Raw genomic sequence first — 57,671 nt, forward strand, 5'->3', positions numbered from 1 at the left:
GCGCACCTGGCGTGCCAGGGATTCGGTCAGCTCACCGCCACCGCAGACGATATCGGTCAGGCTGGCGCACTGCGCGCTGCGCGCCTGCTCGACGAACTGCTGCAACAGCGCCGGCACGAACTGCACCACGCTGACCTGCCGTTCGACGATCTCCCGTGCGACATAATCCGCGTCGCGCTGGCCATCCGGTCGCGCCAGCACCAGACGCAACCCGCTGCCCAGCGGCCAGAACAGCTCCCACACCGAGGCGTCGAAACTGATCGGCGTCTTGTGCAGCAGCGCGCCGTCGGCGCGGGTCGGGCACAGCCCCGCGGCCCAGCGCACCAGGTTGACCACGCTGCGGTGCTCGACCATCACCCCCTTTGGCATGCCGGTGGAGCCAGAGGTGTAGATCACATAGGCCAGGTGCCGTGGGGTGAGCCCGGCCACCCGTGGGCAGGTGGCCGGCAAGGCTTCCCAGGTCGGCTGGTCGAGGTCGACCCGTGGCACCGCCACCTCGCCCGGTACCTCGCGGGTAGCGCTGTGGACCAGCACCGCCAATGGCGCGCTGTCTTCGAGCATATGACGGATACGCCCGGCCGGGTAACCCGGGTCGAGCGGCACGTAGGCGCCACCGGCCTTGAGGATGGCCAGCAGGCCAACCACCATCGAAACGCTGCGTTCGACGCAGATCGCCACCCGGTCGTCGGGCTTGACCCCGAGTTCGACCAAATGGTGGGCCAGGCGGTTGGCCTGCTCGTCGAGTTGCCGATAGCTCAGTCGCTCGCCATCGGCATCCACCGCGACGGCGTCGGGGCGCAGTTGCGCCTGGTGTTCGAACAGGGCGTGCAGCGGCAGGTCCAGGTCATGGTCGACCGCCGTGTCATTGCAGTCCACCAGCAGGTGATGGCGTTCCTCGACGGTCAGCACCGGCAGGTCCAGCAATGGCCGCTCGGGCTGCTGTTCGAGCGCTTCCACCACCCCTTCAAATACCTGCCGCAACTGCCCACACAAGCGCTCTGCGCCCCACTCGGCAAGGGCTTGGACCGTCAGGCGCAGGTCCTCGCCGAGGTCGTCGACGGCCAGGTTCAAGGGGTAGTTGGTGCGCTCCTCGGCCCCCACCACATCGATGCCCGGCGCCACCGCGATCACCTCGGCCGCATCGCCCGCCGCACTGTGGCGGTAGTTGAGCATGCTGTTGAACAGCGGCGTCGGCGCCACCACGCCGCTGCAGCGCTGGGCCAGGGCCAGGGGCGCCTGCTCATGGCCGAGCAACGCCGTCAGTTGTCGATGGGTGACCAGCAGCGCCTCACGCACACCCTGCCCGCGCAGGTCGACGCGCAGCGGCAAGGTATTGATGAACATCCCCAGGGCCTGTTCGCCGCCCTCGCCCGCCGCCATGCGCCCGAGCAGCACACTGCCGAACACCACCGACTCGCGTCCGGACAGCGCCCCAAGCAGGCGCGCCAGCCCCAGGTGCATGATGCTCGCCGGGCTCACGCCGAGCAGCCGTGCCTGGGCCCGCAGGCGCCGGCTGAGGCTGGAAGTCAGGGTCAGCCTGGCTTCCTCCATGGCCTGGCCGGCCACCTCCTGGATACCGAAGGCCAGGGTCGGCTCGTCGATATCGGCGAGCATGGCGCCGAAGAAGGCCTCATGGGCCTGTTCATCCTGGGCCTGCCGACTTCTGGCCAGCAGGTCGCGGAACGGCACCGGGGCCGGCAGTCGCTTGCCCTCACCCGCCAGGTAGGCCTGGATCTCGCGGCGCACGATATCCAGCCCGGTGTGATCCATGACGGTGTGATGGAACAGCAGCAAGGCCAGTACCTCGCCGTCGCGGGCCTGGGCATGCACCAGGCGCAGTAGCGGCGCCTGGCCCAGGTCCATGCGGTAGCGATGAGTGTCGAAGCGTTCTCGCAACCGGCCCAGCACATCTGCGTCGCCGTTCAGCTCGACGGCCTCGCAGACCAGCGGCGCCTTGCGCCACACCACCTGCAGCGGCTGGTCCAGGCATTCCCAGGCCAGCGCCGTGCGCAGGATGTCATGGCGCTGGATTACCCAGTCGAGCGCCTCGGCGAACGCCTGCAGGCGCTTGGGGCTGGCGAAGCGCAGTTGCGCCTGCAGCACATAGGGGTCGCCGTCGGCCGCCGTGAGGTGGTGGTAGAGCATGCCCTCCTGCAGCGGCGCCAGCGGGTAGATGTCCTGCAGGTTGGCCGCGCCGCCGGGTACCGTGGCGACAATGCGGTCGATAGCCGCCTGGTCGAGCCCGGCCAGGGGCAGCATCTCGGGCGTGATGCGCAACGCCGGGCTCAACCAGCCGTGATCCAGGCCGGCAAGCATCTGCAAGAGCGCCGGCTTGTGGGCCGCCAACGCGTCCCACAGGGCGTCATCGAGCGTGTCTTCATCGCCTTCGACGATCAGGTCGGCCTCCTCGCGCTGGAGTCGGATCGCACGGGTGGAGAGCGCTGCCATGAGTTCGCTGAAGAGCATTGGTAAGCATCCTGCTTTAGCCAGTCGGAAATGCTCGGAACGCTAATGGATCGTGGGGAGGCGGGCTGACATGGGAAGGGGGGACAATACGGCGCCCTGGATGTCCGGCCGGCGATGCGCGCCGCCAGGAGGATCAGGCGCCGGCCGAACATTGCAATTACCCCGCGCCTGCCCCAAGCTCTGCCGTACCGCCCCCACGGACCGCCCGATGCAACGACGCCACCTTCTCCTGATCGCCCTGCTGCTTGTGCTGATACTGCCCATCGCGGTCGGCTATCTGTGGCGTGACCAGCAGCCTGCGGCGCCCAGCCTGCCGGCGCACAGCTACAGCAAGGCGCTGCGCCAAGCCCATGACGGCCTGCCGGGCGCCGCCAGGGTGCTCTACCAGCAATTGCAACGCGACGACCTGCCACCGATCCGACGCGCCGCGCTGTATGCCGAACTGCCCAACTATCCGTCGCCACTAGCACTGAAGCTGGCCCAGCAGGACTTGGAACACGCCGACCCGCTGGTTCGGCGTGCCGCCATCGCCAGCATCCACCGCCTGCTGCCTGCCGCCCAGCGCAGCCTGGTGCTGGGCCCGCTCCTGGAAGATGACGAGCAAAGCGTACGCTTCGCCGCGGTCGATGCCCTGCTCGGCCTCGACCCCGACGCCATCGGTCTGTACTTCGGGCCCTTGCAGGACGCCCTGGAGCAGTACGAGCAGACCCTGGAACAACAGCCCGACGACGCCGCGGCGCAGGTTCACCTGGCCCGGCTGTACATGCACGAGCAAGCCTACGACGCCGCCACCAGGGCCCTGCAGCGCAGCCTGGCGGTGGCTCCCGAAGGCCTGGAAGCACTGGCCACCCAGGTACGCCTGCTGGAACAGCAAGGCCGTCACGACGCCTCCCGCGAAGTGCTGGCCAAGGCCCTGGCGCTGCGCCCGGACTCGGCGTTCCTGCAATATGAACTGGGGCTGTGGCTGACCCGCCACGAGCAACAGGAATACGCCCTGCTCGCCCTGGCACGCGCGGTCGAACTGGAGCCGGAAAACAGCGACTATCGCTACACCCTGGCCGTCACCCTGCACCAGCTAGAGCAGGTGGACGCCGCGCAGAAGCAGCTGGAGACCGTGCTCAGTCGCCAGCCGGCCAACCGCCGGGCTCGGGTGTTGCTGATCGAGTACTGGAAGGAAACCGGCCAATTGCAGAATGTCCAGGTCCTGCTGGCCGAGCTGGAGCGGCAGAACCCGGACGACCCGTTCCTGCAGCAAGGGCTCTGACGACAGCCTCAGGCCTGCAACATACGCTGAACCTGCGTGACCAGCGTCTGCAACGAGAACGGCTTGAACATCAACGCCGTGCCCGGTTCGTCGAGCAATGCCTGCTCGACCGGGTCGCTGGTGAAGCCGGTGATGAACAGGATCTTCTGCTCCGGCTTGATCATGCGCAGTGCCTTGGCCACCTGGCGCCCACTGAAGCCTCCTGGCAAACCGATATCGGTGATCACCAGGTCGAACGGAGCGCCCCGCCTGAACTCGGCCAGCGCGCCATTGGCATCGGCCACGTCGCACACCTCGAAGCCGCACTCAACCAAGGCCTCCTTCATCAGGCCACGCAGGTTGAGTTCGTCATCGACCAACAGCAACCGCATGCCCTGTGCCTGATACGGCCCTGCGTCCAAGGGGGCGGTTTCAGGTTCCAGTCCCGAATGGCGAGGAAACATCAGCACCACTCGAGTCCCCTCTTCCAAGGTCGATTCGATCCACACCTGCCCCCCCGACTGGTGTACGAACCCGTGCACCATGGGCAACCCAAGACCGGCTCCCTGTCCCAGTGCCTTGGTGGTGAAGAACGGCTCGAAGGCTCTGGCCACATCATTGCGCGACATGCCGTGGCCATCGTCCTCGATCTGCAACATGACGTAGTCACCTGCCGGCAAGCTGGCCGACTCCCCGCTATTCAACGCCAACCGCTCGTTGGAGGTCCTGATCGTCACGGTACCCTTGCCCAGGCAGGCATCGCGAGCATTGCTGCACAGGTGCAGGAGGGCGTTGCGTAACTGATCAGGATCGACCTGCAACAACCAGGGCGCGACGTCCAACTGCCAATCCAGGTGCATCTTGGCGCCGAGGGTCTGACGCAACATCGGTTCCGCCTCCTGCAGCAGGCGGTTGATGTTCAGGGGATTGGGCGACAACGGCTGGCTGCGGGCAAAGGCCAGCAGGTTCTGGGTCAGGCCGATGGCGCGCTGGGCACATTCCCGAGCCAATTGCACGTACTCCTCGACACGCTCCATCCGCCCCTGTGCCAGTCGCCGTTCGAGCAGCTCCAGGCTGCTACCGACACCGGACAGCACGTTGTTCATTTCGTGCGCCAGTCCACCCGCCACCTTTACCACGCTTTCCATGCGCTGGCCGTCGCGCACCGCGGCATCGGCCAGCCGCTGGACCGCATGGCGGTCGTCGGTGATGTCTCGCCCCACCAGCGCAGGCAGCGCTTCATTGGCGACACCCGTCCAGCGGAACCAACAATAATGGCCTTCGGTGTGGCGAAGCCGTGCGTCGAACGGCGTCATGCCCTGCCCCTGCAAAAGTGCCGTCAACGCCAGTTGCGCTTCGGTACGATCGGCGGGGTGAAACAGTTCGGGCAGCGGCAGGTTCACGTGCGATGCTTCACACCAGCCCAGCAGGTGCTGCCAAGCCGGATTGGCCGAGCGCACGCGCAGGTCGGCGTCGAGCATCAGCATCACATCGGGTGACAGCTGCCAGATATGTTCAGGATCGCTCAGGTACTGATCCAGGCGCGCCTCGAAGGAAAGGGCCAGTTCGCGCCATTCACGACCGGTCTCCACACTGGCGGTGGTTTCGATCAGGGCGTGAAGGAAACCGGCGACCTCGCCCTGGTCGTCACGGATCGGCGAATAACAGCCCGTCACCCAGGCCGTCACCATGAGGCCTGCTCGATGGACCGGCAGTGGCGCATCCTCGATCAGGCTGCCCTGCCCCTCGAGCACCTTGAACACTGCCGCGCCCATGTCCTGCCAGTTATGCGCCCAGAGCGCGTCGAAGGCGCAACCCTGGTGGCCAGTGCTACCGCCCAGCAGGGTCTGGTAGGGCTCATTGTGTATGACCGTCAGGGCCGGCCCCCAGACCAGCGCACAGGGAAACGGCGACATCAGCACCATATCGACGGCAACGCGCAGGGCCGGCGGCCAGGATGTCAGCGCTCCCAGCGGTGTCGAGCTCCAATCGAAGCTGCCAACGACATCACCCATCGAAGCCAGAGCTCGCGTCGGTGGTGCCAGGTGAATGATCTGGACATCCCCACCGGCGACATGTGGGTCAGCGGCCAATATCTTCGTCCCACAGTTCGGGATTTGCCTCGATGAACCGGCGCATCAACCCCTTGCAGGCCTCATCGTCGTGGACCTCCAGGCGCACGCCCCGGCTGCCGAGCAACTGCTCCTCACCCATGAACGTAGTGTTCTCACCGATGACCACATGCTTGATGCCATACAGCAGGATAGCGCCGCTGCACATGGCGCAAGGCGACAAGGTGGTGTACAGCGTAGACTCCTGGTAGACCCGGGCCGGCTGCCTGCCGGCATTTTCCAGGGCGTCCATCTCGCCATGCAGGATGGCGCTGCCATTCTGCACACGGCGATTGTGTCCGCGGCCAATGATCCTGCCGTCGTGCACCAGCACCGAGCCGATCGGGATGCCACCCTCCTCGAACCCCTTTCGGGCCTCTTCGATGGCAGCCTGCAGGAAAGCGGAAGTGTCCTGTTCCATGGTTTTTCCCCGGTAATACGTCGGCTTTGCTGGAGACTAGCACAACGCCAACCACCGTGGCGCATTGCGTGGCGAGGGCTATGCTGATAGGGCTTTCGATCTTGCTGGCCAACCGTTTTCCCATGGATTCGACGGGCATGCGCACATGAACAAGAAGCTCCTGGTCGTGCTGACCAATACTGCCAAGTACCCCTCCATCCCGCGCGCCACCGGGCTGTGGCTGGGCGAGGCCGTGCACTTCGTCGACAAGGTGCAGCAGGCGGGCTTTGTCGTCGACTACGTCAGCCCGGCGGGCGGCTACGTGCCCATCGACCCGCACAGCCTGCGCATGGCGCCGGAGCTGGACTGGCAGTGGTACGACGACAAGACTTTCATGAACCGTTTGGGCGTCACACTGAGCCCCGGCCAGGTGAAAGCCGAACAGTACAGCGCGATTTACTACACCGGTGGGCACGGCGTGATGTGGGACTTCCCCGACAACCAGCCGCTGCAAGAACTCGCACGGCGCATCCATGAGCGCGGCGGTGCGGTCGCTGCGGTCTGCCATGGCGTGGTCGGTCTGCTCAATATCAAGCTCAGCGACAACAGTCTGCTGCTCAAAGGGCGCAGGGTGACCGGTTTCTCCAACACCGAGGAGAAACTGGCGGAACTGGACGAGGTGGTGCCGTTCCTGACCGAAAACGAGCTGGGCGCCCGTGGCGGTGAGTACAGCAAGGCGGACGATCCCTGGGCCCCCTTCGTGGTGGAGGATGGCAGCCTGATCACCGGGCAGAATCCTGCATCCACCGCCGACGTGGCCGAGGCGCTCATTCGCTACTTGCGCAACCGCTAGCCGCCACAAAAGCATCGCGGGGGATGCCCGCTCCCACGCCATGACGGTGTGGGAGCGGGCATCCCCCGCGGCGGGTCTTGCAGCCGAAGCGCGTTAATCGACGCTCAGCACGCCGCGACGCACCTGGTCACGCTCGATCGACTCGAACAACGCCTTGAAGTTGCCCTCACCGAAGCCGTCGTCACCCTTGCGCTGGATGAACTCGAAGAACACCGGTCCCAGCAGGGTTTCCGAGAAGATCTGCAGCAGCAGACGCTTGTCGCCTGGCTCGGAGGCGCCATCGAGCAGGATGCCGCGGGCCTGCAACTGGTCGACCGGCTCGCCGTGCCCTGGCAGACGCTCCTCGAGCATCTCGTAGTAGGTCTGCGGCGGTGGGGTCATGAAGCGCATGCCCAGGCCCTTGAGCGCATCCCAGGTCTTGAGCAGGTCGTCGGTGAGGAAAGCCACGTGCTGGATGCCTTCGCCGTTGAACTGCATCAGGAACTCTTCGATCTGACCTGCGCCCTTGGACGACTCTTCGTTGAGCGGAATGCGGATCATGCCGTCCGGCGCGGTCATCGCCTTGGAGGTCAGGCCGGTGTACTCACCCTTGATGTCGAAGTAGCGGATCTCGCGGAAGTTGAACAGCTTTTCATAGAAGTTGGCCCAGTAGGCCATGCGCCCGCGATAGACGTTGTGGGTCAGGTGGTCGATGATCTTCAGGCCCGCGCCGACCGGGTTGCGGTCCACGCCTTCGATGAACTTGAAGTCGATGTCGTAGATCGAGCTGCCTTCCTCGTAGCGGTCGATCAGGTACAGCGGCGCGCCACCGATCCCCTTGATCGCCGGCAGACGCAGTTCCATTGGGCCGGTTTCGATTTCCACCGGCTGGGCGCCCAGCTCCAGGGCACGGGCGTAGGCTTCATGGGCGTTACGCACGCGGAAGGCCATGCCGCATACCGATGGGCCATGCTCGGCGGCGAAATACGAGGCGATGCTCTTGGGCTCGTTGTTCAGGATCAGGTTGATGCCGCCCTGACGATACAGGTGCACATCCTTGGAGCGGTGGCTGGCCACCTTGGTGAAACCGAGAATCTGGAAAACCGGCTCCAGCACGCCGGGGGTCGGCGAAGCGAGCTCGATGAATTCGAAGCCTTCCAGGCCCATCGGGTTGTCGAAGATATCTGCCATGTGGGTGTCCTCATCTATAAGCGAAAAACGGTTGATTACAGGCTTTGGATGTGGAAATGGCGTGGTGGTGAGCAAGGGATCCCGCGCACGCTGCGGGCCAGGAAGTCACCAATGATCAGCTTGAACCCATGGTATGTCATATGGACCCATTCTCGGCGGGCTTGATTCCCCGGGAGGCGGAGAACCTTATTGTTGTATTCGTAAATCGATTCTACAGGGCGTAAATTTGTTTGTCGCGCTTTAGTTCGCGGATTGTTCCGACAAACGGCTATTCTCAACAGCATCTTGTCGCCTCGCAGAAGGTTCACCCGCACATGCCCCTGACCGCCAAACGCCCCGCCCGCTGGAGCTGGCGCGCCCTGCTGCCCTGGGGCATCGGCGTGCTGCCGCTGCTGTGCGGGCTGGTGGTGATGCGCTGGCAGACGGAACAGGAACTGCAAGCCAGCAGCCTGGCCACGGCCCGCGAAGTGGGCATCCATGTCGAGGAGATCCTCGACAGCCTGTCCACCGCCGCCCATGAGCTTCTGCCCAAGGCGGGCCTGCCCTGTGACCAGGTGCAACTGGCACTGCGCATCGAGGTGACGCGCAACGCCTTCGTGCGTTCGACCAACCTGTTCGATCATGATCGGCTGTACTGCACCTCGCTGTACGGCGACTTCGACGAGCCGGTGAATGCCAAGGACTATACCAATGGCCAGCTATGGCTGATGAACGGCAACTCGGTCACCCCGGGACATGCCCTGCTGGTCTATCGGATCAGCCAGGAAGGCCGTGGCGACCGGGGCGCGATCACCACGGTGGATGGCCGCCATCTGCTCACCGCGCTCCACCTGATCGGCGCCGACAACCTGGTGAAGGTGCATGTCGGCAATCACTGGATGGGCAGCGATGGCCAGGTTCATGACGGCAAGCCACCGCGCGCTGCCTCCGCCGCCACGCAGTATGCGTCCACCCGTTATCCGTTCGATGTGCACGCCGGCTACGAAGAAGGCAAGCAGGCCGCGTTGATGCGCTCGCGCTACCCCGCCCTGCTGAGCCTGTTGCTGGTGCTGGGCGTGGCCGCCGGAGCGGCCTGCCGCTGGCAGATCCGCCGCGCCAGCTCATCCCGTGGCGAGTTGGACCGTGCCCTGGACGCCGACGAGTTCGTGCCGTATTTCCAGCCGGTGGTGCGCAAGGGTGACTACCGCTGGGCCGGTGTAGAGGTACTGATGCGCTGGCAGCACCCCCGTGAAGGACTGGTGCGGCCGGACCTGTTCATTCCCTACGCTGAGCATAGCGGCCAGATCGTCGCCATGACCCGCTCTTTGATGCTGCACACGGCCCAGGCCCTGGCCCCGCATGCGGCCCTGCTTGAGGATGGATTTCACATTGGCATCAATATTACCGCCGACCATTGTCGCGACCTGGGCCTGCTCGACGACTGCCAGACTTTCCTCCAGCACTTCCCCCCCGGGCGCGTAGTGCTGACTCTGGAGTTGACCGAACGCAAGCTGATCGAGCCGACCCCAGTGACCCTGGAACTGTTCGAGCGGCTGCACGCCATGGGGGTGATGATCGCCCTGGACGACTTCGGCACAGGCCAGTCCAGCCTCAACTACCTGCGCCAGTTCCAGGTCGACTACCTGAAGATCGACCAGAGCTTCGTCGCCATGATCGGCGGCGACGCCCTGTCCCAGCACATCCTCGACACCATCATCGAGCTCTCGGCCAAGCTGGGCCTGGGGATCGTCGCCGAAGGCGTGGAGACCGAGGTGCAGCGCGACTACCTGGCACGCCACGGGGTGGATTTCCAGCAGGGCTACCTGTTCGCCCGACCGATGCCCGCCGGCGAACTGCTGCTGGCCCTGGCCGCCCGGCCGGGCAGCCCGCAGTTGCCGCCGGGCAACGCCCCTGAGATCATGCGCGGCTGATCCACCCGCTCACTTCCCGTTTTCCGAGGCATTCGTGTCAAAAGGCATTCTTTCGTCGGTCATGGCGTCCTGTCTGTTCGCCGTGATGTACTTCTATACCTCCTTCCTCAAGCCCCTGGACGGCGAGGAGATCTTTGGCTGGCGGACCCTCCTGACCCTGCCCTGCCTGACGCTGTTCATGCTGGTCTCGAAGGACTGGAATCGGGTCGGTGAGTTGCTCGGTCGGGTGCGGCGCACACCGCTGCTGCTGCTCGGCATGGTCGGCACCTCGTGGCTGATGGGCGTGCAATTGTGGCTGTTCCTCTGGGCGCCCCTGCACGGGCGCAGCCTGGAAGTGTCGATGGGGTATTTCCTGCTGCCGCTGGCCATGGTGCTGACCGGACGGCTGGTGTATGGCGAACGCCTGTCGCGCCTGCAGAAGGTCGCGGTGGGCTTTGCCACGCTGGGGGTTGGCCACGAGCTCTACCAGCACGGCAGCTTCGCCTGGGAAACCCTGCTGGTGATGATCGGCTACCCGATCTACTTCGTCCTCAGACGGCGCTGCCGCACCGACCACCTGGGCGGGCTGTGGTGCGACATGTGCCTGCTGCTGCCCTGGGCCCTGTACTTCGTGATCCAGGGCCCGCTGTCGGCGGCGGACCTGGCCGAGCACCCGGGCCTGTACGGGCTTATCCCGCTGCTCGGGGCGATCAGCGCCTGCGCCCTGATCGCCTACGTGCTGGCCAGCCGCCTGTTGCCGTTCAGCCTGTTCGGCCTGCTCAGCTACGTCGAGCCGGTGCTGCTGGTGGGCGTGGCCCTGCTGCTGGGCGAGACCATCGGCCCCGACCAGTGGCTGACCTACCTGCCGATCTGGGCCGCCGTGCTGGTGCTGGTGCTCGAAGGCATCAAGCACCTGCTGCGTCAGCGTCGGCGTTCGGTGTAAGACGTACCTGGCGCACCCGACGCTCCTCCACCGCCACCACGGTCATGGTCCAGCCGTTCCAGGCCAGCTGATCGCCCACCACCGGCAGGCGGTCCAGCAGGCTCATCACCAGGCCCGCCAGGTTCTGGTAGTCCTCGGTGGCGCGGGCGGCGAAGCCGGTGCGCGCCTGAACCTGGGCCAGGTTAAGAGCGCCACTGACCACGAAGCCGCCTGCCTCCTCCACCACGCCTGGCCCTTCAACTTCGCTCGCATCCGGCAGTTCACCGGCAATCGACTCGAGGATGTCGGTCATGGTCAGCACCCCGGTGAAGTCACCGAATTCGTTGACCACGAAGGCGATGTGGGTGGACTGGGCGCGCATCTGCTCCAGGGCGTTGAGAATGCTGAAGCTCTCCAGCAGGTTCAACGGTGCCCGCGCCAGGTGCTCCAGCACCGGCTGGTTGCCGGCCAGCAGTTCCTTGAGCAGCTCCTTCTTGTGCACGTAGCCCAGCGGTTCCTCGATGCGCCCGTCGCGAATCAGCGGCAGGCGCGAGTAGGACGAGTTGACCAGCATCTGGGTGATCGCCTCGGCCGGCTGCGACAGGTCGATGGCATCGACCTTGGCCCGCACCGTCATCACCGTGCGGATCGGCCGCTCGGCCAGGTTGAGCACACCGCTGATCATCACCCGCTCACGGCGATCGAACACCACCTGCTCGTCGCCACCGGCCACCAGGTCGGCGATCTCCTCGCCCACCTCGTCGGCTTCTACCCGGCGTCCGCCCATCAGGCGCAGCACCGCGTGGGCCGTGCGCTCACGCAATGGCCGGTGCTGATGCAGGCTGCGCTTGCGGCGAGCACGGGCCAGCTGGTTGAACAGCTCGATCAGCAGCGAGAAGCCGATGGCCGCGTACAGGTAGCCTTTCGGGATATGGAAGCCCAGGCCCTCGGCAGTCAGGCTGAAGCCGATCATCATCAGGAAGCCCAGGCACAGCATGATCACTGTCGGGTGTTCGTTGACGAAGCGGGTCAGCGGCTTGCTGGCGACGATCATGATACCGATGGAGAAGATCACCGCGATCATCATCACCGACAACTGCTCGACCATGCCCACGGCGGTGATCACCGCGTCCAGCGAGAACACCGCGTCGAGCACCACGATCTGCGCGACGATCGGCCAGAACGCCGCGTGACGGGTAACGCCGCCGCTCTGGGCGACATGGCCCTCCAGACGCTCGTGCAGCTCCATGGTGGCCTTGAACAACAGGAACACACCACCGAACAGCATGATCAGGTCACGGCCGGAGAAGGTCTTGCCGAACACGTCGATCAGCGGCGCGGTGAGGGTCACCATCCACGAGATGCTGGCCAACAGGCCCAGGCGCATGATCAGCGCCAACGACAGGCCGATCACCCGGGCGCGATCGCGCTGATGGGGTGGCAGTTTGTCGGCGAGGATGGCGATGAACACCAGGTTGTCGATACCCAGCACCAGTTCGAGGACGATAAGCGTCAACAGGCCCAGCCAGGCCGTGGGGTCGGCTAGCCATTCCATTAGTGGGTACTCACGAGGGCGGCGTCACAAGGACGGGGGAAGGAAGGCCGGGATGGCCAGGGACTGGGGGGCTCCGCGAAGGTGCTCATATAGACCTTGATAGAAAATAGGGAAGTCGATCCTACAATCGAAGCAGATTTCTCTGATAGCGCAAAACTATTACAAAAGCTGTAACGGTGTGGCGGGGCATTTTTGTTCAATACACCCGTCACAGGCTCGGCCAGAATGGCCACACCTTCCCCGTTCAAGGAAACCTTCAATGAGCCTGACCTTGTCCATGGCGGCCTTCGCCCTGGCCGCCTCCATCTCCCCCGGCCCGGTCAATATCGTCGCCCTCGGCAGTGGCGCGCGCCACGGCCTGCGGGCCAGCATCGGGCATGTGGCCGGCGCCACACTGGGTTTCTGCCTGCTGCTGGTGCTGGTGGGGCTGGGCGTGCATGAGCTGTTGCTGCGCTGGCCGTTGCTGGGGCGGCTGCTGCACTGGGGTGGCGTACTGTTTCTGCTGTACATGGCCTGGAAACTGGCCAGCGACGATGGTGCACTGGGCACCGCCGATACCCGGCAGGCGCCCAGCGCCTGGCACGGCGCGGCCATGCAGTGGCTGAGCCCCAAGGCCTGGCTGGCGGCAGTCGCCGGTATCGGCGCCTATACCGGCGGCGAGCAGCAGTTGCTGTGGCTGTTCACCTGGATCTACGGGCCGATCTGCTTCGCCTCGGTGGCCTGCTGGGCCTGGGCCGGCAGCATGATCCGCCAGTATCTGGGCGAGCCGTGGCGGATGCGCCTGCTCAATCGGGTACTGGCGGGGTTGCTGGTGGCGAGTGCGTTGTACCTGATGGTGTGATCCTGGCTTTCAGCCATTGCGATAGTGCCCCGGCGTGGTCGCCAGGTGACGCTTGAAGGCCCGCTGCAGGTGCGCCTGGTCGGCGAACCCCGCCTCCAGCGCCACCTCGGCGATCGGCCTGCCCGCCCGCAGTAACGTCCGGGCATGCTGCACCCGCTGGTCGAGCAGGTAGCCATGGGGCGTCAGGCCGAAGCGCTTGCCGAACGCGCGGATCAAATAGGCCCGCGACAGCCCCGCCGCGGCGCAGATGTCTTCCACTGTCAGCGGGTCGAGGCGATGGGCACGGATGAACGCGGCGGCCAGCTCAAGGCGTGGATGGCCTGCGGGCTGGCCGCCCGCGTCGGCCTCCAGCAGCTGCGGCAAGCCCTTGAAGAACGCCTCCAGCTGCGCCTCCCGGCGCTCGTTGCCGGGCTCGAACAGCCCGGCGAACAGCGCCAGCAACTGCCCATACAGCGCCGCCGATGTGCTCAAGGTCGCCGAGGGCAGCGCAAAACCTCGCGCCAACAGCCAGGGCATGTCGACGAACAGCATCAGGTACGACCAGGGTTCGCCCTGGACCGGGTTGCAGGTGTGCACCACCCCTGGGTTCATCAGCACCGTGGTCCCCGCCGCCACCTCGTGTCGGGCGTTGCCGGTCAGGTAGGTGCTGCGCCCGCCGGTGATCACGCCGATGGAGAAACTTTCGTGGGAATGGGCGGCGTAGCACACCTGGCGGCCGTCCCCCACGCGTCGGGCCTCTAGGAAGGGCAGTGCCGGATCACGCCAGAACCGCGAGACCTCGATCATCGCCCCGCCCTCACCCCTCGCCGCCCTGCACCACGACCAGCAACTGCGCCTGGTGCTCGCCGACCGAGCGCAGGCGGTGCGGGGTCTGGGCATTGAAATGCAGGGCGTCGCCCGCCTGCAGCAGCACCCGCTCGCTCATGAAGTCCACCTCCACCTGCCCCTCGTGGACGAACAAAAACTCCTCGCCTTCGTGTTCCTTGAAGGTCGGGTCGCTGAACGCGGTCGGCGGCTGGATCAGGAACGGCAGCAGGCTGCGCTGGCCGACCTGCGAAGTCAGCACCGCATACCCCGGCCCCTCGCCGCCACCCACCAGCGCCTGGCGTTCGTCGCGGCGTACCAGGCTGTAGCGCGCCTGGCCGTCGTGCTCGCCGTCGAACAGCTCCTCGACATTGACGTTCAACGCCCGCGCCAGCTTCAGCGCGGCGGCGATCGACGGCGTGTTGAGGCCGCGCTCGACCTTGGACAGGTAGCTCTTGGTCATGCCGGACTTGTCGGCCAGCTGCTCAAGGGTAATGCCCAGTTTCTTTCTCAGCAGTTTCAGTCGGATAGACATGTGACGCGGGTTTCCCGAACAAACGCACTTGCTTATGACACTTTGTGTCATATAGGATTATTTGTGTCATCTGATGGCTCACCCCCTCACCGTCCAAAGCTCGGGGGCGAGCCAGCCCTGACATCCGTCATCACGCCACAGAGGAAAGCTCCCCATGGCCAACACCCTTACCCTCAGCAAAGACCAGCTGGTGCAAAAGGCACTGACACAGATGCAAGGCTCGCTTGCCGATAATACGTGGACTGTGCGCGAAAAGCTGGCCCTGACCTGCCGAATTCTCTTCGACAACGGCCACGACTCGGGCCTGGCCGGGCAGATCAGCGCCCGTGGCCCGCAACCGGGTACCTTCTACACCCAGCAACTGGGCCTGGGCTTCGACGAAATCACCGCCACCAACCTGCTGCTGGTCAACGAAGACCTCGAAGTGCTCGAAGGCCAGGGCATGCCCAACCCGGCCAACCGCTTCCACAGCTGGGTGTACCGCGCCCGCCCCGACGTCAACTGCATCATCCACACCCACCCGACCCATGTCGCCGCGCTGTCGATGCTCGAAGTGCCACTGCAGGTCTCGCACATGGACCTGTGCCCGCTGTACGAGGACTGCGCGTTTCTCGAAGCCTGGCCGGGCGTGCCGGTGGGCAACGAGGAAGGCGAGATCATCAGCGCCGCCCTGGGCGACAAGCGCGCCATCCTGCTCTCGCACCATGGCCAGCTGTCCACCGGTACCAGTATCGAGCAGGCCTGCGTCTACGCCCAGCTGATCGAGCGCGCCGCGCGCCTGCAGCTGCTGGCGATGGCCGCCGGCACCATCAAGCCGATCACCCCGGAGCTTGGCCGCGACGCCCATGACTGGATCGACCGGCCCAAGCGCCACGGCGCCGCCTTCAACTATTACGCCCGGCAGGCTCTGCGCAGCCACGCCGATTGCCTGAACTGATCCCTCTACGCCTTGCTTGCGGAGCCTTGCACAATGACCAATCAATTCCACGGCATCATCGGCTACACCATCACCCCGTTCAGCGCCGACGGCGAACAGCTCGACCTGCCCGCGCTGGGCCAGTCCATCGACCGCCTGATCGCAGGCGGTTCCCACGCCATCGCCCCGTTGGGCAGCACCGGCGAAGGCGCCTACCTGAGCGACAGCGAATGGCAGCAGGTTGCCCAGTACAGCCTGGAGCGCATCGCCAAGCGCGTGCCGAGCATCGTCAGCGTCTCCGACCTGACCACCGCCGGCGCCGTGCGCCGCGCCCGCTTCGCCCAGCAGCACGGCGCCGACGCGGTGATGGTGCTGCCGGCGGCCTACTGGAAGCTCAGCGAAGCCGAGATCGTCCAGCACTACCGCACCATTGGCGCGGCCATCGACATCCCGATCATGCTCTACAACAACCCCGCCACCAGCGGTACCGACATGCCGGTGGAGCTGATCCTGCGTATCGTGCGCGAGGTGGACAACGTGACCATGGTCAAGGAGAGCACCGGCGACATCCAGCGCATGCACAAGCTGCAGTTGCTCGGTGAAGGCCAGGTACCGTTCTACAACGGCTGCAACCCGCTGGCGCTGGAGGCTTTCGTGGCCGGTGCCACAGGCTGGTGCACGGCGGCGGCCAATCTGATTCCCGAGCTGAACCTGCGGCTGTACCAGGCGGTGCAAGCCGGTGAGCTGGAGCAGGCCAAGGCGCTGTTCTACCGCCAGTTGCCGTTGCTCGACTTCATTCTCAAGGGCGGCTTGCCGGCGACCATCAAGGCGGGCCTGGAGATGACCGGGCTACCGGTAGGCGAGCCACGGCGGCCGGTGTTCGGGCTGGATGCCCAGGGCCGCGACCAGCTCAAGGCGCTACTCGACGCCTTGCGTCAGGGCTGATGTAACCAACGCACCTGTGGGAGTTCGCTTCCACAGGTCATTGCACACACTTGAGCAGCCAACCCCAAACCCGGAGAATGCCCCCAACCCAAACGACCAGAAGCCATGGAAAAGGACCTTTCCAGTGAACCAGAAACAACGCGACGCCCTCAGCAAGTTCCTCAGCTACGTGCTGCGCCACGCCCCCGAATCCATCGAGCTGTCCCTCGACCGCGACGGCTGGGCCGATGTTGACGCGCTGATCCACGGCGCCGGCCGGCAAGGTCATGCCTTCGACCTGCACGCCTTGCGTGAAGTGGTCGAGACCAATGACAAGCGCCGTTTCACCCTCTCCGACGATGGCCGTCGCATCCGCGCCGCCCAGGGCCATAGCAGCGCCCAGGTGGAAGTGCGCCACGTCGCCAAGGCGCCACCCGCCCTGCTCTATCACGGCACCGCCAGTCGCTTCCTGGCCTCTATCGAGGCCCAGGGCCTGATCCCGGGCAGCCGCCACCATGTACACCTCAGCGAGGATTCGCAGACTGCGCTGGCGGTGGGCAAGCGCTATGGTCAGCCGGTGCTGCTCACGGTCGATACCCAGGCCATGTGCGCAGCGGGAGCAGTGTTCTATCAAGCGGATAACGGTGTCTGGCTGGTAGACCAGGTGCCGCCGGTTTATCTGTCATGCCAGGCAGAAGAATAAGCCTGCAGGAACGGCCTTGTGCCGCCCGATCAGTTTAAAGCGGGCCAAGCATGTCGTTGGTAAAGTACCGCGTATCCTTATCAAGCGCAGGCTCCATCCCGCCATAAAATACAGGTATCGAAAAACGACCTGCCAAGCCCGACGCATATGTATGCAGCGCCTGCATGATATCGTGCAGGTCGTCAGCAGGCGTGCTGTTGAAGGAGAGTTCAATATCGAGGCGATCTTCCCACTTGATGACGCGTAGCAGCACCAACGGCAGGCTCACCTTATTGGATACATTGAACTCCCAGAGGCGCAGGCTCAAACATACCGACTCACTACTAACTCGCAATCGCTGCGTCAATGTCTCCAGGCTCGCCCCACGTTGAACCTCGGAGTCTCCCGACAGCGAAAGATCAGAAAGCGTCTGCGCCGTAGCCACGATCACCTTGAGAGCGGCCTGCAACGCCGCGTCCGGTACGCTTTCCAGCATGACTTCGTACATGACAGTCCCTTTTTAAGCCTATGAAGAACATTAGCAAACAATGTACTTTTCAAGAGACTCGAAAGCGCGCCGAATGCAATGATCCACCTGTTTCGCACTCAGGTAATAATCGGAATCGTCGCGCAATAAATCCTCATTCTCTGTAAAAGCGTCAAGATTGCCGAACAATTCGTCCAGCACAAGATAAACATCCTCGGGCAACACTCGCGACTCATTTTTGAACTGACAAAAAAACATCTCAACAAATTTGTTCAAGGTATATTTACCACATAAATAGCTTTCAATTAGAGCAACATAAGACAGCACCACCTCACTCATAATTACTCCCTTTGCCAAGGTCCTCAAGTGCATTTTGAGCTGGCCTGGGCTAAGCTCCCTAGATTAAATATCACCAGGCAAACACTTGCCCTGCAATCAATTCATTCTTCATCCCAAAAAACTCCCGGCGTTACATAAGCGCCATCCTTTAGGACCTCACACCAACCAAAATACCGATGAAACATTTTCAGGTCGACTATCAGATAACGATCCCCCTCAAGCGGCGCCAGACTGACTTCTGAGAATGCATAGTGAGAGCACTCTCCACCTGTCCCTGGGATAACCCGTTGTTCAAGTGCCGCCCTGTCCCACTCCATTACCGTTCCGCTGACGACGGGCAAAGGGTCGAAAAACTCGATCACAAAGGTCTCCGAAACTTTACAAAGGCAGGGGAGATATCGTAGCTCCAGCAGTCTTTTACTTATAAGGTCCTGCTCAAAACGAATCGTCAAAATCATGTTTTCAATGCACTCCATTGCACAGCAATTTCGCCAGAAAAATTCTTCTCATACACTTTCACTGGGGTGAAATTTTGAACGCCATTCGAATTACGTACGGCTACAAGGCAACTCGTATGGGACATGGAAAACCCTCAGGACTGACCGCAAAGAAAAGCATGTCTGATGTTGTTCAGCCACTCCGCAAGGCTGACACCTTCGGAGCTCGGAGCGTAAAAACACCCAATTTTCCACGTTACAAGGTGTTCGAGATCATCCATGGAAAGCTTGGAAGCCAAGAGAGCCTCTATCTCCTGTGCTCCTGCTAACAGAGTGGCTTGCGGCTCATGCTTCAGCATGTCGGCTAAAGCTTCACTGCTGTCAGTGTACTCTTCCGGCCAATCTTGATGAAGATAGCAACCGAGTAGTTGAGTGAGTGCGGGAAATTCCATAACATTTACCTCCTCGGGATTTCTGTGCTCCATATGGGGACCCCGAAAATGGACATTTTTATTTTCGACGCACTAATTAAATATCATCTTGGCATACGGCAGCAAAAATCAGAGCAGGACAAGTAAACCTGCCCCTACTGAAACAAGATATTTGCCGCCCATCTGCGTCTCTCTCATCAACCAAACCCTAACCAGAACTAACTAAACCCTAACTAGGACAAATTCCAAAAACACCCCGCGACCGGCCATGCTTCCAATAACTTCCCGACTCACTTCCACCGACTTCGCAGCGAAATCCACTTCATTCAATGATGCGAAAAAGTCAATAATAAAATCCATACATGGAACTCTCTTACCCCCCTTGATTTCAAACCCTTCCATGCCAAGAACTGCAATAGCATTACTTTTGCAGTAGTCAACCAATTTAATTCCATCGCCGACATCAAACAAAGGGGTGCCATTCCATATCAGTGTAGGTGTAATAGGCAAACTTTCAACAAACACTTCTGCAATCAGCCCCATGGCGCAACCCACTCAGGATCGTTTTTATTAGAGACCTGGACGATCGCCCCCGTGCGATCATTCCTCACTACATACGAGAAGGGGACATACTTATTTTTCACACTCTAATTTCGACTTACCCCGCTTCCAGCGCTAAACGTCCTCACTGACATCTTAAGCACCAAGCTTGATCGCCGTCTTGGCCATGCAAGGGCAGAAACTAGAGTAGAAAAATAAATCTGTCCCCTTTTCTCGGTCCCTTTTCTCGATCGAAGAACACAAACGGTGCTTACTTATCTGAATTCAGCTTTAGGCGCAAGAGCCAACCTCACTCAAAAAGCCTCTTGCCAACAGTCGATCAGATTCATTTTTTGCGGCCTTACCCAGAACAGGAGTCAGATAGTAGAGCAGCAACTCCCTGTCAGAAGTGCTAGCTGGAAGATTCTCCCTGACGCACTCAATAAAAGTCTTTACAGACATAAACGAGGAAAACACCTCGTACCCCCTCGCACTGGAAAACGGTATCTTCTTAAAATAGTAACCAGCCAAACGCCTTTGATCGGATCGCTTCCAGGATCGATGAGGAATCAGCAACAGCGCCTCACCATAGTCCTTGGATTCTAACGGATAGGCCCCCATTAGCCATTCAGCAGCCTGCTCTGAGCTCAGTGCTGCAAGGTGTTGACACAGCTGCTTTTGCTGTTCATTCATAATGCCACCTACCTTGGCTTAAACAAATCCTGCGGCAAACCCGAGTTCCCACTCATCGTAGCAGGAGGCTGATAATGGCCAGAATTGTTAGTCCAGTGGGTTATTGTCCCCCGAACTGGCCCGTCATTATTACCAAAGCGTATAGAACCTGCATACTTTACCTCTCCTCCGCCACTCAAACCAAGATGGGTTGAGAAGTCCTGATTCACATTTGGCCTGGTAACCCGGACGCTTCCATCTGGCATAGTCACAAAATCGTATGCACCTGATGGTGTTAACCGTTTTCCGCTTTCAGTCTGCAGCCAGTAACGACCAGACTCATCTTGTACAAGTGTCCTTACCGGTCGCTGTGCGATAGCAACATCCTTGGGGCGCAGGTTAACCAGTGTACCTCGCTCAGTAAGATTCGGAACGGCTCCAGCTCCTGCGCTAGCTTCAATCCGCTTCTCAGCGTCAACCAAACCTGCAAGATTTCCTCCTGCCTTCGGCTTCAAACCACCTGCAGTTTCAAGGTACAGCTTGCCATCAGCAGCCAGGACCTCGACATTGCCTGTCTTGGTGTTGATGACGCGCCGATATCCTTCTGGTAATCCCGCTGTATGAGCAAAGCCCGCACCTGCTGACGCCCCCTCACGATAGCCTGTCGGCAAAGCAGCTGTCCCGGTTGCAGGCTTTATCTCACCCCCTCCGACACGACCCGCCTTGGTTTGAACCATCCGCTCGATCGCCGCCTGAACCCTCGGCGAATCCAGCCCCCCCCCCCGAAACACCTGGCGGGCGCAGTCCATTGATACGCTGCCCGATAGGCAACATGACAATCATGTTGAGCATCGGCGCCCATTGCCCAGAGACATCCGCCAGCTTTTCGAGGCTCAGTACCGCACGCTCGGTCAACAGCTCCTTGAACTCAGTGCAGGTCGGCGTCAGGCAGTTGAGTTTTTCCAGGTCCGCCAAGCCAGAGGCGATCTGCCCCATCAGGTCCCGGGCACGAACCACGCCTCCGGTTTCCTTGGCCCACTCGAAGTTTTCCTCGCTCTTGAGCTTGTGTTCGTTGGCGACCCACAGCTTTCTCTGGCATCCCTCGTCAAGGCCGCAGATGTTCATGTCGTCCACAAAGTCCGGCATGTCGTTGTGGCTAAGGTTGTTGTACTGCGTGGCATTGCCCGCCACCCAGCTGCCGGCCTGAAGACTGCCGGCATTGCCGCCATCAACCGCTGCCGCCGCTACCACCCCCAGCAACTGCGAAGACATCAACATCAAGTGGTCACGTTGCTGCGGGTTGATCGCCGTCGCCATGCGCCGCAACTGATTGGCAAACGCTTCGTTCACCCCAGCCGCCATGGCCCCGACGGCAAAGTCGCTGCCCGACGCTTCGGCGATGAAGCCGCCGACCAGCGCATGCAGTGCGATCTTTTCCGGGCTGCCGGTCTTGAGGTTGAGGTTGCCAACCTGATCGAAGGACACCGCCGCCAGGGAGTTGTAGATCGTCGACTGGAGAATGCCTGCGAGAGTTACATCACGTCCGAAGGCCTTGGCGATCACGGCGGCCGAAGTGTTGTTGATCAGTTGCTGGCCGGCGAAATGGCCAATGGCCTCCATCGAACCAAGGTCGACGACCGTCTTCCCATTGACCTGCTTGGTCATGGTCATGTCGCCAAGGTAATGCTCGGCAACGCCCGCCGTGATCGTGGCGATCGCGGCGTTGGTCAGGCCCTCCTTGCTGACGATAGCCTTGAGGCCCGCACCGAGGTCGCCCTTGTTGTTGATGGTGGCGACCGCGCCAGTGGTGGCCAGGCTGGCAGCACCGGCCAGCTGCATGCCGGACAGGCCGGCGCCCGCCGGGCCCAGCATCACGGTCATGAGGATGGCGATCACCATCTGCGCTGCTGGACCAAGCCCGGAGTTGTTGTACTTGAAGCTGGTGTGTACCTCCTGTACCTGACGCCAGTCGACGCCGCCTTGCGCTTCCAGATCCTTGAGCCAGGCAAGCTTCGGATCTGCCTTGACCATTGCATCAATGGATTCGCGCACCGTCTGCTGATTGACCTGGCGGACATCCGCACGGATGTTGCCTACGGCGTTGATCACCACGTCCCCCGTGGCTGCCAGCTCACTCTGACGCAAGGTTTCGTCAGTACGCCCTTTGCCCTTCATGCTGAACCAGCCAGCGTTGGACTTGCTCTTCTCGTGGCTCTCCTGATGCAGGTCCTTGACCCCTTCGAAGGTGATGTCACCCCCGCTGTCCAGGGTCAGATCGTCGCCGCTGGTAAGCTTGGTCACCTGGTAACGCTGGTCGCCGCCACTCTCCAGGGTGAGGTCGCCGCCGGTGCTGATCTCACTGCCGACGTGACGAGCAACATCTCATCAAACATCTCATCAGACATACCCCTCATTGACCTGACACTCTTCCAATTCCAGAAAATCGGAAGAACTTTACTATCCAGGCGATCACACCCCTCAAGAAAAATACTAGCCAAATCATATTTATCCAAGCTTGGATTTTCCTCTAGCACCCTGTTTAGCACAAAGCTTGGCAGCACCCCATCAAGAATTTTCGACAATAAATCGTTATTTCCAGAAAGCGGCATGAATCGCCCCAGCCACTGTTTCAACATTTAAAACCACAGAACTACCCCAGTTATCTTTTTGCACCGACTAAGAATTAGCACCTCAAAACACTTCATGCCTAAGCAGCTTAAACCCCGCCTGCCTCATGATTCTCTCCAAAGCAAATGAGCGATCCGTAGCATTTATATAAAGCAGGACCGTATAATCCGGATAATTTTCCTCTACCGCATCACCATCAAAAGGATCAATATTCAGCTTTAGAACAAAATTCTCTGCATCACCCCCACCCAACATATAATAAACACCCCCTGATAAGAGCTATCTCTTTCCTCTAAAGCTTCCCCCAAGGTTCGTTCTACATTAACTTTTGCCGAGAGAAGACCTAGGTCTTTCGCACCATATAGATCATACGCAACAGTCATTTTGGCAAGCTCACACTCGGCGCACGACTCAAGGCCGCTGCCGCAGAGTCATAAATCATGAAATTAACTTCACGCCCAGCCTGGGCGCTAAGCTTACTCGACAAATCCTTTAGACCAATGAAAAAGTGGGCAGATCTATTTTTCACACTCTAAATTTCGACTTGCCCCGCTTCCAGCGCTAGACGTCCTCACTAATATCTTCAGCATCAAGCTTCGTCGCCTTCTTGGCCATGCAAAGGCAGAAATTAGAGTAGAAAAAATAAATCTGTCCCCTTTTTTCGTGTCCCCTTTTTTCGTCCCCTTTTCTCACTTTTCTGCTCCATCGAACCCACGGCCCGCCATGGCCATCAGGTGCCTTACCTTGGGCACCCACGAACCTGCGGGGGAGTCGCCATACACATCGGTATTGGTGGTTACACGTACCGACGCCATGTCGGCAGGCAGAGTCGGTTCAAGACAGGGGACAGAATCGAAGCCGGAGCAGCCAGCGATTAAGCAGGCCAACAAAAACAGAATGCCGCGTATCATGGGAAATCCTTTGCACCCTACTTAAAAATTACACCTTAAACCCTGCGCTCAGACTATGGATATATGCCAGCCCGCTCAATCTCGCAAAACAAAAAAACCATACCCTCCCGTATACTGCATGCATCCTTTCTTATTACAACACCCTTGGTCGTCGACACATTTAAAACAAAAGTATAAATATTACCCCCTCGCTCACCGCCCACCTTAAATATAAAGAACCCTTTATTCTTCACTGCCACCCGTTCAAGAACCTGAACAAAACCCTCAAGCTCGACACAACTCATATTTGGCAAGCCGAAACGAGCCGCATACCTGTCAGAAAGGAGATCGGAAGACATAAACCCAGCACCTCAATGACTTTGAAATATATTAAATACTCGCAAAATCTGCCATCGCAACCTTGCCTACAACACTCGACCTAAAAAGCGGACAGCATAATACCCCATGCTTAAATTTCAACGCGTGTCGCGTCCAGCGTTCGACGTCCTCGCCAAAGCCTTAAGCACAAGACGTCGCCTTGACCATACACCTGCTGAAGGAGGATCAACTATCAGGAATCTCTATGTGAAATTCATTAGCATGAACCTCCAAAGACATCCATCCAGGTCCAGGCAAAGCGACAATCACCCCCTCAAGAAGGTACTCACCCATCGGTTTATCGGCCATGGCCTTGCATCTAAATTCTTGCACAAACTCATTGCCAGTAGATGTTTTTTTATCTAAAGCATACTCATACACTACTTGCCTCGAAAAACTAACACCCGAAAACACGAACCAGCATCCTCCCACGTACTCATGCATCGCATATGAGCTTTCACTTTTACTTTTATACTTGAGCCACTCCCCATCCTTCGCACGAGCACTCAGCAACTCCCCTTCGAGTTCCCATTCAATGTACTCAACATCTCTAACGGGGTCATATATATAGTGGACTGGGAAAACATGCTCAACCTTAGAGCAATCGTCACCTCCGCACTCAACGACCTTGGCACCTAATGCATCCTTTATCAGCTTTGACTTTTTAAGAACCAGTCCTTTCTCGACAAAAATTCGAACTTCCCCTCCATTGACCACGCATTCTCCATACGTGCAATCAAATGTAACCAGAGAATTGAATTCAACTGAAATTATCATTTTATTTTCTCTAAAACGATGGTTTTCATGCTATCTAGATTTGTAATGACACTGCCATCTGTTCGCAAGAATGTTTGCCCTGCAAACCGAGCATCTAGAGCACCCTCTTGGACGACTCGCAATCCTAAAGACTGAAGATCAGCCACACTGGGCAGCTTTCCATAGGGGTTAGCAGCGTTTGAATTTATAAAAATTCTGCCACCCGGCTGAACTACCCTCGTCGCCTCAGGCAAATAATCCATCATAGAGAAGGTACCGCCTTCACTTTTCGGTATGAATGGATTGCTGGCGACAATTTCGCCAACTGAGTTGTCTTTGAGAGGTAAATTTCTTGCATCGGCACGCACACCGGACTGAATACCAGCGCTTATATCCATATTAATTGCTCCTGGCGTTTGAGCATTCTTCCCTCCAAACAATTCAATCGTGGGCTTCGTTACCCCACCTGCTTCTTTTGCACCGCTCGCGCCAAACCAGGATTTTATAGACTCGACAAACCCTCTACCACTCCGCGCCAACCCACGCACAAGCCCTGCACCCGAAAGCACCAGGCCAGCCAGCTCAGCCTTCTCGAGCGTATCCAGCCGCTCAGCTTCCGATGCCGTTGGCGTGAACAACGAATCCTTGTCCGGGAACCTTTCTATGAAGGTATCGACCAATTCCACGGCCAGTGGGTTGAGCTTATCCACCCCCTTGCCGTGTTGTGCCATCGATTCGAGGGCATCCACAAGCTCCTGCTGACTCACCTTGCCGCTACCCTCAGGGCAAGCGGTAGGCACCTGAGCGCATGCGTTCAGGATGCCCTTGGCATAGGCCTCGCCATTCTTGCGATGCAAGTCATGGTTGTACTGGGTGGCCGACTGCGCGATCTGCACGCCTTTGTCCAGCTCGCCGTTCACCGCCGCCGCCGCCACCAGGCCGGTCAGTTGCGACAACATCAAATGCAAGGGTTCATTGCCCTGCGCAGCCGACGACAGCGCATTGACCATCGCCTCGTTGAGCCCCGCGGCGGCCGCGCCGGTCTTGAAGTCGCCGCCAGTGGCTTCGGCAATCAGACCGCCCACGATGGCGTGGGAGATGACCTTCGGCAAACTACCGCTCTCGAAGCTGAGCGTCTGGTCGCCCACCCACTTGAAGCCCGTGGCCATGGCCACCGTGCTGGCTTCGCCGGCAAGTGAAGCGAGCAGGTTGTCCTTGAGGCTGCCGCCATTGATGGCCGTGGAAATGCTGCTACTGATTACCGCCCGGCCACCGGCGCGGAGCGCGACATCGGATGCATTGCTCCACGTCAGGACATTGTCGGTTGTGGAAGTCGCTGGCAGCGCCTTGCCACCCTCGATGCTGACAGCACCTTTGTTGGCTGCATCACTGGCCTTGAACCAGTTTTGATCGGCGTACTGCAATGCCCCTGCGACCGCCATGGCCGTCGCCGCGCTCTTCAGGCTCTCCTTGCTCAAGGTTTCCTTGAGCGCCGCGCCCAGATCACCTTTGTTGTTGATGGTGCTGACCGCGCCGGTCGTGGCCAGGCTGGTGGCTCCTGCCAGGGGGGCGCCCGTCAGACCGAATCCGACCGGCCCCATGACCGCAGCCATCAGGATCGCAATTGCCAATTGCGCCGCTGGACCCAATCCGGAGTTGGCGTACTTGAAGCTGGTGTGCACCTCCTGGACCTGACGCCAGTCGACGCCGCCTTGCGCTTCCAGGTCCTTTAGCCAGGCCAGCTTGGGATCGGCCTTGACCATTGCATCGATGGACTCGTGCACCGTCTGTTGATTGACCTGGCGAACATCGGCGCGGATATTGCCCACGGCCTTGATCATCACATCGCCTGTGGCCACCAGTTCGCTCTGACGCAAGGTTTCGTCGGTACGTCCCTTGCCCTTCATGCTGAACCAGCCCGCGTCGGACTTGCTCTTCTCGTGGCTCTCCTGATGCAGGTCCTTGACCCCCTCGAAGGTTATGTCACCCCCGCTGTCCAGGGTCAGGTCATCGCCGCTGGTGAGTTTGGCCACCTGGTAACGCTGGTCGCCGCCACTCTCCAGGGTGAGGTCGCCGCCGGTGCTGATCTCACTGCCGACGTGACGCACGTCGGTGACTTCGTCGCGGCGGGTCTTCTTCTTGCCCCAGCTGCCCTTGCTCTTCTTGTCGTACAGCGAGTAGTCGCTGTCGGTCTCGGCCAGCAGTTCCAACTGGTCGCCGGCATAGAGGTAGGCCTCGTCGCCGGCGCTGACGCGACTGGAAATCAGCTTGAGGTCCTCGCCGGCGCTCAGCGATATGTCGCCAGCGGCGGTGACGCGGGTGCCGACCTGGCGGACGTGGTCCTCCTGGCGGGTGACTTTCTTGGTCTTGGCGTAGAAGTGCTCCTCGTTGGCCGCCGAGGACAGGGTCATGTCGTTGACGGCGCTGATGGCGATGTTGCGCTTGGCATCAAGCTCGCTGCCGGTCGCGGCGAAGTCATGGCCGGCCTTCATGCCGATATCGCGCCCGGCGCTGATCTGCGAGCCGAACTGCTGGACCGAACTGCTGCGGTTGTTATGGCCGTTCTGGTAGTTGTAGGTCTGCTCGGCCGAGCCGATCAGCAGGTCGCGACCGGTGCGCACATCCATGTCTCGGCCAGCCTGAAGCATCCCGCCCACGTTCAGGAAATCGCGGCCGATGCCCAGGGTCAGGTCATTGCCGGCCTCGATTCGCGCAGCGTTGTCGAGACGCCCTTCGGTAACGAACATGCCGCCCAGCATGGTCTGGGTGCGCTCGTTGATCAGGTCGCCCAGCAACGTGTTGAGGGTGACGTCACGCCCGCTGATGATGCCGCCGGCACCATTGAACAGGTTATTGCCTGCGAGCAGGTCGACCCGCCCACCGGCCTGGATCAGTCCGGCGTTGACCAAATCCTTACCTGCGCTGGCCGACAGGTTGTTGCTGGCGCGCAGGGTACCGCTGTTCCTCAGGCTTTCGCCGGCAACCAGGTTGATGTCCTTGCCTTCGATCAGCGCCCCGGTCGGGGCCAGGCGGTCATTGGCGTGGGCCAGGTAGAGCACCGGCACCAGCACCTGCTCGCCGTTCACTTCATGCTTTTCGAGCCAGACGATGTCCTTGGTGAGCGCCGCCACCTGGGCGGAGGTCAGGGTGACGCCCAGCGACAGGCCTAGTTGGTCGCGGCTGGCCACGGCGTTGTCCATCAGGTGGCGATACAGTGCCTCGTCGGAGGTCTGGCCATCGATGAAGCGCTTGCCGGTGCGAGCGGTCACTGCCTGCTGGATCAGTTGCTGCTCGAAGTAACCGTCGCCCAGGCGTTTCCAGCTCTGGTCCGGGTCGTAGCCGAGATTGCCGAGCAGGTAGTCCGAACTCATGAACTGCTTGAGATCGGTGAGCACCGGATCGGTCTCGACCAGGTACTTGTGCGGCTGTGGCGCGCGGCTGTTGCTCGGCAAGCCCTGAACCCTTGCGATGGTCTGCGGGCTGACCGCCGTGGCGGCGCTGGATACCGCCTGCGCCGCGGCAATACGCACATCCTGCGGCGCCGGCGCGGTACCGGGTTGTAGGATCGCAGTGGTGGTGTTGCGTTCGAGCGGAACAGCGCCATTGCCACCGTCGGGGCGGGTGAGCTCCACCGCGGCCAGGCCGGGGCCGCTGACCTGGGTCTGCTCCAATGGGGTGCCGGCGCCGACCCGGGTGCGGCTCGGCAGGTTGTCCGGGTCCTGGGCCTGGCCCACCGCCGCGACACTGGCCACATCGGCACGGGTGTCCAGGCCGAGGCCCTGGCGCTGGTTGGCCGTGAGCTGGCGCTCGGTGCCCTGGATGGTGGTGATCGCGGCGATGTCCACCGTGCGCCCCTGGACCACCGGCAACGGTTGCTGGCGCTGGGCCAGATCGACGCTGGCGCCGCCGAGGGTCCAGCCGCTCGGTGCTGGCGCTGCGGTGCTGGCAGCGGCCTGACTGGCGACCTCGGCGCTCAGGCGGAACAGGCCAGTGCCACCGGTGGGCAGGGTAAAGCCAGGCAGGGTCAGCGGGTTGACCTGGCGCTGGGCAAGATCAGGCGGCAACTGCGCGTTGATCTTGAACACATTACTTCTGACCTGGCTGTCGGCCTGAGTGCTGGCGGCATTCAGCGCCTGACCGCTGTGGGTGGTGCTGCCACGGGTCACGCCATTGCCTAGGTTACGGCTGGCATTGATGTTCACCGCGCCACCGGCCTGGACCACCGCGTTGGACCCCGCTCCCGTGTTGGTGCGGGTTTCGCGGTCGTCGACCTTGGTATAGCCAAGGAATATTGCTGGAACGGCGACCCCGGAGTTGGGGCGATAGTAAGGATTGGCCTTGCCAGTGTCCTGGCGGTACATCGGCACCGGCGTCGTGTAACTGCCGCTGTCGTTGTCGTACCACTCCTCCTGATACATGAACTCCGTCTTGGAGTTGTATTTGGCGTACTCGGCTATTGCGCCGCCTGGCTTGACCAGGCTGTCCCAGACCCAGCTGCGCTCGCTGTCGTTAGGGTTGCGGAACTGGCGGGTGCGCACCACGGTTTCGTTGGACGCGCCCTCGTTGTTGAAGTCACCGGTAGCGATGTCGATAGAGCCACCGGCACTGATCGCGCTGTGGGTGTTCTCGAACGTGCCCGACTGCGCCTTGAACGTGGTGCCGGCGTTGATCGATGCCGCGGCTACATCGGAGTGGAAGGTACGCTGGATCTCTTCGGTGAGGTAGTAGTAGAAGTCGTAATGGCGGCCCTTGCAGTTCAGGCACTGGTAGCTGATGGTGCCGGAAACCAACGTCTCAGGGGCCGAGAACGAGTCGCGGCGGTTCTTGATGGTATCGGCATACAGCGCCATCGCCCCGGCGCTCTGCAAGGTAGCGGAGACGTTATCGACTAGGCTCGCCCGCCCCTGCGCTGCATTGGCCGCCACCATCAGCCCGCCGAGGCTGTACACGGTGGCGAAGCGGTTGGTGAAGCTGTTGGTCAGCAGGCGCATGTCGCCGCCGCTGGAAATCAGGCTCTGGCCACCGGCCACGCCCTCGTTGCGCAGCACCTGGCTGACCAGGTCGAGCTTGCCAGCGCTGCCCACGGTGCCGCTGTTGCCGAAACTGCCGACATTCAGGGTCAGGTCACGACCCGAGGTGATCCGCCCCTGGTTGATGAAGGCGCCGCCACTGCTGACCTGTACATCGCCGGCACCGGCAATGCGCCCACCGCCCAGCACCTGCACGCCGGCGGCGCTGAGGCCGAGGTTGCCCAGGCTGGTGGCCTGCCCGCTGCCGGCGTACTGGCCGCTCAGGGCCAGGTCGAGCGTGCCGTTACTGGCGATCAGACCACTGTTGGTCCAGTTGCCGCCGCGGCCCACCAGGCTGGTGCTGGCCAGCAGCTGGCCGCTGCCGGTCAGGTTCAGCTCCCCCACGTTGACGGTCAGGCGCGCGGCCTGCACCGCACTGCTGTTGGTCCAGCTGGCGGCGTTCAGGGTCAGGCCGCCCAGGGTGACGATGTCGCCGCCAGCATTGCCCAGGTTGGCCATGCCGATCTGCAGCTCCCCTGCCCCGCCATGCAACAGGCGGCCGTCGCCATTGAGGAAGCTGGCGGCCTGCAGGGTGAAGTCCTGGCTGGCGACTTCCAGCACACCATTGCGGTTGTCCAGCACGCCAGCCAGTTGCAGCGTGGTACTGCCGGCACTGCCCAGGCTGCGCAACTGGCCACCCTGGTTGTTCAGGCTGGCGACGCTCAGGCCGATGCGGGTATCGCTCTCGACGATGCCGCCGACGTTGTCGAAGGCACCACGCAGGGTGAAGTCCAGCGCCTGGCCGGCCAGTTGACCACCGGCGCCGTTGTCCAGGTCGGCGGCGTCGATGTTGACCTGGCCCAGGGCGTACAGGCCGCCACCGCGGTTGTTCAGGTTGCCGGTATGGATTTGCAGCGTGCCGGCTTGCGCGGCCAGGCGGCCACCGCTGTTGTCCAGGCCGCCCAGGGCAATCAGCTTGAGCTGATGCGCCTGCAGCGTGCCGCCCAGGCCGTTGCGCAGCAGCCCACCGACCTGGGCATCGAGCAGCCCCTGCAGGCTGGCGATGATGCCGCCACGGTTGTCGACGCTGGCCGCCTTGAGCAGCAGGTTGTCGTCCTGGGCGATCAGCTTGCCGCCCTGGTTGTCGACAGCGCCGCTGGTGAGGTCGATAGCGCCCTTGGCCTGCACGATACCGGCCTGGTTGCTCAGGCTGTTGGTTTTCAGGGTGATGGTGCCGGCCTGGCTGTAGAGCAGGCCGTCGCGGTCGTTGTGCAGTGCGCCAGCGAGGTTCAGGCCCAGCGCCTGATTGGCGGCCAGGGTGCCGTTGTCCCTGTTGTCGAGGCTGGCGCCGTTGAGGTCGAGGTAGGTCCGGCTGATCAGGCGCCCGCCCTGGTTGGCGATCGCCGCACTGCCGCGTAGCTGCAAGCCGGTGCTGGCCAGCAGGGTACCCTGGGCATTGTCGAGCTGGCTGGCGAGGTCGAGGGTCAGCGTGTTAAGGCCGATCAGGGTGCCGCCACGGTTGCTAAGCGTCGTGGCCTGCAGGCTGAACGCGCCGCCTGCGTCCACGCGTCCGCCCTGGCTGTTGTCCAGGCTGCCGCCGCGCAGGTCGAGCTGCTGGGCGCCGGTGCTGGCCAGGTAACCGCCACGGTTGTCCAGGCTCGTGGCCTTGATGCGCAGCTGGCCCAGACTGACCAGGGCGCCAGCGTCACGGTTGTCGAGGGCGCCGGCCAGGGTGATGTCCAGGTCGCCGTCGCGGCTGGACAGGGTGCCGTTGTTGCGGTTGTCCAGGCTCGCGGCATTGACGGTCAGGCCCTGCCAGCCGGAGATCAGGCCGCCCTGGTTGATCAAGGAGGTGGCGCCCAGGGTCAACTGCTGGCTGCTGATCAGCCGGCCATTGCTGTTGTCCAGCGTGCGCGCGGCGAGGCTGAAGCCCAGCGGGCTGGAGATCTCGCCCTGGCGGTTGTCCAGGTCGCGCAGGTTGCTCAGGGTCAGTTGGCCCTTGGTGTGGATCAGGCCAGCGCGGTTGTCCACGTCGCCGCCGGCGATGCCCAGCAGCAGCGCCAGGCTGCGCTCGCCGAGCAGGCGACCGCCCTGTTGGCTCAGGCTATCCGCGCTCACCTGCGCGGCGCCTTTGGCGGAGATTTCACCGCCGGCGTTGCGCAAGGCGGTCGCGCCCAGGGTCAGGCTGTCGAGGCTGTTGATCAGCCCGTTGCCGCCATTGTCCAGCGTCCCGGCGCTGGTCAGCTCCAGGTGCGTGGTGGCGAGCAACTTGCCGCCCTGGTTGTCCAGGCCGTTGCTGGTGACGTTCAACTGCCGGCTGGCGCTGATCTGCCCGCCCTCGCGGTTGATCAGCTGACCGTCGATATCCAGGGTCAGGTCACCACGGCTGCTCACTGCCCCGCCGCTGTTGTCCAGGCGCTGTGCCTGGACCGACAGGCTGGCGGCGGCGATCTGGCCCTTGAGGCTGGTCAGGGCGCGTTCGACCACCAGGGTCAGCCCCTGCTGGCCGAGCAGCTTGCCGTTGCTGTTGTCCAGGGTCGTGGCGGCCAGGTCGAAGGCCTTGGCGCTGGAGATCTCGCCGCCACGGTTGTCGACCTCGGCAAGGCGTTTGAGCAGCAATTGGCCGGGGGTATTGATCAGGCCACCCTGGTTGTCGAGCTGGCCGTGGTTCAGGTCCAGCTCCACACCCGCGTCGGAGTACAGGGTGCCGCCGTGCTGGCGCAGGCCGCTGACGTTGGCGACCAGCGCCTGCCGGGCGGTGATGCGTCCGCCACTATTGTCCAGCAGACCAGTGTCGATTCGCAGCAGGCCGGCACTGGTCAGGCGCGCGCCGGCCTTGTTGTCGAGGCTGTCACTGGTGATGCGCAGGTCGCCCTTGGCACTGACCAGGCCCGCCTGGCCGTTGTCCAGATGCGTGCCGCTCAAGGTGATCTTGCCATCGCCCAGCAGCTTGCCGCCCAGGTTGCTCAGCGCGCCCTGGCTGGACACAACGAGATCGCCGGCGCTGGACACTTCGCCACCGGCATTGCTGATGCTGTCAGCCGCCAGCGACAGCTCGCCCTCGCTGGCAATCGTGCCCTTGTCGTTGTTCAGCGCGGCGCTCAGTTGCGCATCGATACCTTTCTCGGCGCGCATCTCGCCTTGGGCGTTGTCCAGGCGCACCCGACGCAGGGCGAGCCGGTCTTCGCTGGCAATCAGACCAAGGCGGTTGAGCAGCGTCTGGTGCTCGACCGTCAGTGCCCCCTTGGCCTTGACAAGGCCGCCGTCGCCGTTGTCCAGGGTCAGGCCTGCAAGATGAACGACGCGCTGGCCAGAGATTTCGCCATTGCGGTTGTCCAGGTTGGCGGCCTTGACGTCGAGCAGGCCGGTGGCCGCCAGCAGGCCCTTGCCACGGTTGTCGACTTTATCGGCGGTCAGGTCCAGCACGCCGCCGGCCTCGACGGTGCCGGCCTGGTTGTCCAGCTCACCCAGCTGCGCGCGCAGGTCGGTCCTGGCCGACAGCCTGCCCTTGCCGTTGAGCACGTTGGCCGCCTCGAGCAGCAAGCGGGCCTCGGCCGAGACAATGCCCGCCTGGTTGTCGAGGCGGCTCTGCACTTTCAGGTCGATATCGCTCAGGCTGTTGAGCGTGCCCTCGGCATTGTTCAGGGCATTGGCGCGCACCAGCAGGTGGCGGGCGCTGATCATTCCGGCGACGTTATCCAGCTGCCTGGCGATGCGCAGGGTCAGGCCCTGGCTGCCAAGCAGCTTGCCGGCGCCGCCGTTGTCGAGGCTGTCGGCAACCAGTTCGTAGCCCTGGTTGCTGTTGATCTGGCCGCCACGGTTGATGACTTCGCCGAGGTTGCGCAGCAGCAACTGGCCTGGGCCACGGATCAGGCCATTGCTGTTGTCCAGCCGGCCATGGTTGAGGTCGAGGCTGAGATCCTTGAGGCTGAACAGTTCGCCGCCCTGTTGGTCGAGGCGGGAAACGCTGGCCAGCACCTGACGCCCGGCGATGCTGCCGGCAACCTGGTTGCCCACCGTGGTCGCGCCAAGGTCCAGGCGCTGGCCGCTGCTGAGCAGGCCACCCTGGCCGTTCTCCAGGGCGCCGGTGCGCACCGTGCTGTTGCCTTCGGCGGTGATACGGCCCTTGTTGCGGTTGTCCAGGCTCGCGGCGCTCAGTTGCAGGTGGCCGTCGGTTTCCAGAGTACCGCCCTGATTGTCCAGCGCCGTGGCGCTGGCGATGCGCAGATCGCCCTTGCTGGTGACCTTGCCAGCCTGGTTGAGCAGCGTGACGCCTTCGAAAGTCAGGCTACCACTGCTGTCGATCAGGCCTTTGTTGTTGTCGATCACGGCATCGCGCAGCGGCTGGCCACGGTCCTCCAGGACCACCAGCAGCGAGCGCCCGGCACCCAGGCTGCCGCCCTGGTTGTCCAGGCGCGCGCCACGCAGCTCGACGTCGCGGCCCGACACCAGGCCCTTGTTCTGGTTGACCAAGCGCGCCACGGTCAGGGCCAGGCGGTTGTCGGCGATCAGCCGGCCACCTTCGCTGTTGTCCAGTTGCTCGGCCTGCACCAGCACCTGCGCCTGGCTGGCCACCCGGCCGCCTTTGTTATCGATGTCGCCCACCTGCAGGTCGACACCGGCATTGCCAACCACCACGCCTCCGACGCGGTTGTCGAGGGCGGTACCGCGCAGCGTCAGGCTGCCTTCGGCGACCAGTTCGCCGCCCTGCTGGCGCAGCGTGCCGACGCGTGCGTCGAGGTTCGCGCGGCTGGCGATACGCCCCTTGCCGTTGTCCACCTCGTCGGCCTCCAGGTCCAGCGCCGCAGTGGCGCTGAGCAGGCCCTCGCGATTGTCCAGCCGTGGGCCTTTGAAGGCCAGTACGCCATGGCTGCGCAGCACGCCCTTGCGGTTGTCCAACGCATCGACGAACAGTTGCAACTGGCGGTCGGCGTGCACTACGCCGTTGTGGTTGTCGGTGCTGGCGCTACGCAGGGTGAGCAGATCCTTGCCAGCTATCAGCCCGTCTCGGTTGTCCAGGCGGCCAAGTACCAGTTCCATCAGCCCCAGGGCGCGAACTTCACCGCCTTGGTTGTCGAACAGGCCGCCGACATGCGCCTGAATCCTGCCGTCGCTGGCCAGGTTGCCGCCAACGCGGTTGTCCAGGCTGGTAGCGCCGACCTGCAGGTCCTTCTGCGACAGCAGAGTACCGTTGCGGTTGTCCAGCGCCCCTTGCACGGTGAGCAGGGCCGCCTGGTCGCCAATGATGCCGCCGTCGCGGTTGTCCAGACTGGCCGCTTCGATACGGGTGACCGCGCCGCTGGACAGTTCGCCACCGAGGTTGGCCAGCGCGCCGCTCACTTTTATGCTCAAGCCTTGCTCGCCACTAACCGTCGCGTCCTGGTTATCCAGGCTGGCCGCACTGACGTCGACCCGACGACCGCTGACCAGGCCATTGACGTTGCGCAGCACCTCGGCGACCCGCACCACCAGTGCCTGGTCGCTGCGCACGCTGCCATCGCCGTTGTCCAGGCCCGTCGCCACCAGTTCGAAGGCCTGGCTGCTGATGATTTCGCCACCCCGGTTGTCAACACTGCCCAGACGCTTGAGCAACAACTGGCCGGCGCTGCGGATCAGCCCGCCTTGGCTGTCCAGGTGGCCACCGGCAAGGTCGAGGGTCAGGTCGCTGTCGCTGGTCAGCTTGCCGCCGCCCTGCTGGTCGAGACGCCCGACCTCGACCACTGCGGCAGCGTGGGCGCCGATACGACCACGCTCGCTGTTATCCAACTCGCCGGCCTTGAGGGTCAGCGTGCCACCACTGGTCACGACGCCCGTCTGGCGGTTGACCAGGGTGTCGGCCGTCAGGCGCACCGGGCCCTTGCCGGTGAGCAGGCCCTTGTCGCTGTTGTCCAGGCGCTGGCCGCTGAAAGTGACGGCCTGGCCGCCGTTGACCACGCCGGCACGGTTGTCCAGCTGACGGGCTTGCAGGGCGATATCGCCCTGGGCGGCCAGACGGCCGAGGCGGTTGTCCAGGTCGCCGCCGAGTGTCAGCACCAGGCCCTCCCGGGCCTCGATGACGCCGGCGTGGTTACCCAAGCTCGCCGCCTGGAAATCGAGTACCTGCCCAGAGATGCGCCCCTTGGCGTTGTCCAGCGCCTGGGCGATGCGCAGGGTCAGCGACTGCTGCGAGAGCAGCTTGCCGCCCTGGTTGTCGAGTGCCTCGGCGGTGACCGTATAGGCCTGGCCGCTGGATACCTCGCCGGCGCGGTTGTCGACCCTGGCCAGCTGCTGCAACAACAGCCGGCCCGGCGCATTGATCAGGCCGCCCTGGTTGTCGAGCAGGCCGTGGTTCAGGTCAAGGAGCAGGTCCGCGCCGCTGAACAGCTGGCCGCCGTTGGCCTGGCGCAGGCCTTTGATACGGGCAACCAGCGACTGGCCGGCGTGGATGCGCCCGGCGTCGGTGTTGTCCACCTGGCCGGCGTTCAACTCGAGCCCCTGTGCCGCGTATATCTGCCCGCCGGCGTTGACCAGACCCGCGGTGCCGACCTTTGCCTGGCCCTGGCTGCTGATCTGGCCTTGGTCGTTGGCCAGCGAACCGCTGTCCAGTTGCAACTGCTCGGCGGCCACCACGGTACCACTGCGGTTGTCCATGGCCCCTACGCTGGCAACCGTCAGCTGGCGGTCACCCTGCAGGCGCCCGGCACGGTTGTCGACGCTGCCCGCGCTCAACGTCAGGTCGGCGGCGCTGATCTCGCCACGCTGGTTGTCCAGCGCGCCGTCCAGGCGCAGCCGGGACGCCTCGCGCGCCTTCAGCTTGCCGTCGGCATTGAGCTGACTGCCCGCCTGCAGGTCCAGGCCCTGGGCCGAGACCAGCCCACGGGTGTTGTCCAGCAGTTGCGCGACCCACAAGGTCAGCGCCTGCTCGGAAAGCAGCTTGCCGTCCTGGTTGTCCAGGCTGTCGGCAGCCAAGCTGAAGCCAAGCTGGCTGGAGATCTCTCCGCGGCGGTTGCCAACCGTGGCCACGTTGCGCAGCAGCAAGGCGCCCGGACTCTGCAGCGTGCCGCCCTCGTTGTTCCAGTGGCCACGGGAAAGATCCAGGGTCAGGCCCTGGGCGGCACTGATGCGCCCCTGGCGATTGTCCAGCCCGGTGCTGGTCAGCAGCAGGCTGCCGTTGCCGGCGATCTGCCCTTCGAGGTTGACCAGGTGGCCGGCCTGCAGCACGAAAGCCTGCTCGGCCAGCAACCGGCCACGGCTGTTGTCCAGCTGGCCGGCGACCGTCATTTGCAGACCGCCACGCGCCTGCACGGTGCCGTCCTGGCTGAGCAGGGTCGCGGCGCTCACGGTCAGCTGGTGGCCGGCGATCAGGCCGGCGGTATTGGCCAGTTGCCCGGCAATCTGCACCCGCAGATCGTTGCCGCCGAGCAGCTTGCCGGCGCTGTTGTCCAGTTGACGCGCCACCAACGCATAGGCCTGGCCGGCGGAGATCTCGCCGCTGCGGTTGTCGACGGTCCCCAGGCGTTGCAGGGTCAGTTGGCCCGGGGTGGTGAGCAGGCCGCCCTCGCTGTTGTCCAGGTGGCCGTCGGCCATGTCCAGGGTCAGCGCCTTGGCGCCGTGCAACTGGCCCCCGCCGCGCTGGTCGAACTGGCCGAGGCGCGCCGTGGCCTGACCATCGCTGGCGATGCGCCCGGCATTGCGGTTGTCGACGCTGGCGGCCTGCAGTTGCAGGTCCTGCCCGGCAGCCAGGGCGCCGGCGCGGTTGTCCAGGCGCCCGGCGACGGTGATGTCCAGCGCCTGCCCGGCGCTCAGCCGGCCGCCTTGGTTGTCCAGCTGGTTGGCGCTCAGCGTGTTGCGCTGCCGCGCCGACAGCTCGCCGCCGCGATTGTCCAGGGTCTGCGCGGTGACGCGCTGGGCCTGGCCGGCGCTGATCAGGCCGTTCTGGTTGCCCAGGGTCTGTGTCGCCTGCACGGTCTGGTCGCGCCCCGCCAGCACCCTGCCCTGGGCGCTGTTGTTCAGGGCGGCGCTGGTGATCCGGCTGTCCTGCCCGGCACTGAGGGTACCGCTGCGGTTAACCAGCTGCCCTTGTACCGCGAGGTCCAGGTCGCGGCTGGCGACGATACTCTTGCCGCTGTTGAGCAACTGCCCACTGGCGATGCTCACGTCACCCTGGGCGTTGCGGCTGCCATCGGCATTCACGCCGGCCTCGATCACGCCCTGGTTGGCCAGTGTGCCTGTGGCCTGGACGCTGATTCGGTTGCCGGCAGTGATCGCCTGGCGAGAGGTCAGGTCGGCACTGCTGCGCACCTCGACCTGGCTGGCGCCATGCACCGGCCCTTGCAGGTCGACGCCGGCGGCCTGCAGCTTGACTGCACCGCTGGCGCTGGCCTGGGCCAGGCTCAGCTGGCCGTTGGCGTCCAGGCGGATATCGCCGCCACTGGCCGCCACGTCCCCGGCCAGGCGCACACCGACGCCCGCCTCGGTACCTACCAGGCGAATGGCGCCGGCGTACATGCCACCCAGGGCGCTGGAGTCGATGGCCAGGGCCGGCGCATCGGCCGCGTTGCCTGCACGCGGTGCCGCGGCCAGGGTCTGGGCGTCGACGTCGTTGCGCCCGGTGATGACGTTCAGTTCACGGGCGCGCAACTGCGCGTTCAGGCGTGCCGAGCGGGTAATGATGTCGAAGCGTTCGACGTTGTCGGCATTCAACCCCGCCCCTTCCAGGGCCACGCTGCCGCCATCGACTTGGTAGCCGCTGACCGCGCCACGGCCATCGAGCACCGGCTTGCCGGTGCTCAGGGTCACCTGGGGCGTGTTGATGAAGCCGCAGCCATCGCAGGTGATACCGTGAGGGTTGGCGACGATGACCTTGGCCGCATGCCCGGCCACTTCGGTATAGCCGCGCAGCTGGCTGGCGTTGGCGCCGTTGACCTCGTTGAGGATGACATTGGCCGCCGCCCCCTGCAGGTTCGGGTTGCCAAGGATGATCCCGCCCAACTGGGTAGCCTGGGTACGATCGGTGGCATTGTTGAGGATCAACCCCTGCTGGCCGACGTTGTAGTCGCTGAACTGGTTGTGCGACAGCCCGCTGCCGTTGGGCGCGGCAATGTTGACGATCGGCACGCCGTTGCCCGCCTGGCCGAGGCTGGTGCCCGGCCCGCTGACCACCACGCCTTCTGCGGCCTGCGCCCACAGCGGCTGCCAGAACATGGCGTTGGCCAGCAGGAAGGCCAGGCCACGCTTGGGCAACCCGCAGAAATGCTCACGGGGCTGAATTTCGGCCGAGCGTTGGCGGGCCAGGAAGGCAAACAGGCGGACGTCCATGTCAGGTCTCGTGAATCAGGCGGTCAAATGAAGAAGTCCAGGCGGAAATACACCGGGCGTTCCTTTTCGGTCAGCACGTCGGGGCGTTCCAGGCTGTGGGCGAAGGTCACGCTGGCGGCCATGTGCTGGCCGCGGGCGAACAGCTCCAGCGAATGGCTGCTGGCACGGCCGTGGTACTCGCCGTTGTAGCGATCGTTGCGGATTACCCCGAGGTCGTAGCCCAGGCCCAGGCCGTACTCGGCCACCAGCGGTTGCAGCAGCGGCCAGTTCACCGGGCGGGTCCAGCGCAGGTCGTTGCGCCAGTAGCCGCCGCTGTCGCCGGACAGCGACTGGTCCTTCAGGCCGCGCACCGACGACAGCCCGCCAAGGCTGATGCGCTGCGGGCTGAACAATACGTCTTCGCTGCGCTGGCCGGTGGCCAGGCTGGTGAAGCTCAGGCGCTCGCCGAACAGGTTGAAGCCTTGTACATAGCTGAGCGTGGCGCTGTACTTGCGGTAGCGCGCCACCGGCTGGCCCCGGCGTGGATGGCCATTGTCCTGGGCATCGAAGGCGCCGGTGCCTTCCTGGGTGCCCAGGTCTAGGTTGACGAAAGCATTGCCCAGGCGCCGGCCATGGTTGACGCCGAACTGCGCCTCGCTCAGGCGGTTGCTGCTGCCGGCCAGGCGGCTGTCCTCGATGTAGTTGTTGGTGCGCAGGTGGGCCATGCCGGCATTGAGCGAAGTCTTGCTGGTGGCATCGCGGTGTACCACGCGCTCGGCGCGCAACTGGTGGTTCTGGCTGTCGCCGGTCTGCTTGAAGGCAAAGCCGTTGGCCTGGGCCAGGGAGCGGTATTCGCTCTCGCTGTAGCTGTAGGTGAAGTTCCACCAGCCCCACGGCAGGTTGTAGAACAGCACGCCGTTCTTCGAGCCCTGGGTGTGGTCGCTGACCACGTCGTGGCCACCGCGCAGCATCAGCTGGTCGGCCAGGCCCAGCGGGCTGTCCCATTCCAGGCCGAGGTTGAGCATCTGCTCGCCGGTGCTGCGCTGGCCTTCGTTGTTGCGCGACAGCGAAGCACGCCAGGGTTTCTGTTGGGTATTGCGCACCAGCACTTCGCTGCCGCCGACGGCCTTGCCCGGGGTCAGCTCCATCTGCGCCTTGTTCGACGGCAGACGGTTGAGCTGGTCGACCATCTGCTCGATCTCGCGCAGGTTCAGGCGCTGGTCGAGACTGCCGGGAAAGGCCATGGCCAGTTCGCGGTCGCTCAAGCCGCTGCTCGGGTCCGGGCGCAGCCCTTCCAGGCGCCCTTCCACCACCAGCACCTGCAGGTGGCCCGAGGACAGGTCCTGCTGCGGCAGGTAGGCGCGGCTGGTGACCAGGCCGCGGCCCAGGTAATGGTCGGTGATGGCCTTGAGCAGGGCATTGAGCTGAGTGACGCCCAGGCACTGGTCGATGAAGGGCTTGAGCAGGCGATCGCGGTCGGCGGCGGACAGGCTGTCGGCGCCCTTGAGCTCGATGGTGTGAATGGTGAAGCAGCGGCTGTCGGCCGCCGGTTGCGACTCACCGGGTTCGGCGGCCTTGCCGGGCAGGTTGCGCAGTTCTTCGAGACGGCGCTGCTGCTCTTCGAGCAGGCGGTCCTGGCGGTCGCGGATCAGGTCCTGGTCGCCGGGTGAAACGGCCCAGGCCGCAGGGCAGCACAGCAGGCTGACAAGCGCACAGAGGGCCGTTTTGCGCCCTGAAACTAGACGTCCCGCCATGACCAATCCCTGGTGAACAGTGCAAAGTGGCGGGCATACTATTTTGCCATCATATTGGCATCAATTTGCCATCATCCGGTTTTTTGTAACACCGCTCTCCGTGTTGAGTGAAACCATTGAGATAGAGCTGTTGCGCTACAGAGAAAAATTTTTGCCCTGTCGCCGTGAACGATGTGGAGCGGCCGTGCAGCTCCACGACTTGGGCCTTACGGCATCACCGGCGGCACATACTGCAAGGTCGTGCCCAGCGCCCACAGCAACACCAGCACCAGCGGCACATGCACCAGCAACTGTACGAACGAGAAGCCGATCAGGTCGCGCGCCTTGAGCCCCAGCACCCCCAGCAGCGGCAGCATGTAGAACGGGTTGATCAGGTTCGGCAGCGCCTCGGCGGCGTTGTAGATCTGCACCGCCCAGCCCAGGTGGTATTGCAGGTCGTTGGCCACCAGCATCACGTACGGCGCCTCGATGATCCACTTGCCGCCGCCGGAGGGGATGAAGAAGCCGAGCACCGCCGAGTACACGCCCATCAGCAGCGCATAGGTGTCATGGGTGGCGATCTGGGTGAAGAACACCGAGATATGGTGCGCCAGGGTCTGGGCGTCCGCGCCCTTGACCTGGGTGAGGATGGCGGCGATCGAGCCATACAGTGGGAACTGGATCAGCACCCCGGTGGTGGTCGGCACGGCACGCGTCACTGCGTCGAGGAAGCTGCGCGGACGCCAGTGCAGCAAGGCACCGAGCATGATGAACAGCAGGTTGTAGGTGTTCAGCCCGGAGATCGCGGTGATCGCCGGCTTGGTGGCGAACTCCTGGTACAGCCAGCCGGCGGCCAGGGCCACCAACAGCAGGATCAGGATCGGGCTGTACTCCAGCCATTCACCCGGGCGCGTGCGCTGGGGCGAAGGCGGTGCGCTGAAGCTCGGGTCGACGCCGCAGTCCTGCGCGCTGCGGGCGCTGTTCGGCCCCGGGGCGGTGGCATAGGCCACGACCAGCGAGACGACCACCAGCGCGGCAAGCATCACCCCGGACTGCCAGAGGAAGATGGTCTCGGTGAACGGGATCACCCCGGTGATCGACAGGATCGATGGCGGCAGGCTGGCCGGGTTGGCCTGCAGCTGCGCGGCCGACGACGACAGGCCCAGCGCCCACACCGCGCCCAGGCCCAGGTAGGCGGCGGCACCGGCGGCGCGGTAGTCCATCTTCAGGTCGCTGCGGCGGGCCAGGGCGCGCACCAACAGGCCGCCGAACACCAGCGACAGACCCCAGTTGAGCAAGGACGCGAGCATCGAGATCAGTGCCACCCAGCACACCGCCGAGCGGCCGTTCTTCGGCAGGCGCGCCAGGCGGTCGATCAGCCGGGCGGCCGGCGGCGAGCTGGCCACCACATAGCCGCCGATGACCACGAAGGCCATCTGCATGGTGAACGGAATCAGGCTCCAGAAGCCGTCACCAAAGGCCTTGGCGGTGTCGGTGGGCTTGCCGCCCATGGCCAGGGCGCCGAGGGACACCAGCATCACCGCCAGGGCGGCGAACACCCAGGAGTCGGGGAACCAGCGTTCGGCCCAGTTGGAGCAGCGCAGGGCAAAGCGGGCGGAGCGGCTGTCTTGGATATCAGCGGCCACGATGTTTTCCTTTTTCTGATTTTTATAGGAATGAAACGGCGTCGCCCCATCGTGGGGCAAGCCTGCTCCCACGAGGGATACGTGGTCCTTCGTGGGAGCGGGCTTGCCCCGCGATGGGGCGCTTGCAACGGTGCTGCTTAGAAGGTCATCTCCTTCACATCATCCGCCACGATCAGCTTGCCGGCGGTCTTCTCGATGATTTCCTCGACGCTCACGCCCGGGGCGGTCTCGCGCAGGATGAAGGCGCCGTTTTCGATCTCAAGGTAGGCCAGGTCGGTCAGCACCTTGCGGATGCAGCCGGCGCCGGTCAGCGGCAGGCTGCACTTGGGCAGCAGCTTGGACTCACCGTCCTTGGAGGCGTGGGTCATGGTGACGATGATGTTGTCGGCACCGGCCACCAGGTCCATGGCGCCGCCCATGCCCTTGACCAGCTTGCCGGGGATCATCCACGAGGCGATGTTGCCTTCCACGTCCACCTCGAAGGCGCCAAGCACGGTGAGGTCGACATGGCCGCCACGGATCATGGCGAAGGATTGCGCCGAATCGAAGATCGACGCGCCACGGCGGGCGGTGACGGTCTGCTTGCCGGCGTTGATCATGTCGGCGTCGATCGTGGCTTCGGTGGGGAACTCGCCCATGCCCAGCAGGCCGTTCTCCGACTGCAGCATCACTTCCATGCCCTCGGGCACGTAGTTGGCCACCAGGGTGGGGATGCCGATGCCGAGGTTGACGTAGTAGCCGTCCTTCAGTTCACGGGCGACGCGTTGCGCCATTTGTTCGCGGGTCAATGCCATGGTCAGGATCTCTTTGTTGTTCTTGAGGGCGGCGCTCAGGCCTTGACGGTGCGCTTTTCGATGCGCTTCTCGAAGGTGCCGACGATGACCCGGTCGACATAGATGCCCGGGGTGTGGATCTCGCTGGGCAGCAGCACGCCGGGCTCGACGATCTCTTCGACCTCGACCACGGTGATCTTGCCGGCAGTGGCGGCCAGCGGGTTGAAGTTCTGCGCGGTGTTGCGGTACACCACGTTGCCGTAGTGGTCGGCCTTCCAGCCTTTGACAATGGCGAAGTCGCCGGTGATGGATTCTTCGAGGATGTATTTGCGGCCGTTGAACTCGCGTACTTCCTTGCCTTCGGCAACCGGGGTGCCGTAACCGGTGGCGGTGAAGAAGGCCGGGATGCCGGCGCCGCCGGCACGCATCTTCTCGGCCAGGGTGCCTTGCGGGGTGAGTTCCACTTCCAGTTCGCCGCTGAGCAGCTGGCGTTCGAACTCGGCGTTCTCGCCGACGTAGGAGGCGATCATCTTGCGGATCTGCCGGTCCTCGAGCAGCACGCCCAGGCCGAAGCCGTCGACGCCGCAGTTGTTGGACACCACGGTCAGGCCCTTGACGCCGCGGCGCTTGATCTCGGCGATGAGGTTCTCGGGGATGCCGCACAGGCCAAAGCCGCCGGCCAGCACGGTCATGCCGTCGGTCAGGCCCGCCAGGGCCTCTTCATAAGTTGCTACACGCTTGTCCAGTCCGGCCATGCTCAGTCGCCTTTTGTAGTTGTTGGAACCGTACGGTCATCTTCACTGTAGTCGACTGATTTGTTAATTTTGTTTTCGTCATCGATTGATAATTTTTACAAAACAAAAGGCCACTCCTCATGAACGTCAAGCAGCTGCGCGCCTTCGTCACCGTGGCCAAGTACCAGAGCTTCGCCCAGGCCGGCGAGCATCTGCACGTCTCGCAACCGGCCCTGAGCCTGACCATCAAGGCCTTGGAGGACAACCTTGGCGGCGCCCTGCTCACCCGCACCACCCGCAGCGTCAGCCTGACTCCCGAGGGCGAGGTGCTGCTGCCCCTGGCCCGGCGCCTGCTGGCCGACTGGGACGACACCGAGGAGATGCTGCGCCAGCGCTTCACCCTGCAGCTGGGGCGGGTCTCGGTGGCGGCCATGCCGGCCTTCGCCGGCAACCTGCTGCCGCAATCGCTGAAGGTGTTCCGCCAGCGCTACCCCAAGGTCAACGTCACCGTGCACGACGTGATCAACGAGCAGGTGCTGGAACTGGTACGCCACCGTCGCGTCGAACTGGGCATCGGCTTCGAGCCTGAAAGCAGCGAGGCGCTGCGCTTTCACCCGCTGTACATGGACCGCTTCGTCGCCGTGGTACCGGCCGACTCGCCCCTTGCCCACCAGCATCAGGTGCGTTGGCAGGAGCTGCTGGCCGAGGATTTCATCGCCCTGCAACGGCCTTCGGCGGTGCGCCTGCTGCTTGAGCAGCACCTGGCCGCCAACCATGGCAAGCTGGCAGTGGCCTTCGAAAGCCACCAACTGTCGACCATCGGTCGCATGGTCGCCAGCGGCCTGGGTGTCAGCGCGGTGCCGGCGCTGTGCATCGGGCAGATGCAGGAGCTCGGCGCCCGTTGCGTGCCGTTGGTCGAACCGACCGTGGAGCGGCGCATCGGCGTGATCGCCCTGGGCGATCACAAGCTGTCCAAGGCCGCCGAGGCGCTGCTCGATGTGCTGCTGACCCATACCCATCCACAGGAGGTGACATGCGTTACGTGAATCTGGCGGGCTCCCGCGTTCCGGCCATCGGCCAGGGTACCTGGTACATGGGCGAAGACCCGGGCCGCAGGGCCGCCGAGGTGGCGGCGCTGCAGCAGGGTATCGAGCTGGGCCTGGGCCTGATCGACACTGCGGAAATGTACGCCGAGGGTGGCGCCGAGCAGGTGGTCGGCCAGGCCATCGCCGGGCGTCGCGACCAGGTGTTCCTGGTCAGCAAGGTCTACCCGCACAATGCCAGCCGACGCGCTGTACCGGCCGCCTGCGAGCGCAGCCTCCGGCGCCTGGGCACCGACTGCATCGACCTGTACCTTCTGCACTGGCGCGGCCAGTATCCGCTGGAGGAGACCGTCGAAGCGTTCGAGCGCCTGGTCGAGCAAGGCAAGATCCGTCGCTGGGGCGTGTCCAACTTCGACCTCGACGACCTGCGCGAGCTCGACAACCCCGCCTGTGCCACCAACCAGGTGCTGTACAACCCGGCCGAGCGCGGCATCGAGTTCGACCTGCTGCCGTGGAGCCGCCAGCAGGGCTTGCCGACCATGGCCTACTGCCCGCTGGCCCAGGCCGGGCGCCTGCTGCGCCACCCGGTGGTGACGCAGGTCGCTGAGCGCCACGGTGCTACGCCGGCCCAGGTGAGCCTGGCCTGGGTGACGCGGGGTGAAGGGGTAATCGCGATTCCCAAGGCGGTCAATCCGGAGCATGTGCGCCTGAACGCGGCGGCGGCCGACCTGGTGCTTGCCGAAGAAGACCTGCAAGACATCGAGCAGGCATTCCCCGCTCCGACACGCAAGCAGCGCCTGGCGATGGTCTGAGTTGCCTGCACGAGGGGCCGCACCGCGGCCCTATCGCCGGCAAGCCGGCTCCCACACCGGCCGTGCCACCTTCAAGCCAAGCGCCAATGACTAGTGGAAGTCCCGGCTGCGCACATCCAGCCCCTGCAACAGGAGGCTGATGTCCTCGAGGCGCCGGGCGATCAGGTGCCGTACCCCGCTCTCCTGCTCCAGCCGCCCGCTCACCTTGAGCAACTTCGAACCCACCAGTGCCCGCCGCTGGCGCTCGGCCAGGTCGCGCCAGACCACCACATTGACCATCCCGTGCTCATCCTCGAGGGTGACGAAGGTCACACCGCTGGCGGTCTGCGGGCGCTGGCGCCCGACCACGATGCCGGCCACGGCGACAGTGTCGCCATGCTCGACCCCCGCCAGCTCCGTCGAGCTGCGACAGCCCAGTGCCCGCAAGCGTGAGCGCAGCAGGGTCAAAGGATGCGGCCCGAGGGTGGTGCCCAGGGTGGCGTAGTCGGCGGCCAGGTCCTCGGCGACACTCGGCACCGGCAACGCCACCGCCTGCTCGTACACCGGCTCGAGCCCGGCGAACAACGGCAACTGCGATTGCACCGCCGCCACCTGCCAACGTGCCTGGTGACGGTCACCGACCAGCCCGCGCAACGCCCCGGCATCCGCAAGGCGCGCACGGGCACGAGCATCGAGCCCGGCGCGCAGGCACAGGTCCTCGACGTCGCGCCACGGGCGCTGTGCCCGCGCCTGTGCCAGGCGACAGGCATCGTCTTCACCAAAGCCACGGATCTGGCGCAACCCCAGGCGGATGGCCAACGCCCCCTCGCCCACGGCCTCCAGGGTGCAGTCCCAGTCGCTGTGGAACACATCCACCGGGCGCACCTCGATCCCTTGGCGGCGGGCCTCCTGCAACAACTGGTCGGGACTGTAGAAGCCCATCGGCCAGCTGTTGACCAGTGCGCAGGTGAAGATCGCCGGCTCATGGCACTTGAGCCAACTGCTGGCATAGCACAGCAGGGCGAAACTGGCGGCGTGGGACTCGGGGAAACCGTAGCTGCCAAAGCCCTTGATCTGCTCGAAGATGCGCTCGGCAAAGGCCAGTTCGTAGCCATTGCGCAGCATGCCCGCGATCAGCCGCTCGCGGTGCGGCTCCAGCCCGCCATGGCGCTTCCAGGCGGCCATGCTGCGGCGCAACTGGTCGGCCTCGCCCGGGCTGTAGTCGGCGGCGACCATGGCCAGCTCCATCACCTGCTCCTGGAACAACGGCACCCCCAGGGTGCGCTCGAAGACGGCCTGGAGTTTTTCCGATGGATAGGTGACCGGCTCCTGCTTGAGCCGGCGCCGCAGGTACGGGTGGACCATGTCGCCCTGGATCGGCCCGGGACGGACGATGGCCACCTCGATCACCAGGTCGTAGAACTTCACCGGCTTGAGCCGGGGCAGCATGGCCATTTGTGCCCGCGACTCGATCTGGAACACACCCATGGTCTCGGCGCGGCCGATCATGGCGTAGGTGGCCGGGTCCTCCTTGGGCAGGGTCGCCAGCGTGTACTCGCGTCCCCGGTGCCGGGTGATCAGGTCGAAGCAGCGGCGCAGCGCGCTGAGCATGCCCAGCGCCAGCACATCGACCTTGAGCAGGCCGACCATGTCCAGGTCATCCTTGTCCCACTGGATCACCGTGCGCTCGGCCATTGCCGCGTTCTCCACCGGCACCAACCGGTCCAGCGGCTGCTCGGAGATGACGAAGCCACCGGGATGCTGCGACAGGTGCCGGGGAAAGCCGATCAGTTCCCCCGCCAGCACCAGGATGCGCCGCAGCGAGGGACTGTGCGCATCAAAGCCGGCCTCGGCCAGGCGCCCGGCATCGGGAATGCGATCGCTCCAGCGTCCGCAGCACTTGGCCAGGGCATCCACCTGGTCAGCTGGCAGGCCAAGCACCCGGGCCACATCGCGCACCGCGCCGGCGGCATGGTAGCTGCTGACCACCGCAGTGAGTGCCGCCCGGTGTCGGCCGTAACGGCGGAACACGTACTGGATCACCTCTTCGCGGCGATCATGCTCGAAGTCCACGTCGATGTCCGGCGGCTCGTTGCGCTCGCGGGAGAGGAAGCGCTCGAACAAAAGGCGGTGCTCCATGGGGTCGAGCTCGGTGATGCCGAGCACGAAACACACCACCGAGTTGGCCGCCGAACCGCGCCCCTGGCAAAGGATACGCTGGCGGCGGGCGAAGGCGACGATGTCGTGGACAGTCAGGAAGTAACTCTCGTAGCCCAGCTCCTCGATCAATGCCAGCTCCCGTTCCAGCACCGTGCGCACCTTGTCGCTCGGGCCCTGGGGCCAGCGTTCGGGCAGGCCGCGCCGGCACAGTTCGCGCAACCAGCTGGCCGGGGTCTGCCCTGCGGGCACCAGTTCCCGTGGGTACTGGTAGTTCAGCTGGGACAGGTCGAAGGTGCAGCGCCCGGCAATCCGCAGGGTCGGCGCGAGCAGATCGTCCGGGTACAGTTCGCGCAACTGGTCGAGCGAGCGCAGGTGACGCTCGCCGTTGGCGAACAGGAAACGCCCCGCCTCGGCGACCGCGCACTGTTCGCGGATGGCGGTCATGCAGTCCTGCAGCGCCCGCCGCCCGCGCACATGCATGTGCACATCGCCGCAGGCCACCAGCGGGATCTCCAGCCGAGTCCCAAGCGCGCGCAACTGTGCCAGACGCCGGGTGTCGTCGGCCCCGCGATGCAGGTGCACCGCCAGCCACAGGCGCTCGCCGAACAGCGGCCGCAACCAGCCCGCGTCGCCGTCGTCGGGCTCGGCCACCCACAGCGCCAGCAAGCCCTGGTGATGGGCCTCGAGGTCCTCGACGAGCAACTGGTAGCTGCCCTTCTCCGAGCGCCGCCGGGCGCGAGTGATCAGCGCGCAGAGATTCTGGTAACCGGCAAGGTCCTCCACCAGCAGCACCAGCTTCGGCCCCTGGTGCACCCGCACCTCGCTGCCGACGATCAGCTTCAACTGATGCTGCTTCGCCGCCTGCCAGGCCCGGACAATCCCCGCCAGCGTGCATTCGTCGGTGATCGCCAGGGCCTGGTAGCCCTGCTCGCGGGCGCGGCGAAACAGTTCGTCGGCACTGGAAGCACCACGCTGGAAACTGAAGTTCGACAAGCAGTGCAGCTCCGCATACGCCGGACCGTTCATGCGAACCAGCCCTGCAACCACAGTGGCCCCGGGGCCGCCAGGTCGCGGAAGGCCCAGCCGCACAGGCCATCGCGGGTCTCGATGCGGTAGTAGTCGCGGCGCACGTCGCCACCGTCCCACCAACCGGACTCGATGCGTTCGGCGGCCCCCAGCAGTTGCAGGCCGGCCTCGCTCAAGAGCTGGGGCGTGGGCAGCAGCCAACCGGGACGACGACCAGGGGCCATCACCCGTTGGCCTTGGGCGCCCTGCTCCACGCCTTGCCAGGCGCGCTCGGGGCGATGGTCGGCTTCGGCGCGCAGCCCCCTGACCGCCTCGTCACCGAGCCGCGCCCGCAGCCGTTCACGCAACTGCTCCCAGGGCTGGACCTGCTGCGCGCGCGGGTCGAACAGCGCCTGGCGTTGAGGCACGAAGGGCGGCAGGTCGGCGGCCAGCAGGCGCAGGTTGCGCACCGGCGCCGGGATACGCAGCGGCTCCAGGCGGCCACGGGCCAGCTCGAACAGCAGCGAAGCGTCGCGCTCGGCGGCCAGCAGGCCGACCTTGAGCACGGTGTCCGCGCCTTCGGCGTGCTCCAGGTGCAGCTCGAAACGCTGCACGCCGCAGTCGCGCCCGGCGAGGAAGGCCGCCAGGTCACTGATGAGGCGACGCAAGGGGAACAGCAGCGCCTGATGCGACTCGACATCGAAGTTCAGCTCCAGCCGCGCCTCGAAACGATCGGGCGGCTGGTAGAAGTCCAGCCCCAGGTTGCGCAGGCCGAGCAACTGGTCCAGGTGCAGTTGCACCTGGGCGCTGAAGCGCCTGGCCAAGGCATCGCGCGGCAGCGCCAGCACCTGTCCGAGCCGCCACAGCCCCATACCGGCGAAGGCCTCGGCTGCCTCGGCCGGCAGGCCGACACGGTTGACGGGCATCTCCAGCAAGGCAGCGCGGGTCGCCTGCGGGCAGGTCAGCACCAGGCCGTCATGGCCGTTGGCGAGCATCCTCGCCGCCACCGGGTTGCTGGCCACGACAATGCGCTGGCGCAGCCCCAGCGCCGCCAGTTCCTGGCGCAAGCGCGCCTCGAACAGCGGCCAGGGGCCGAACAACTGCAGGCTCGAGCCCACCTCCAGCAGCAACGCACGGGGATAGTGAAGACTGACTTGGGCGCTGAAACGGTAGGCCCAGGCCGCCAGCAACTGCTGCAACTGCTCGATACGCGCCGGCTCGACCTCGACGCAGGTGAAACCGTCGGCCAGGGCGCGGGCGGCGGTCAGCGTCTGCCCTGCGCGCAGCCCCAGCTCACTGGCCGCCGGGTTGACCGCCCGCAGCACACGGCGCTGGGGCGGACCGCCCAGCAGCACCAGCGGCGCCTCGGGGTCGTCGCGTTCGCGCAGGACGGTGTCCAGCGCCAGCTGTGGCAACAGGATGCAGGCCCAGAGCATGGCGCATTACTCCCGCCCGGGGCAGGCGATGGGCGTGACCGGCGCCAGGCCGCCCCGGCACTTGAGCACGCGCCACTGCGCCGGACGCAGGTCGAGGGCAATGCGCAGGGCGGCGGGCGAAGGGTTCAGCGCGGCCTGGTGCGGGCGACAGGCGAACGCCAGCGCATCGCCGGTCTCCGCAGCCACCTGCAGGCGCCGCAGGGCACGGTCGTCGGCACGCTCTGGCCAGCACAGCACCGCGGCGCAACTGCCCGAGCGCAGGCACTGCTCGGCAGCCCACAAGGCATCGATCGCCTCGGCGTCGACCTGCACCAGCCAGCGCAGGTCCACCCCGGCGGCCTTCCAGGCCGGCGCATAGGGGATGAACGGCGGCGCCACCAGCACCACCCGCAGCCCCTCGCCCGTCAGCCGGGCGAGCGTCGGCCAGAGCAGTTGCAGTTCGCCGCAACCGGGGCTGGCCAGCAGCAGTTCGCTCAGCGCCGCCGCCGGCCAGCCGCCTTCCGGCAGACGCTGGTCGAGGCCGGCATGCCCGGTGGGCTGCAGGCCCTGCGGACGTGCCTGGGCCTGCCGCCCGCGCCATACCTGGCGCTGGTCGAGCAAACGGTCGAGGTCGACCACGGCGCCCATCAATCACGCCTCAGCAGGCCGCAGAACACGCCTTCGATGAAGAAATCGCGCCCGGGGCTCACGTCGATGGGGGCATAGGCCGGGTTGCGCGGCAGCAGGCGATAGCCATCACGGGTGCGCTGCAGGCGCTTGATGGTGACTTCGCCGTCGAGCCGGGCGACCACGATCTGCCCGTCACGGGCCTCGCCCTGCTGGCGAATGCCGACCAGGTCGCCGTCGAAGATGCCGTCGTCGACCATCGAGTCGCCGCGCACCTTGAGCAGGTAGTCGGGGGTGCGCCGGAACAGGCTGGGGTCGAGCAGCAGTTGCTCGTGGATGTCGAGGTCGGGGCCGATCGGCGCACCGGCGGCGACCTGGCCAAGCACCGGCACCTCTAGGATCTCGGGTCGGCGCAGGGGCTCGGCCAGGCGGATGCCACGCGCCTGGTTGGGCGTGACGTCGATGAACCCGGCCTGGCTCAGGGCGGTGATGTGCTTGCGCGCCACGCTGCGCGAGGCGAAACCGAAGCGCTCGGCGATATCGGCCAGCGACGGTGGCTGGCCTTGATCGGTGATGCGCTCGCGGATGAACGCGAGGATGGCGCGGCGTTTGGGGGATAAAGTGTCCATGGAGCACATTTGTACTCTTTTTTCATGACACTGAACAGCTCCCTTCGTCGCCGGCCCTCAGTGATGAGAACTGAAAAGGCCTAAAACACCCAAATCGACCCTACCTCACATTCCCTGAACTGTATAAAGTAAGCTAGCAGCACCATCGCCTTTCCAGCGTTTCAGCAGCCCCCCTAGAATCGCTGCTACCTCATCCTTCGTGGCATCAGGGCCCGGGGCCTTGTCCTTTAAGTCTGAAGGCCAAGCACCGCTGTCGACCAGAGACGCAACCCAGCCACGCAACACTTCCTCATCGGTTCCTTTGAGAACGACGTTCTCGAAACCTTTCTCAGGCGCTTGATAGGGGTAGTCGACCGACGCCCTAATAGCTTCCAGTTGCTCGGGTGCCTGCTCGTCGAAAACGGCATAGACCTTCTTCCCGAGCCTGCGGTAGCAGGCACCCATCGGAGCGATCAGCGAGTCAGTCGTCGCATCGATGATTGGATACCCAACGCCCCAAGCGGCATGAAAACTCCGGCTCCTGCTGATGAAGCAGTCGCGCTACGGCGGGCCAAGCGTCATATCCCGTCCGGCCTTCGGCAATCAGCACCCGCCGTGCCAGAAGGGCCTCACACGCACGCAGCCGCATGTTGCGAGGTAAACAGCGCCTGGGCTGACTTGCTGCGCACACCGTTGATGATGCGTTTTGAATATGCGACGGGATTGACGTGCGTCAACATGTCGCACCATGTGCGCCCTCGATTTTAAATAACATTCGATATTCAAAAACAAAATCGTGAGAGCATAGCCATGAAAAGCGTATTGATATTCTCCTTCTGCCTGTCGCTGGCCCCCCTAGCCCACGCAACGCAGGCCCCGGAAAGCGTGTTTAATCGCAGCTGTCAGATGTGCCATAACGGCCAGCTGCCCATGGCGCCTAGGAAAGGCGACACCGAAGCCTGGAAGCCACGGCTTGCCCAGGGCCAGGAAGTGCTGGTCAAGCACGTCACCGAGGGCTTCAACGCCATGCCGCCACGGGGCTTGTGCATGGACTGCACGGCGCAGGACTACGCAGCGGTGATCGACTGGATGTCCAAGCCTTGAGCTGATTCCTGACGTGAAACGCACATTTACATAACTTATGTTGTTTTATATTGAACTGGTTGCTAGCCTCCCGGATACCGATAAAAAAACGTTCCGGGAGAACGCTCATGCAGGACTCGATAGCCAGGGCTTTTCATGACGATGGCGCCGTGTTGGTCAAAGGGCTGCTGAACAAAGAGCAGCTGGCGCGCTGTCGCGCGGCTTATGAATGGGCCGTTGAACACCACGGCCCACATGCCACCCGAATGTTCGCGGGCACAACGCAGCAGTCTCATGTGGACAATGCCAATCCTCTGGCCAAGCAACGGCTCGAGGCGCTCGTCGCGTCCCTGCCCCTGGGTAATCTCTTCGCTCACATCTGGGGCTCCAGAAACGTCTGGTACTTCGCCGAGGAGGTTTTTCTCAAAGCCGGTGGCCAAGGCTCACGCACGCTCTGGCACCAGGACACTTCTTATTTGCCGTGGGCAGGCGAACATTGGGGCAATGCCTGGATCAGCTTCGAGTCCGTCCCGCAGCGCAATGCACTGGAAATTGTCCGCGGCTCGCATCGTGGGCCGCGCTACGACGGCACCACGTTCGCCGACCCCGAGGATCCGACCCAACCACTGCATGACAACGGCGCCTTGCCCCGCCTCCCGGATATCGAGGCCGAGCGCAAGCGTGATCCAAGCGCATACGACATCCTGTCCTGGGCCACCGAACCGGGTGACGTGGTGCTGCTGCACCCTGCCTCGCTGCACGGAGGCGCCCCGGTCGACCCTGACTTCCCCAGCCGCCACACCTTTGTATTCCGCTTCTTTGGTGACGACGCCACCTTCAGGCCATTACCCAAGAACAGCAAAGCCAGATATCCGCAGCAAGGCGTACTGTTCACCGAGGAGCTTACCCACCTCTCGCCAGGCGCGCCCTTCCGCCACCCCACCTTCCGCCAAGTTGTCTGAGGAGGTACACCATGACCATCAAACCGTTGAAGCGTCAGTCCATCAACCCGCCACCTACCCAAACACTCTACGATCAGTTCCACTTCTCTCAGGCCACCCGTGTGGGCGACCTCATCTGGGTGTCGGGGCAGGTCGGTATAGATAGCGACATGAAACCTGGCGAAGATGTGGTAGCGCAGACCCACCTGGCATTCCAGTCGCTGGCCAAGGTTCTGCACGCTGCCGGCGCGAGCCTGGCGGATGTGGTCGAGCTGACGACTTTCCACACCCAGCTACGGGCCGACATGCCGGTGTTCGCCAGCATCAAGGATGAGTACTTCCCTGCGCGCTACCCCTCCTGGACGGCAGTCGGCGTTACAGAGCTGGCTTTGCCTGAATTGGTCGTGGAGATCCGCGCCGTGGCAGTCGCCGGGTGCGCCGGCACCTGACCCGCCAACGCCGATTTTTTTATGGTCTGGCGCCCCTTCCTGGTCTGCAGGCGGGTGTAATCCGCGCTCGATTTATCTATGCTGGCTTCAACATGCAAGCCAGCCACCTGATCCAGATACGTTTTCGACCTGAACTCTTGAGAACCCATGCCTGATTCCAAAGCCCCTGCCAACACCACCCCCTCCTCGGCCAGTGACAACGCCCCCCGCACGGCGGCGCGCCGAGGTCGGCCGGTGGGTGATCGAGACGCCAAACGTGCAGAACTACTGGAGGCGGCCATTGCCGTTATCGCGCGGGATGGGTACATGGGGGCGTCAATGCGCAATGTCGCAAAGCACGCGGGCTGCACCACTGGCGCGGTCACCTATTACTTTGCCAACAAGGAAGAGATGATCACCGAGGTCGCCCAGAACCTGTTCGACCAGGTCGATGCGCTACTGGCATCGAATCAACTGGACATGAACATCCCGTCGTTGCTCCGCCAATGGATGGAATGGGTCAATGTCGGCGAGTCGACGCTCTGGCTTTCCTGGCTGCAGTTGCTGACCCACGCCAGGCATGAACCGGCGTTCGCCAATGTCATCAAGCAACGGTATGCCAAGTTCCGCCAGGTGTTCACCGGCGTGATCGAGGCAGAGCAGCGTCAGGGCAAGATCCGCGACGATATACCTGCCGATGTGCTGGCGGAGCAGATCAGCACGATCTGTGATGGGTGGATGATGATGATGCCGATCGAGCCAGAGCGCTTTAGCGCCGAGCGAGGAAACGCCTTGCTCGAGGGCCTCATCACGCTGATAGCGCCGCCTGCGATGGCCAGCCGCCCCCGTAAAACCAGGTAATCCAACCTGACAGGCCAGACAAGCAATCGTCTGGCCCTGATGCACCTGGCACAGCCAATGTAGCCGGGCTCTCCCCCCAATGCAGTCTTGTTCAAGCTCAATGCTTTGCTGGCTGTACCCAAGCTGTCTTTCCCATCGCCTCTTTCTCGGGCCTCCTTGGCTTTCGCAGGCGGCTTGCGAATATCCATGGCCACGCCACCGTGAAGCCCTGCCCCCCTCCAAACGCTCGATGGCAGCGAGTTGCTCGATTTGCATGCATTTAGCGATGACGAGCGGCCATCGCCCCTTTGCATGGCGACCACGGTACGCTATTTTACATAACTACGGTTATTTAAATAAAACAATAGCGTGCCGAGGCAAAGATGAACCCAGACGACAAAACCTCATCGTCGTCATGCCGCCGGCGCCTGCTTTTGCAGGCGCTCGCAGGTGTGGCATTGGCAAGTGGAACGGGGCTGGCAGGTCGAGCGATGGCCTTGACTGTGGAAGCCCACCCACAGGATGTATTCGACGTGGTGATCATCGGTGCCGGGCTTGCCGGCCTTACGGCAGCCAGGGACCTGGATCGTGCTGGTTGCGCGTCCTTTGCCGTGCTGGAAGCGCGGGACCGAGTAGGCGGACGCACCTACAACCATCAACTCGGCAACGGCATTATCTGCGAAGCCGGCGGGCAATGGGTCGGCCCTGGGCAGACGGCCATTTTCGATCTGGCACGCGAACTGGAGGTCGAAACCTTCCCGAGCTACTACGAAGGCCGCAATGTCTACCTGGCAGGCGATGCGCGGTACGAAGAAGACCTCGGCGCAGCACCTGGCAACCCCATCACAGAAAAGCTCAACCAATTGTCGCGGCGGGTGCCGAGCAAAGAGCCCTGGACCGCGCCGGACGCGGCCGAAATCGACAAGCTGTCGGTCGCCCAGTGGCTGACTGCCCAAGGCCTCGATAACGCGAGCCGGTTCAGCTTCGACACCTCCATAGGCCTGACCACTGGTACGCCGCCTGCCAGCCTGGCCCTGCTGCATTACCTCTCGCTGATCAACTCCGCCGACTGCAGCATGGAAAAACTCGAAGGTTTCAAGGGCGGTGCCCAGGAAACCCGATTCGTCGGGGGCTCCCAGGTGTTGAGCACGCACATGGCGCAAGCGTTGGGCGAACGGCTGAAATTGTCCTGCCCGGTACGCAAGCTCGCCAGTTGGGACAAGGACATTGTCGAGATACACACTGACCGGGGTCTGCTTCGCGCACGCCAGGTCATCGTTGCGCTGCATCCCGCGCTCTGCAACCAGATCACATTCGATCCCCCTCTGCCCGAGGGGCGCGCACAATTGCAGCGGCTGTGGCCGACCCATGCACCGATGCGCAAGACGGTGCATGTCTACGATCGGCCATTCTGGCGAGACAAAGGGCTCAATGGGCAGATCAGCCAGGCCGATGGCCCCTTGATCTTTTCGTGCGACAACTCACCGCCCGATGGCAGCATCGGCGTCCTTTCAGCGTTCGTGCGCAGCGCCCAGCTTAGCCATGACGCCGAGCGGGCCAACCGAACACTCGCCGGGATCTTTGCCCAGGCATTGGGTGATGAAGCGTTGCAGGTCAGGCAATTCCACGATCACGACTGGGCGAAGGTCGACCCTTGGACCTTGACCTGCGTCGGCGCCATCCCTCCTGGTTTTCTCACCCGCTGGGGGCGTTACCTGAAACCTGCTGTCGGCCGGCTGATCTGGTCGGGCACCGAAACGGCGGATATCTGGGCCAGTGGCATGGATGGCGCGGTCCGCTCCGGCCACCGCGCCGCCCTGGAGGCGCTGCAGGCGCTCGTATCCAATGGGAGGAACGCATGATGAGACGAGCTATGCTGATCGGTATTGCGCTGGGCGTGGCGGGGCTTCTGGTGGCAGGGGCCACCGTGGGGCCGCAGCTATTGGCGGGCTATCGGTTCATGAACGCGTTGGAAAGCCACTACGCCCGCTACGACGCCGATGTTGGCGCCTGGCCCCAGCCGCAGGATACCTGCTCCAGCTGCCATGGCGTTTCTGGACAATCACAAAACCAGCAGTACCCAGCCCTCGCGGGGCAGCAGGCCAGCTACCTCCAGGCTCAGCTTCAGGCATTTGCCTCGGGCAAACGGCACAGTGCGCAAATGGAGCCGCTGGCAGCGTCATTGAGTGAGGCCCAGATACATTCACTGGCACAGTATTTTGCCAGGCAGACACCTCACAGCAGCGACCGTCCAACACCGGATGAACAGCTGTCGGCCAAGGGGCAGGCAAGTGTTGCAGCGCGTGGCTGTAGTGCATGCCACGGTGGCGATCTCATGGGAGGGGCTGCCGGCCCGCGCTTGGCGGGCCAGGGAAAAGCCTATCTGTTAAGCCAGCTCCTGGCGTTCAAGCAAGGCACTCGAACAGACCCCAATGGGGCCATGAATGTGACTGCCGGCCTACTCTCGCAAGCCGAGGCAGAAGCGCTGGCGCACTACATCGCTGGTTTCGCACCCGCCCCCCGCTGATCCATCGAAGGGCGAACGCATAGTCTTCGCCCATTCTCCGTCGTGTGATCAACCGATCGTTCAGCGCTCGGCAGAAGGTGCTCAAACTAAACATAACAATCGTTGCGTTAAATTTTGAAGCGGATTACAGTCCAGTAAAACAACAACAATCAACGGAGCTCAT

General features: G+C 63.7%; 44 protein-coding genes (1 of these 44 only partly in view). 16 read left to right on the top strand and 28 right to left on the bottom strand.

What is annotated here, in order from left to right; genetic code table 11:
• A protein-coding gene (locus ACVWZ5_RS11885) for a non-ribosomal peptide synthase/polyketide synthase (protein WP_457340627.1) crosses the window boundary here: on the bottom strand, positions 1 to 2,466 show its 5' end (the start). The gene continues 22,989 nt to the left of window position 1, outside the view; only the first 2,466 of its 25,455 coding nucleotides appear in the window; its start codon is at positions 2,464 to 2,466; the stop codon falls past the left edge of the window.
• A gap of 208 nt (positions 2,467 to 2,674) precedes the next feature.
• Here ACVWZ5_RS11885 and ACVWZ5_RS11890 point away from each other — a divergent pair, with 208 nt between their 5' ends.
• Positions 2,675 to 3,730: a HEAT repeat domain-containing protein gene (locus ACVWZ5_RS11890; RefSeq protein WP_062574202.1), complete on the top strand. Its 1,056-nt coding sequence runs from the start codon at positions 2,675 to 2,677 to the stop codon at positions 3,728 to 3,730.
• 8 nt (positions 3,731 to 3,738) lie between these two features.
• Here the strand turns inward: ACVWZ5_RS11890 and ACVWZ5_RS11895 are convergent, their stop codons facing one another.
• Positions 3,739 to 5,724, bottom strand: a complete 1,986-nt coding sequence (locus tag ACVWZ5_RS11895) for a hybrid sensor histidine kinase/response regulator (protein ID WP_186599802.1) — start codon at positions 5,722 to 5,724, stop codon at positions 3,739 to 3,741.
• A 67-nt stretch (positions 5,725 to 5,791) separates the two neighbouring features.
• Positions 5,792 to 6,241, bottom strand: a complete 450-nt coding sequence (locus ACVWZ5_RS11900) for a nucleoside deaminase (RefSeq protein ID WP_062574203.1) — start codon at positions 6,239 to 6,241, stop codon at positions 5,792 to 5,794.
• Between the two features lie 145 nt (positions 6,242 to 6,386).
• Between ACVWZ5_RS11900 and ACVWZ5_RS11905 the strand changes: the two genes are divergently transcribed.
• Positions 6,387 to 7,073 (top strand): DJ-1/PfpI family protein, encoded by a 687-nt coding sequence (locus tag ACVWZ5_RS11905; protein ID WP_343580170.1) that lies wholly within the window; start codon positions 6,387 to 6,389, stop codon positions 7,071 to 7,073.
• A gap of 93 nt (positions 7,074 to 7,166) precedes the next feature.
• Here the strand turns inward: ACVWZ5_RS11905 and hppD are convergent, their stop codons facing one another.
• Complete coding sequence (gene hppD, locus ACVWZ5_RS11910; protein WP_062574205.1) at positions 7,167 to 8,243, bottom strand: 4-hydroxyphenylpyruvate dioxygenase; 1,077 nt, start codon at positions 8,241 to 8,243, stop codon at positions 7,167 to 7,169.
• Positions 8,244 to 8,557: 314 nt separating this feature from the next.
• On the opposite strand from hppD, the gene ACVWZ5_RS11915 reads away from it, so the two are divergent.
• Both ACVWZ5_RS11915 and rarD read left to right on the top strand, forming a co-directional pair.
• A complete protein-coding gene (locus ACVWZ5_RS11915; protein WP_186599803.1) occupies positions 8,558 to 10,153 on the top strand; it encodes an EAL domain-containing protein in 1,596 nt (531 codons plus the stop codon).
• 34 nt (positions 10,154 to 10,187) lie between these two features.
• Positions 10,188 to 11,075, top strand: a complete 888-nt coding sequence (gene rarD, locus ACVWZ5_RS11920) for an EamA family transporter RarD (RefSeq protein ID WP_336198079.1) — start codon at positions 10,188 to 10,190, stop codon at positions 11,073 to 11,075.
• Here the strand turns inward: rarD and ACVWZ5_RS11925 are convergent.
• On the bottom strand, positions 11,038 to 12,609 hold the full coding sequence (locus ACVWZ5_RS11925; RefSeq protein WP_457340628.1) for a TerC family protein: 1,572 nt from the start codon (positions 12,607 to 12,609) through the stop codon (positions 11,038 to 11,040). The genes rarD and ACVWZ5_RS11925 overlap by 38 nt on opposite strands.
• Before the next feature lie 259 nt (positions 12,610 to 12,868).
• On the opposite strand from ACVWZ5_RS11925, the gene ACVWZ5_RS11930 reads away from it, so the two are divergent.
• Entirely contained in the window at positions 12,869 to 13,450 is a 582-nt protein-coding gene (locus tag ACVWZ5_RS11930; RefSeq protein ID WP_062574207.1) for a LysE family translocator, read from the top strand.
• A gap of 9 nt (positions 13,451 to 13,459) precedes the next feature.
• Here the strand turns inward: ACVWZ5_RS11930 and ACVWZ5_RS11935 are convergent, their stop codons facing one another.
• Positions 13,460 to 14,236 carry an AraC family transcriptional regulator gene (locus ACVWZ5_RS11935; protein ID WP_336198077.1) on the bottom strand — a complete coding sequence of 259 codons (777 nt, stop codon included), beginning with the start codon at positions 14,234 to 14,236 and terminating at the stop codon, positions 13,460 to 13,462.
• Between the two features lie 10 nt (positions 14,237 to 14,246).
• A complete protein-coding gene (locus tag ACVWZ5_RS11940) occupies positions 14,247 to 14,789 on the bottom strand; it encodes a helix-turn-helix domain-containing protein (protein WP_062360267.1) in 543 nt (180 codons plus the stop codon).
• A gap of 154 nt (positions 14,790 to 14,943) precedes the next feature.
• Between ACVWZ5_RS11940 and ACVWZ5_RS11945 the strand changes: the two genes are divergently transcribed.
• The 3 genes from ACVWZ5_RS11945 to ACVWZ5_RS11955 all read left to right on the top strand — a co-directional run bounded on the left by ACVWZ5_RS11945 (position 14,944) and on the right by ACVWZ5_RS11955 (position 17,332).
• Positions 14,944 to 15,726: an aldolase gene (locus ACVWZ5_RS11945; protein ID WP_096050031.1), complete on the top strand. Its 783-nt coding sequence runs from the start codon at positions 14,944 to 14,946 to the stop codon at positions 15,724 to 15,726.
• A 33-nt stretch (positions 15,727 to 15,759) separates the two neighbouring features.
• Positions 15,760 to 16,650 carry a dihydrodipicolinate synthase family protein gene (locus tag ACVWZ5_RS11950; protein ID WP_062574210.1) on the top strand — a complete coding sequence of 297 codons (891 nt, stop codon included), beginning with the start codon at positions 15,760 to 15,762 and terminating at the stop codon, positions 16,648 to 16,650.
• 124 nt (positions 16,651 to 16,774) lie between these two features.
• Positions 16,775 to 17,332 (top strand): RNA 2'-phosphotransferase, encoded by a 558-nt coding sequence (locus ACVWZ5_RS11955; RefSeq protein WP_216356130.1) that lies wholly within the window; start codon positions 16,775 to 16,777, stop codon positions 17,330 to 17,332.
• A gap of 34 nt (positions 17,333 to 17,366) precedes the next feature.
• Here the strand turns inward: ACVWZ5_RS11955 and ACVWZ5_RS11960 are convergent, their stop codons facing one another.
• The 16 genes from ACVWZ5_RS11960 to ACVWZ5_RS12035 form a co-directional block, all read right to left on the bottom strand.
• On the bottom strand, positions 17,367 to 17,819 hold the full coding sequence (locus tag ACVWZ5_RS11960) for a hypothetical protein (protein WP_062360288.1): 453 nt from the start codon (positions 17,817 to 17,819) through the stop codon (positions 17,367 to 17,369).
• Positions 17,820 to 17,849: 30 nt separating this feature from the next.
• Positions 17,850 to 18,137 carry a colicin immunity domain-containing protein gene (locus ACVWZ5_RS11965; protein WP_084942142.1) on the bottom strand — a complete coding sequence of 96 codons (288 nt, stop codon included), beginning with the start codon at positions 18,135 to 18,137 and terminating at the stop codon, positions 17,850 to 17,852.
• Between the two features lie 101 nt (positions 18,138 to 18,238).
• Positions 18,239 to 18,595: a hypothetical protein gene (locus tag ACVWZ5_RS11970; RefSeq protein WP_062360293.1), complete on the bottom strand. Its 357-nt coding sequence runs from the start codon at positions 18,593 to 18,595 to the stop codon at positions 18,239 to 18,241.
• Between the two features lie 134 nt (positions 18,596 to 18,729).
• On the bottom strand, positions 18,730 to 19,026 hold the full coding sequence (locus ACVWZ5_RS11975) for a contact-dependent growth inhibition system immunity protein (protein WP_084942143.1): 297 nt from the start codon (positions 19,024 to 19,026) through the stop codon (positions 18,730 to 18,732).
• Positions 19,027 to 19,227: 201 nt separating this feature from the next.
• The gene (locus tag ACVWZ5_RS11980; protein ID WP_336198076.1) at positions 19,228 to 19,548 is read right to left on the bottom strand and encodes a hypothetical protein; all 321 of its coding nucleotides are present in this window, start codon (positions 19,546 to 19,548) and stop codon (positions 19,228 to 19,230) included.
• Positions 19,539 to 19,649: a colicin E5-related ribonuclease gene (locus ACVWZ5_RS11985; protein ID WP_139121054.1), complete on the bottom strand. Its 111-nt coding sequence runs from the start codon at positions 19,647 to 19,649 to the stop codon at positions 19,539 to 19,541. Before ACVWZ5_RS11985 ends, ACVWZ5_RS11980 begins: the two co-directional genes overlap by 10 nt.
• 187 nt (positions 19,650 to 19,836) lie before the next feature.
• A complete protein-coding gene (locus tag ACVWZ5_RS11990; protein WP_083242031.1) occupies positions 19,837 to 20,238 on the bottom strand; it encodes a hypothetical protein in 402 nt (133 codons plus the stop codon).
• A gap of 8 nt (positions 20,239 to 20,246) precedes the next feature.
• Positions 20,247 to 20,954, bottom strand: coding sequence for a hypothetical protein (locus tag ACVWZ5_RS11995; protein ID WP_143514922.1), 708 nt, complete (start codon positions 20,952 to 20,954; stop codon positions 20,247 to 20,249).
• On the bottom strand, positions 20,917 to 22,572 hold the full coding sequence (locus ACVWZ5_RS12000) for a DUF637 domain-containing protein (RefSeq protein WP_457340659.1): 1,656 nt from the start codon (positions 22,570 to 22,572) through the stop codon (positions 20,917 to 20,919). Before ACVWZ5_RS12000 ends, ACVWZ5_RS11995 begins: the two co-directional genes overlap by 38 nt.
• Entirely contained in the window at positions 22,515 to 22,853 is a 339-nt protein-coding gene (locus ACVWZ5_RS12005; protein WP_216356131.1) for a hypothetical protein, read from the bottom strand. The genes ACVWZ5_RS12000 and ACVWZ5_RS12005 overlap by 58 nt, the downstream gene beginning before the upstream one ends.
• Before the next feature lie 1,446 nt (positions 22,854 to 24,299).
• The gene (locus ACVWZ5_RS12010; protein ID WP_084942147.1) at positions 24,300 to 24,890 is read right to left on the bottom strand and encodes a hypothetical protein; all 591 of its coding nucleotides are present in this window, start codon (positions 24,888 to 24,890) and stop codon (positions 24,300 to 24,302) included.
• On the bottom strand, positions 24,887 to 39,175 hold the full coding sequence (locus tag ACVWZ5_RS12015; protein WP_457340629.1) for a two-partner secretion domain-containing protein: 14,289 nt from the start codon (positions 39,173 to 39,175) through the stop codon (positions 24,887 to 24,889). Before ACVWZ5_RS12015 ends, ACVWZ5_RS12010 begins: the two co-directional genes overlap by 4 nt.
• A 23-nt stretch (positions 39,176 to 39,198) precedes the next feature.
• Complete coding sequence (locus tag ACVWZ5_RS12020; protein ID WP_457340630.1) at positions 39,199 to 40,908, bottom strand: ShlB/FhaC/HecB family hemolysin secretion/activation protein; 1,710 nt, start codon at positions 40,906 to 40,908, stop codon at positions 39,199 to 39,201.
• Between the two features lie 206 nt (positions 40,909 to 41,114).
• Positions 41,115 to 42,533, bottom strand: a complete 1,419-nt coding sequence (locus ACVWZ5_RS12025) for a short-chain fatty acid transporter (protein ID WP_062360297.1) — start codon at positions 42,531 to 42,533, stop codon at positions 41,115 to 41,117.
• 137 nt (positions 42,534 to 42,670) lie between these two features.
• Entirely contained in the window at positions 42,671 to 43,327 is a 657-nt protein-coding gene (locus ACVWZ5_RS12030; RefSeq protein ID WP_186599809.1) for a CoA transferase subunit B, read from the bottom strand.
• Between the two features lie 35 nt (positions 43,328 to 43,362).
• The gene (locus ACVWZ5_RS12035) at positions 43,363 to 44,061 is read right to left on the bottom strand and encodes a CoA transferase subunit A (RefSeq protein WP_260271728.1); all 699 of its coding nucleotides are present in this window, start codon (positions 44,059 to 44,061) and stop codon (positions 43,363 to 43,365) included.
• A 119-nt stretch (positions 44,062 to 44,180) separates the two neighbouring features.
• Between ACVWZ5_RS12035 and ACVWZ5_RS12040 the strand changes: the two genes are divergently transcribed.
• On the top strand, positions 44,181 to 45,086 hold the full coding sequence (locus ACVWZ5_RS12040; RefSeq protein WP_062574219.1) for a LysR family transcriptional regulator: 906 nt from the start codon (positions 44,181 to 44,183) through the stop codon (positions 45,084 to 45,086).
• Positions 45,074 to 45,895: an aldo/keto reductase gene (locus ACVWZ5_RS12045; protein ID WP_062574220.1), complete on the top strand. Its 822-nt coding sequence runs from the start codon at positions 45,074 to 45,076 to the stop codon at positions 45,893 to 45,895. Before ACVWZ5_RS12040 ends, ACVWZ5_RS12045 begins: the two co-directional genes overlap by 13 nt.
• Positions 45,896 to 45,985: 90 nt before the next feature.
• Here the strand turns inward: ACVWZ5_RS12045 and ACVWZ5_RS12050 are convergent, their stop codons facing one another.
• The 5 genes from ACVWZ5_RS12050 to ACVWZ5_RS12070 form a co-directional block, all read right to left on the bottom strand.
• Complete coding sequence (locus ACVWZ5_RS12050; RefSeq protein ID WP_301140667.1) at positions 45,986 to 49,060, bottom strand: error-prone DNA polymerase; 3,075 nt, start codon at positions 49,058 to 49,060, stop codon at positions 45,986 to 45,988.
• Complete coding sequence (locus ACVWZ5_RS12055; protein WP_062574222.1) at positions 49,057 to 50,475, bottom strand: Y-family DNA polymerase; 1,419 nt, start codon at positions 50,473 to 50,475, stop codon at positions 49,057 to 49,059. The genes ACVWZ5_RS12050 and ACVWZ5_RS12055 overlap by 4 nt, the downstream gene beginning before the upstream one ends.
• 6 nt (positions 50,476 to 50,481) lie before the next feature.
• On the bottom strand, positions 50,482 to 51,102 hold the full coding sequence (gene imuA, locus ACVWZ5_RS12060; protein WP_062574223.1) for a translesion DNA synthesis-associated protein ImuA: 621 nt from the start codon (positions 51,100 to 51,102) through the stop codon (positions 50,482 to 50,484).
• Entirely contained in the window at positions 51,102 to 51,710 is a 609-nt protein-coding gene (gene lexA, locus ACVWZ5_RS12065; RefSeq protein WP_081100384.1) for a transcriptional repressor LexA, read from the bottom strand. Before lexA ends, imuA begins: the two co-directional genes overlap by 1 nt.
• 105 nt (positions 51,711 to 51,815) lie before the next feature.
• Positions 51,816 to 52,154 carry a hypothetical protein gene (locus ACVWZ5_RS12070; protein ID WP_084942152.1) on the bottom strand — a complete coding sequence of 113 codons (339 nt, stop codon included), beginning with the start codon at positions 52,152 to 52,154 and terminating at the stop codon, positions 51,816 to 51,818.
• Between the two features lie 345 nt (positions 52,155 to 52,499).
• On the opposite strand from ACVWZ5_RS12070, the gene ACVWZ5_RS12075 reads away from it, so the two are divergent.
• The 6 genes from ACVWZ5_RS12075 (at position 52,500) to ACVWZ5_RS12100 (ending at position 57,508) form a co-directional block, all read left to right on the top strand.
• On the top strand, positions 52,500 to 52,793 hold the full coding sequence (locus ACVWZ5_RS12075; protein ID WP_084942153.1) for a c-type cytochrome: 294 nt from the start codon (positions 52,500 to 52,502) through the stop codon (positions 52,791 to 52,793).
• Positions 52,794 to 52,900: 107 nt separating this feature from the next.
• Complete coding sequence (locus tag ACVWZ5_RS12080) at positions 52,901 to 53,734, top strand: phytanoyl-CoA dioxygenase family protein (RefSeq protein ID WP_084942154.1); 834 nt, start codon at positions 52,901 to 52,903, stop codon at positions 53,732 to 53,734.
• Between the two features lie 11 nt (positions 53,735 to 53,745).
• Entirely contained in the window at positions 53,746 to 54,162 is a 417-nt protein-coding gene (locus ACVWZ5_RS12085) for a RidA family protein (protein ID WP_084942155.1), read from the top strand.
• Between the two features lie 147 nt (positions 54,163 to 54,309).
• Positions 54,310 to 55,002, top strand: coding sequence for a TetR/AcrR family transcriptional regulator (locus tag ACVWZ5_RS12090; protein WP_253249249.1), 693 nt, complete (start codon positions 54,310 to 54,312; stop codon positions 55,000 to 55,002).
• A gap of 362 nt (positions 55,003 to 55,364) precedes the next feature.
• Positions 55,365 to 56,843, top strand: coding sequence for a flavin monoamine oxidase family protein (locus ACVWZ5_RS12095; RefSeq protein ID WP_084942156.1), 1,479 nt, complete (start codon positions 55,365 to 55,367; stop codon positions 56,841 to 56,843).
• Positions 56,844 to 56,854: 11 nt separating this feature from the next.
• Complete coding sequence (locus tag ACVWZ5_RS12100) at positions 56,855 to 57,508, top strand: c-type cytochrome (protein WP_253249250.1); 654 nt, start codon at positions 56,855 to 56,857, stop codon at positions 57,506 to 57,508.
• Positions 57,509 to 57,671 lie beyond the last annotated feature (163 nt).

The organism is Pseudomonas sp. TE6283 (assembly GCF_054060555.1).

Bases quoted from the DNA above. Each gene is read 5' to 3' on its own strand.
- ACVWZ5_RS11890 (WP_062574202.1), top strand. From the start codon at position 2,675: ATGCAACGACGCCACCTTCTCCTGATCGCCCTGCTGCTTGTGCTGATA.
- ACVWZ5_RS11895 (WP_186599802.1), bottom strand. From the start codon at position 5,724: ATGGGTGATGTCGTTGGCAGCTTCGATTGGAGCTCGACACCGCTGGGA.
- ACVWZ5_RS11900 (WP_062574203.1), bottom strand. From the start codon at position 6,241: ATGGAACAGGACACTTCCGCTTTCCTGCAGGCTGCCATCGAAGAGGCC.
- ACVWZ5_RS11905 (WP_343580170.1), top strand. From the start codon at position 6,387: ATGAACAAGAAGCTCCTGGTCGTGCTGACCAATACTGCCAAGTACCCC.
- hppD (WP_062574205.1), bottom strand. From the start codon at position 8,243: ATGGCAGATATCTTCGACAACCCGATGGGCCTGGAAGGCTTCGAATTC.
- ACVWZ5_RS11915 (WP_186599803.1), top strand. From the start codon at position 8,558: ATGCCCCTGACCGCCAAACGCCCCGCCCGCTGGAGCTGGCGCGCCCTG.
- ACVWZ5_RS11925 (WP_457340628.1), bottom strand. From the start codon at position 12,609: ATGGAATGGCTAGCCGACCCCACGGCCTGGCTGGGCCTGTTGACGCTT.
- ACVWZ5_RS11930 (WP_062574207.1), top strand. From the start codon at position 12,869: ATGAGCCTGACCTTGTCCATGGCGGCCTTCGCCCTGGCCGCCTCCATC.
- ACVWZ5_RS11935 (WP_336198077.1), bottom strand. From the start codon at position 14,236: ATGATCGAGGTCTCGCGGTTCTGGCGTGATCCGGCACTGCCCTTCCTA.
- ACVWZ5_RS11940 (WP_062360267.1), bottom strand. From the start codon at position 14,789: ATGTCTATCCGACTGAAACTGCTGAGAAAGAAACTGGGCATTACCCTT.
- ACVWZ5_RS11945 (WP_096050031.1), top strand. From the start codon at position 14,944: ATGGCCAACACCCTTACCCTCAGCAAAGACCAGCTGGTGCAAAAGGCA.
- ACVWZ5_RS11950 (WP_062574210.1), top strand. From the start codon at position 15,760: ATGACCAATCAATTCCACGGCATCATCGGCTACACCATCACCCCGTTC.
- ACVWZ5_RS11960 (WP_062360288.1), bottom strand. From the start codon at position 17,819: ATGTACGAAGTCATGCTGGAAAGCGTACCGGACGCGGCGTTGCAGGCC.
- ACVWZ5_RS11965 (WP_084942142.1), bottom strand. From the start codon at position 18,137: ATGAGTGAGGTGGTGCTGTCTTATGTTGCTCTAATTGAAAGCTATTTA.
- ACVWZ5_RS11970 (WP_062360293.1), bottom strand. From the start codon at position 18,595: ATGATTTTGACGATTCGTTTTGAGCAGGACCTTATAAGTAAAAGACTG.
- ACVWZ5_RS11975 (WP_084942143.1), bottom strand. From the start codon at position 19,026: ATGGAATTTCCCGCACTCACTCAACTACTCGGTTGCTATCTTCATCAA.
- ACVWZ5_RS11980 (WP_336198076.1), bottom strand. From the start codon at position 19,548: ATGGGGCTGATTGCAGAAGTGTTTGTTGAAAGTTTGCCTATTACACCT.
- ACVWZ5_RS11990 (WP_083242031.1), bottom strand. From the start codon at position 20,238: ATGAATGAACAGCAAAAGCAGCTGTGTCAACACCTTGCAGCACTGAGC.
- ACVWZ5_RS11995 (WP_143514922.1), bottom strand. From the start codon at position 20,954: ATGGTTCAAACCAAGGCGGGTCGTGTCGGAGGGGGTGAGATAAAGCCT.
- ACVWZ5_RS12005 (WP_216356131.1), bottom strand. From the start codon at position 22,853: ATGTTGAAACAGTGGCTGGGGCGATTCATGCCGCTTTCTGGAAATAAC.
- ACVWZ5_RS12010 (WP_084942147.1), bottom strand. From the start codon at position 24,890: ATGATAATTTCAGTTGAATTCAATTCTCTGGTTACATTTGATTGCACG.
- ACVWZ5_RS12015 (WP_457340629.1), bottom strand. From the start codon at position 39,175: ATGGACGTCCGCCTGTTTGCCTTCCTGGCCCGCCAACGCTCGGCCGAA.
- ACVWZ5_RS12020 (WP_457340630.1), bottom strand. From the start codon at position 40,908: ATGGCGGGACGTCTAGTTTCAGGGCGCAAAACGGCCCTCTGTGCGCTT.
- ACVWZ5_RS12030 (WP_186599809.1), bottom strand. From the start codon at position 43,327: ATGGCATTGACCCGCGAACAAATGGCGCAACGCGTCGCCCGTGAACTG.
- ACVWZ5_RS12035 (WP_260271728.1), bottom strand. From the start codon at position 44,061: ATGGCCGGACTGGACAAGCGTGTAGCAACTTATGAAGAGGCCCTGGCG.
- ACVWZ5_RS12040 (WP_062574219.1), top strand. From the start codon at position 44,181: ATGAACGTCAAGCAGCTGCGCGCCTTCGTCACCGTGGCCAAGTACCAG.
- ACVWZ5_RS12045 (WP_062574220.1), top strand. From the start codon at position 45,074: ATGCGTTACGTGAATCTGGCGGGCTCCCGCGTTCCGGCCATCGGCCAG.
- ACVWZ5_RS12050 (WP_301140667.1), bottom strand. From the start codon at position 49,060: ATGAACGGTCCGGCGTATGCGGAGCTGCACTGCTTGTCGAACTTCAGT.
- ACVWZ5_RS12055 (WP_062574222.1), bottom strand. From the start codon at position 50,475: ATGCTCTGGGCCTGCATCCTGTTGCCACAGCTGGCGCTGGACACCGTC.
- imuA (WP_062574223.1), bottom strand. From the start codon at position 51,102: ATGGGCGCCGTGGTCGACCTCGACCGTTTGCTCGACCAGCGCCAGGTA.
- lexA (WP_081100384.1), bottom strand. From the start codon at position 51,710: ATGGACACTTTATCCCCCAAACGCCGCGCCATCCTCGCGTTCATCCGC.
- ACVWZ5_RS12070 (WP_084942152.1), bottom strand. From the start codon at position 52,154: ATGGGTGCCTGCTACCGCAGGCTCGGGAAGAAGGTCTATGCCGTTTTC.
- ACVWZ5_RS12075 (WP_084942153.1), top strand. From the start codon at position 52,500: ATGAAAAGCGTATTGATATTCTCCTTCTGCCTGTCGCTGGCCCCCCTA.
- ACVWZ5_RS12080 (WP_084942154.1), top strand. From the start codon at position 52,901: ATGCAGGACTCGATAGCCAGGGCTTTTCATGACGATGGCGCCGTGTTG.
- ACVWZ5_RS12085 (WP_084942155.1), top strand. From the start codon at position 53,746: ATGACCATCAAACCGTTGAAGCGTCAGTCCATCAACCCGCCACCTACC.
- ACVWZ5_RS12090 (WP_253249249.1), top strand. From the start codon at position 54,310: ATGCCTGATTCCAAAGCCCCTGCCAACACCACCCCCTCCTCGGCCAGT.
- ACVWZ5_RS12095 (WP_084942156.1), top strand. From the start codon at position 55,365: ATGAACCCAGACGACAAAACCTCATCGTCGTCATGCCGCCGGCGCCTG.
- ACVWZ5_RS12100 (WP_253249250.1), top strand. From the start codon at position 56,855: ATGCTGATCGGTATTGCGCTGGGCGTGGCGGGGCTTCTGGTGGCAGGG.